Annotated in this window: 62 protein-coding genes and 1 riboswitch (1 of these 63 only partly in view); of the genes, 45 read left to right on the forward strand and 17 right to left on the reverse strand. The window is 44.1% G+C overall.

Annotated features, from left to right (window positions below):
• Positions 1 to 517: 517 nt before the first annotated feature.
• Positions 518 to 1465 carry a sensor domain-containing diguanylate cyclase gene (locus tag CF394_RS07480; protein ID WP_094942683.1) on the forward strand — a complete coding sequence of 316 codons (948 nt, stop codon included), beginning with the start codon at positions 518 to 520 and terminating at the stop codon, positions 1463 to 1465.
• Between the two features lie 8 nt (positions 1466 to 1473).
• Here CF394_RS07480 and CF394_RS07485 read toward each other — a convergent pair whose 3' ends face one another.
• Positions 1474 to 3939, reverse strand: coding sequence for a sensor domain-containing protein (locus CF394_RS07485; protein WP_094942685.1), 2466 nt, complete (start codon positions 3937 to 3939; stop codon positions 1474 to 1476).
• Between the two features lie 241 nt (positions 3940 to 4180).
• Here CF394_RS07485 and CF394_RS07490 point away from each other — a divergent pair, with 241 nt between their 5' ends.
• Both CF394_RS07490 and CF394_RS07495 read left to right on the forward strand, forming a co-directional pair.
• Positions 4181 to 5086, forward strand: a complete 906-nt coding sequence (locus CF394_RS07490; RefSeq protein WP_094942844.1) for an ABC transporter ATP-binding protein — start codon at positions 4181 to 4183, stop codon at positions 5084 to 5086.
• Positions 5079 to 6032, forward strand: a complete 954-nt coding sequence (locus CF394_RS07495; protein ID WP_094942686.1) for a DUF2705 family protein — start codon at positions 5079 to 5081, stop codon at positions 6030 to 6032. Before CF394_RS07490 ends, CF394_RS07495 begins: the two co-directional genes overlap by 8 nt.
• Positions 6033 to 6130: 98 nt before the next feature.
• Here the strand turns inward: CF394_RS07495 and CF394_RS07500 are convergent, their stop codons facing one another.
• Positions 6131 to 6736 (reverse strand): DUF6036 family nucleotidyltransferase, encoded by a 606-nt coding sequence (locus CF394_RS07500; RefSeq protein ID WP_094942688.1) that lies wholly within the window; start codon positions 6734 to 6736, stop codon positions 6131 to 6133.
• Positions 6737 to 7146: 410 nt separating this feature from the next.
• Here CF394_RS07500 and CF394_RS07510 point away from each other — a divergent pair, with 410 nt between their 5' ends.
• The 3 genes from CF394_RS07510 (at position 7147) to CF394_RS07520 (ending at position 9323) form a co-directional block, all read left to right on the forward strand.
• The gene (locus CF394_RS07510; RefSeq protein WP_165767496.1) at positions 7147 to 7668 is read left to right on the forward strand and encodes an NUDIX hydrolase; all 522 of its coding nucleotides are present in this window, start codon (positions 7147 to 7149) and stop codon (positions 7666 to 7668) included.
• A gap of 109 nt (positions 7669 to 7777) precedes the next feature.
• Complete coding sequence (locus CF394_RS07515) at positions 7778 to 8317, forward strand: sigma-70 family RNA polymerase sigma factor (protein ID WP_094942692.1); 540 nt, start codon at positions 7778 to 7780, stop codon at positions 8315 to 8317.
• Positions 8298 to 9323: an anti-sigma factor gene (locus CF394_RS07520; protein ID WP_094942694.1), complete on the forward strand. Its 1026-nt coding sequence runs from the start codon at positions 8298 to 8300 to the stop codon at positions 9321 to 9323. Before CF394_RS07515 ends, CF394_RS07520 begins: the two co-directional genes overlap by 20 nt.
• Positions 9324 to 9350: 27 nt before the next feature.
• Here CF394_RS07520 and CF394_RS07525 read toward each other — a convergent pair whose 3' ends face one another.
• Complete coding sequence (locus CF394_RS07525) at positions 9351 to 10121, reverse strand: PHP domain-containing protein (protein ID WP_133079812.1); 771 nt, start codon at positions 10119 to 10121, stop codon at positions 9351 to 9353.
• Between the two features lie 356 nt (positions 10122 to 10477).
• Positions 10478 to 10579, forward strand: a riboswitch (TPP riboswitch).
• A gap of 80 nt (positions 10580 to 10659) precedes the next feature.
• On the opposite strand from CF394_RS07525, the gene tenA reads away from it, so the two are divergent.
• Genes tenA through thiW form a run of 5 tightly spaced genes read left to right on the forward strand, consistent with a single transcriptional unit; the run spans position 10660 to position 14025 of the window.
• Positions 10660 to 11346 carry a thiaminase II gene (gene tenA / locus CF394_RS07530; protein ID WP_094942697.1) on the forward strand — a complete coding sequence of 229 codons (687 nt, stop codon included), beginning with the start codon at positions 10660 to 10662 and terminating at the stop codon, positions 11344 to 11346.
• A complete protein-coding gene (gene thiM, locus CF394_RS07535; protein ID WP_165767497.1) occupies positions 11336 to 12076 on the forward strand; it encodes a hydroxyethylthiazole kinase in 741 nt (246 codons plus the stop codon). The genes tenA and thiM overlap by 11 nt, the downstream gene beginning before the upstream one ends.
• A complete protein-coding gene (gene thiD / locus CF394_RS07540; RefSeq protein WP_094942700.1) occupies positions 12073 to 12936 on the forward strand; it encodes a bifunctional hydroxymethylpyrimidine kinase/phosphomethylpyrimidine kinase in 864 nt (287 codons plus the stop codon). Before thiM ends, thiD begins: the two co-directional genes overlap by 4 nt.
• Positions 12893 to 13534: a thiamine phosphate synthase gene (thiE, locus tag CF394_RS07545; protein ID WP_094942701.1), complete on the forward strand. Its 642-nt coding sequence runs from the start codon at positions 12893 to 12895 to the stop codon at positions 13532 to 13534. The genes thiD and thiE overlap by 44 nt, the downstream gene beginning before the upstream one ends.
• Complete coding sequence (gene thiW, locus CF394_RS07550; protein WP_094942703.1) at positions 13525 to 14025, forward strand: energy coupling factor transporter S component ThiW; 501 nt, start codon at positions 13525 to 13527, stop codon at positions 14023 to 14025. Before thiE ends, thiW begins: the two co-directional genes overlap by 10 nt.
• Positions 14026 to 14092: 67 nt before the next feature.
• On the opposite strand, the gene CF394_RS07555 is transcribed toward thiW, so the two are convergent.
• On the reverse strand, positions 14093 to 14491 hold the full coding sequence (locus CF394_RS07555) for a cytidine deaminase (protein WP_094942704.1): 399 nt from the start codon (positions 14489 to 14491) through the stop codon (positions 14093 to 14095).
• A 108-nt stretch (positions 14492 to 14599) separates the two neighbouring features.
• Positions 14600 to 15223, reverse strand: a complete 624-nt coding sequence (locus CF394_RS07560; RefSeq protein WP_094942706.1) for an NAD(P)/FAD-dependent oxidoreductase — start codon at positions 15221 to 15223, stop codon at positions 14600 to 14602.
• A gap of 187 nt (positions 15224 to 15410) precedes the next feature.
• Here CF394_RS07560 and CF394_RS07565 point away from each other — a divergent pair, with 187 nt between their 5' ends.
• The 5 genes from CF394_RS07565 (at position 15411) to CF394_RS07585 (ending at position 20143) form a co-directional block, all read left to right on the forward strand.
• Complete coding sequence (locus tag CF394_RS07565) at positions 15411 to 15980, forward strand: TVP38/TMEM64 family protein (protein ID WP_165767498.1); 570 nt, start codon at positions 15411 to 15413, stop codon at positions 15978 to 15980.
• Positions 15981 to 15996: 16 nt separating this feature from the next.
• A complete protein-coding gene (locus tag CF394_RS07570) occupies positions 15997 to 17367 on the forward strand; it encodes a UDP-N-acetylmuramoyl-L-alanyl-D-glutamate--2,6-diaminopimelate ligase (protein WP_165767499.1) in 1371 nt (456 codons plus the stop codon).
• A gap of 73 nt (positions 17368 to 17440) precedes the next feature.
• Complete coding sequence (locus CF394_RS07575) at positions 17441 to 18043, forward strand: YdhK family protein (RefSeq protein WP_094942710.1); 603 nt, start codon at positions 17441 to 17443, stop codon at positions 18041 to 18043.
• A gap of 56 nt (positions 18044 to 18099) precedes the next feature.
• Positions 18100 to 19461 carry a sensor histidine kinase gene (locus CF394_RS07580; protein ID WP_094942712.1) on the forward strand — a complete coding sequence of 454 codons (1362 nt, stop codon included), beginning with the start codon at positions 18100 to 18102 and terminating at the stop codon, positions 19459 to 19461.
• Between the two features lie 10 nt (positions 19462 to 19471).
• A complete protein-coding gene (locus tag CF394_RS07585; RefSeq protein ID WP_094942713.1) occupies positions 19472 to 20143 on the forward strand; it encodes a response regulator transcription factor in 672 nt (223 codons plus the stop codon).
• Between the two features lie 75 nt (positions 20144 to 20218).
• Here CF394_RS07585 and guaC read toward each other — a convergent pair whose 3' ends face one another.
• Entirely contained in the window at positions 20219 to 21202 is a 984-nt protein-coding gene (gene guaC, locus CF394_RS07590; RefSeq protein ID WP_094942715.1) for a GMP reductase, read from the reverse strand.
• A gap of 190 nt (positions 21203 to 21392) precedes the next feature.
• On the opposite strand from guaC, the gene CF394_RS07595 reads away from it, so the two are divergent.
• The 5 genes from CF394_RS07595 (at position 21393) to CF394_RS07615 (ending at position 23577) form a co-directional block, all read left to right on the forward strand.
• On the forward strand, positions 21393 to 22100 hold the full coding sequence (locus CF394_RS07595; RefSeq protein WP_094942716.1) for an AzlC family ABC transporter permease: 708 nt from the start codon (positions 21393 to 21395) through the stop codon (positions 22098 to 22100).
• On the forward strand, positions 22097 to 22423 hold the full coding sequence (locus CF394_RS07600; RefSeq protein WP_094942717.1) for a branched-chain amino acid transporter permease: 327 nt from the start codon (positions 22097 to 22099) through the stop codon (positions 22421 to 22423). Before CF394_RS07595 ends, CF394_RS07600 begins: the two co-directional genes overlap by 4 nt.
• A 12-nt stretch (positions 22424 to 22435) precedes the next feature.
• Positions 22436 to 22768 carry a chaperone CsaA gene (gene csaA, locus CF394_RS07605; RefSeq protein WP_094942719.1) on the forward strand — a complete coding sequence of 111 codons (333 nt, stop codon included), beginning with the start codon at positions 22436 to 22438 and terminating at the stop codon, positions 22766 to 22768.
• A 117-nt stretch (positions 22769 to 22885) separates the two neighbouring features.
• Entirely contained in the window at positions 22886 to 23095 is a 210-nt protein-coding gene (locus tag CF394_RS07610; protein WP_094942720.1) for a helix-turn-helix transcriptional regulator, read from the forward strand.
• Positions 23092 to 23577: a hypothetical protein gene (locus CF394_RS07615; protein WP_094942722.1), complete on the forward strand. Its 486-nt coding sequence runs from the start codon at positions 23092 to 23094 to the stop codon at positions 23575 to 23577. Before CF394_RS07610 ends, CF394_RS07615 begins: the two co-directional genes overlap by 4 nt.
• Positions 23578 to 23757: 180 nt before the next feature.
• Here the strand turns inward: CF394_RS07615 and CF394_RS07620 are convergent, their stop codons facing one another.
• Positions 23758 to 24213, reverse strand: a complete 456-nt coding sequence (locus CF394_RS07620) for a hypothetical protein (RefSeq protein ID WP_094942723.1) — start codon at positions 24211 to 24213, stop codon at positions 23758 to 23760.
• Between the two features lie 66 nt (positions 24214 to 24279).
• Between CF394_RS07620 and CF394_RS07625 the strand changes: the two genes are divergently transcribed.
• Genes CF394_RS07625 through CF394_RS07635 form a run of 3 tightly spaced genes read left to right on the forward strand, consistent with a single transcriptional unit; the run spans position 24280 to position 26146 of the window.
• The gene (locus tag CF394_RS07625; RefSeq protein WP_094942725.1) at positions 24280 to 25146 is read left to right on the forward strand and encodes an aminoglycoside phosphotransferase family protein; all 867 of its coding nucleotides are present in this window, start codon (positions 24280 to 24282) and stop codon (positions 25144 to 25146) included.
• Positions 25147 to 25148: 2 nt separating this feature from the next.
• Positions 25149 to 25583 carry a MarR family winged helix-turn-helix transcriptional regulator gene (locus tag CF394_RS07630; protein ID WP_094942726.1) on the forward strand — a complete coding sequence of 145 codons (435 nt, stop codon included), beginning with the start codon at positions 25149 to 25151 and terminating at the stop codon, positions 25581 to 25583.
• A gap of 59 nt (positions 25584 to 25642) precedes the next feature.
• Positions 25643 to 26146, forward strand: coding sequence for an LURP-one-related/scramblase family protein (locus CF394_RS07635; protein WP_094942728.1), 504 nt, complete (start codon positions 25643 to 25645; stop codon positions 26144 to 26146).
• A 23-nt stretch (positions 26147 to 26169) separates the two neighbouring features.
• On the opposite strand, the gene CF394_RS07640 is transcribed toward CF394_RS07635, so the two are convergent.
• Genes CF394_RS07640 through CF394_RS07650 form a run of 3 tightly spaced genes read right to left on the reverse strand, consistent with a single transcriptional unit; the run spans position 26170 to position 28225 of the window.
• Positions 26170 to 27291, reverse strand: a complete 1122-nt coding sequence (locus CF394_RS07640) for a M50 family metallopeptidase (protein WP_094942729.1) — start codon at positions 27289 to 27291, stop codon at positions 26170 to 26172.
• 14 nt (positions 27292 to 27305) lie between these two features.
• Positions 27306 to 27824 (reverse strand): DUF1648 domain-containing protein, encoded by a 519-nt coding sequence (locus tag CF394_RS07645; RefSeq protein WP_165767500.1) that lies wholly within the window; start codon positions 27822 to 27824, stop codon positions 27306 to 27308.
• A 50-nt stretch (positions 27825 to 27874) separates the two neighbouring features.
• Positions 27875 to 28225 carry a DUF3307 domain-containing protein gene (locus CF394_RS07650; RefSeq protein WP_094942732.1) on the reverse strand — a complete coding sequence of 117 codons (351 nt, stop codon included), beginning with the start codon at positions 28223 to 28225 and terminating at the stop codon, positions 27875 to 27877.
• A gap of 98 nt (positions 28226 to 28323) precedes the next feature.
• On the opposite strand from CF394_RS07650, the gene CF394_RS07655 reads away from it, so the two are divergent.
• The 11 genes from CF394_RS07655 to CF394_RS07705 all read left to right on the forward strand — a co-directional run bounded on the left by CF394_RS07655 (position 28324) and on the right by CF394_RS07705 (position 41283).
• Complete coding sequence (locus CF394_RS07655; protein ID WP_243370737.1) at positions 28324 to 29412, forward strand: HD domain-containing phosphohydrolase; 1089 nt, start codon at positions 28324 to 28326, stop codon at positions 29410 to 29412.
• A gap of 10 nt (positions 29413 to 29422) precedes the next feature.
• Positions 29423 to 31237: an adenylate/guanylate cyclase domain-containing protein gene (locus tag CF394_RS07660; protein ID WP_094942734.1), complete on the forward strand. Its 1815-nt coding sequence runs from the start codon at positions 29423 to 29425 to the stop codon at positions 31235 to 31237.
• 106 nt (positions 31238 to 31343) lie between these two features.
• Positions 31344 to 31787 (forward strand): Lrp/AsnC family transcriptional regulator, encoded by a 444-nt coding sequence (locus tag CF394_RS07665; protein WP_094942735.1) that lies wholly within the window; start codon positions 31344 to 31346, stop codon positions 31785 to 31787.
• 154 nt (positions 31788 to 31941) lie between these two features.
• Complete coding sequence (locus CF394_RS07670; protein WP_094942737.1) at positions 31942 to 33546, forward strand: gamma-glutamyltransferase family protein; 1605 nt, start codon at positions 31942 to 31944, stop codon at positions 33544 to 33546.
• Entirely contained in the window at positions 33540 to 34136 is a 597-nt protein-coding gene (locus tag CF394_RS07675) for a chromate transporter (protein WP_243370740.1), read from the forward strand. Before CF394_RS07670 ends, CF394_RS07675 begins: the two co-directional genes overlap by 7 nt.
• The gene (locus tag CF394_RS07680) at positions 34133 to 34666 is read left to right on the forward strand and encodes a chromate transporter (RefSeq protein ID WP_094942738.1); all 534 of its coding nucleotides are present in this window, start codon (positions 34133 to 34135) and stop codon (positions 34664 to 34666) included. Before CF394_RS07675 ends, CF394_RS07680 begins: the two co-directional genes overlap by 4 nt.
• Positions 34667 to 34883: 217 nt before the next feature.
• Positions 34884 to 35720 carry a S1C family serine protease gene (locus CF394_RS07685; RefSeq protein ID WP_165767501.1) on the forward strand — a complete coding sequence of 279 codons (837 nt, stop codon included), beginning with the start codon at positions 34884 to 34886 and terminating at the stop codon, positions 35718 to 35720.
• Positions 35721 to 35840: 120 nt separating this feature from the next.
• Positions 35841 to 37346: a hypothetical protein gene (locus tag CF394_RS07690; RefSeq protein ID WP_094942741.1), complete on the forward strand. Its 1506-nt coding sequence runs from the start codon at positions 35841 to 35843 to the stop codon at positions 37344 to 37346.
• 165 nt (positions 37347 to 37511) lie between these two features.
• Positions 37512 to 38810: a sensor domain-containing diguanylate cyclase gene (locus tag CF394_RS07695; RefSeq protein WP_094942743.1), complete on the forward strand. Its 1299-nt coding sequence runs from the start codon at positions 37512 to 37514 to the stop codon at positions 38808 to 38810.
• Between the two features lie 118 nt (positions 38811 to 38928).
• Entirely contained in the window at positions 38929 to 39843 is a 915-nt protein-coding gene (locus tag CF394_RS07700; protein WP_165767502.1) for a PAS domain-containing protein, read from the forward strand.
• A gap of 36 nt (positions 39844 to 39879) precedes the next feature.
• Entirely contained in the window at positions 39880 to 41283 is a 1404-nt protein-coding gene (locus CF394_RS07705; protein ID WP_094942746.1) for a putative bifunctional diguanylate cyclase/phosphodiesterase, read from the forward strand.
• A gap of 36 nt (positions 41284 to 41319) precedes the next feature.
• Here the strand turns inward: CF394_RS07705 and cydC are convergent, their stop codons facing one another.
• The 3 genes from cydC to CF394_RS07720 all read right to left on the reverse strand — a co-directional run bounded on the left by cydC (position 41320) and on the right by CF394_RS07720 (position 45170).
• On the reverse strand, positions 41320 to 43008 hold the full coding sequence (cydC, locus tag CF394_RS07710) for a thiol reductant ABC exporter subunit CydC (RefSeq protein ID WP_094942748.1): 1689 nt from the start codon (positions 43006 to 43008) through the stop codon (positions 41320 to 41322).
• Positions 42992 to 44710, reverse strand: a complete 1719-nt coding sequence (gene cydD, locus CF394_RS07715) for a thiol reductant ABC exporter subunit CydD (RefSeq protein ID WP_094942749.1) — start codon at positions 44708 to 44710, stop codon at positions 42992 to 42994. The genes cydC and cydD overlap by 17 nt, the downstream gene beginning before the upstream one ends.
• Before the next feature lie 145 nt (positions 44711 to 44855).
• Positions 44856 to 45170: a nucleoside triphosphate pyrophosphohydrolase gene (locus CF394_RS07720; RefSeq protein ID WP_094942751.1), complete on the reverse strand. Its 315-nt coding sequence runs from the start codon at positions 45168 to 45170 to the stop codon at positions 44856 to 44858.
• Positions 45171 to 45285: 115 nt separating this feature from the next.
• Between CF394_RS07720 and CF394_RS07725 the strand changes: the two genes are divergently transcribed.
• From CF394_RS07725 to CF394_RS07735, 3 genes are all read left to right on the forward strand, one after another.
• The gene (locus CF394_RS07725) at positions 45286 to 45666 is read left to right on the forward strand and encodes an SET domain-containing protein (protein WP_094942752.1); all 381 of its coding nucleotides are present in this window, start codon (positions 45286 to 45288) and stop codon (positions 45664 to 45666) included.
• 148 nt (positions 45667 to 45814) lie between these two features.
• Positions 45815 to 46591, forward strand: coding sequence for a sulfite exporter TauE/SafE family protein (locus CF394_RS07730; RefSeq protein ID WP_094942754.1), 777 nt, complete (start codon positions 45815 to 45817; stop codon positions 46589 to 46591).
• Between the two features lie 67 nt (positions 46592 to 46658).
• Entirely contained in the window at positions 46659 to 47552 is an 894-nt protein-coding gene (locus CF394_RS07735) for an aldo/keto reductase (RefSeq protein WP_094942756.1), read from the forward strand.
• A 39-nt stretch (positions 47553 to 47591) separates the two neighbouring features.
• On the opposite strand, the gene CF394_RS07740 is transcribed toward CF394_RS07735, so the two are convergent.
• Positions 47592 to 49718, reverse strand: coding sequence for a sensor domain-containing diguanylate cyclase (locus tag CF394_RS07740; protein WP_094942757.1), 2127 nt, complete (start codon positions 49716 to 49718; stop codon positions 47592 to 47594).
• Between the two features lie 278 nt (positions 49719 to 49996).
• Between CF394_RS07740 and CF394_RS07745 the strand changes: the two genes are divergently transcribed.
• Positions 49997 to 50248, forward strand: coding sequence for a hypothetical protein (locus CF394_RS07745; RefSeq protein WP_094942759.1), 252 nt, complete (start codon positions 49997 to 49999; stop codon positions 50246 to 50248).
• A gap of 8 nt (positions 50249 to 50256) precedes the next feature.
• On the opposite strand, the gene CF394_RS07750 is transcribed toward CF394_RS07745, so the two are convergent.
• The gene (locus CF394_RS07750; protein WP_094942760.1) at positions 50257 to 50802 is read right to left on the reverse strand and encodes a hypothetical protein; all 546 of its coding nucleotides are present in this window, start codon (positions 50800 to 50802) and stop codon (positions 50257 to 50259) included.
• Between the two features lie 60 nt (positions 50803 to 50862).
• On the opposite strand from CF394_RS07750, the gene CF394_RS07755 reads away from it, so the two are divergent.
• The 3 genes from CF394_RS07755 to rpmG all read left to right on the forward strand — a co-directional run bounded on the left by CF394_RS07755 (position 50863) and on the right by rpmG (position 52700).
• Positions 50863 to 51816, forward strand: coding sequence for a phosphatidate cytidylyltransferase (locus CF394_RS07755; RefSeq protein ID WP_094942848.1), 954 nt, complete (start codon positions 50863 to 50865; stop codon positions 51814 to 51816).
• A 77-nt stretch (positions 51817 to 51893) separates the two neighbouring features.
• Positions 51894 to 52478: a hypothetical protein gene (locus CF394_RS07760; protein ID WP_094942762.1), complete on the forward strand. Its 585-nt coding sequence runs from the start codon at positions 51894 to 51896 to the stop codon at positions 52476 to 52478.
• Between the two features lie 72 nt (positions 52479 to 52550).
• Complete coding sequence (gene rpmG / locus CF394_RS07765; protein WP_094942763.1) at positions 52551 to 52700, forward strand: 50S ribosomal protein L33; 150 nt, start codon at positions 52551 to 52553, stop codon at positions 52698 to 52700.
• A 36-nt stretch (positions 52701 to 52736) separates the two neighbouring features.
• Here rpmG and CF394_RS07770 read toward each other — a convergent pair whose 3' ends face one another.
• Both CF394_RS07770 and CF394_RS07775 read right to left on the reverse strand, forming a co-directional pair.
• The gene (locus tag CF394_RS07770) at positions 52737 to 53543 is read right to left on the reverse strand and encodes an undecaprenyl-diphosphate phosphatase (RefSeq protein WP_094942765.1); all 807 of its coding nucleotides are present in this window, start codon (positions 53541 to 53543) and stop codon (positions 52737 to 52739) included.
• Between the two features lie 46 nt (positions 53544 to 53589).
• Positions 53590 to 54180, reverse strand: a complete 591-nt coding sequence (locus CF394_RS07775; RefSeq protein WP_094942766.1) for a hypothetical protein — start codon at positions 54178 to 54180, stop codon at positions 53590 to 53592.
• Positions 54181 to 54343: 163 nt separating this feature from the next.
• Between CF394_RS07775 and CF394_RS07780 the strand changes: the two genes are divergently transcribed.
• The 3 genes from CF394_RS07780 to mdh all read left to right on the forward strand — a co-directional run.
• Positions 54344 to 54934 carry a copper resistance CopC family protein gene (locus CF394_RS07780; RefSeq protein ID WP_165767503.1) on the forward strand — a complete coding sequence of 197 codons (591 nt, stop codon included), beginning with the start codon at positions 54344 to 54346 and terminating at the stop codon, positions 54932 to 54934.
• Positions 54934 to 56019, forward strand: coding sequence for a CopD family protein (locus CF394_RS07785; protein ID WP_094942769.1), 1086 nt, complete (start codon positions 54934 to 54936; stop codon positions 56017 to 56019). The genes CF394_RS07780 and CF394_RS07785 overlap by 1 nt, the downstream gene beginning before the upstream one ends.
• A 106-nt stretch (positions 56020 to 56125) precedes the next feature.
• Positions 56126 to 56979, forward strand: partial view of a malate dehydrogenase gene (mdh, locus tag CF394_RS07790; RefSeq protein ID WP_094942771.1) — the 5' portion only. The gene runs 85 nt beyond the window's last position; the window shows 854 of its 939 coding nt (coding positions 1-854); the start codon lies at positions 56126 to 56128; the stop codon falls past the right edge of the window.

The raw sequence follows: 56979 nt of genomic DNA on the forward strand, positions 1-56979 counted from the left end.
GGAATCCGACAGTACTTCCAGCTGTCCGGACTAACTGGAAATTCTATCGGAAAGAGCTCTTACTACTAATATACGAGGAGGAGAAAGATGAATAGAGGAAAAATAGCGGCTCGTAGCTGATACGTAATAAAGTGCATAAGAGATGATGGTTTCGTGAGTTCTACTGAATGTTCCATGCTCTTGCCTCCCTAACTAAGATTAAAGAGATAGTAGCATGATTTTTATCGAATAACAATAAAAATACATTTAATAGGGATAAAATAATATCTTTATTCGATTTATTAAGTTGTAATTTCGTATTTGTAGGCTAGAAATTAGTTAAACTTAAGGATCAGTACACCATAAGTTTCTGACTCAAGAGAGAGTAGTTTAGTTCAATTAGACTAAATATTCAATCAATTTACAACTTCATGGATAGATTAAAGTGTCGAAGTTCTCAATATTTTTTTGTTCAAGACCTATAACATGAATTACATACAGAGTAAATTACAGAAGAAGGAACAGAGAGGAGAAGGTCATGGCAGAACTTATCTCAAATGCCTTGGAAAGTGATTTGAATTTTATGCGTCTGTTTGATTATGTAGAAGACCTGGTATTTCTGGTTGAAGTCAATGAAGACCAGTTTCGCTACCGCTACATTAATCAATCTGTGAAAAAGCTTGTGAGTCTGGATGATACCATCATCGGACGCACCGTTCTAGAAGTCATTGAAGACGAAGAAGAAGGTCGCTTTCTGCATAATCAATATGCAAGCGTGTCGCGATCAAAAGAAGGCATCAAGTATTTACATCCTATTAAAGCTCCTGATGTGAACTATATAGGTGAGACAACGATGTATCCGTTATCGGATAAACAGAACTGCTGCAAATATGTGTTGGCGATTGTGAAAGATGTGACTGAGAAGCAAGAGATCGAGCAGAAGCTCTCGAAGATGGCGTTCTACGATTATTTGTCCGAGCTTCCGAATCGTAGGCTGTTTGATGACCGTTTGACGATGGCTATTCAACTGGCTCGTCGCAATCACAAGAAGGTAGGATTGATCTTTCTGGATGGCCGTCATTTCAAACGGATCAATGATACCTACGGCCATATAGTAGGGGACGCCGTCATTGTACAGATTGCGCGGAAGCTTGAGAAGACGGTGCGGGAAGTCGATACGGTGGGACGTCTTGGAGGAGATGAGTTTGCGATCATCTTGCCAGGTCTTGAAAATGCGGAAGATGCGCTCATCGTAGCACGGCGAATCGTTCTAGAATTTGAAGAACCGCAAGAAGTCGAAGGATATGTGATTGATTTCAAAGTAGACATGGGAATTGCGGTGTATCCTGATCACGCAGAAGACAAGAAGACGCTGATTCACTGTGCGGACCAGGCACTGTATACGACGAAGTCAAATGCAGAGGTCCCGTTCACAGTCTATACATTCGATATGGACGGCAACAATTTCATGGTGCCTCAAAAATAAAAGCCGACCTATTTGTCGGCTTTTTCTATGTGGTTTTTCAACAGTTCGGTGATGGCATCTTCCGGTTGGGGTCGTGCATAGTAGTACCCTTGCAGGATGTCGCAGCCTAGCCGTTTAAGTGCGGCAGCTTGGGACTCGGTCTCGACGCCTTCTGCAACGATCTCCGTTCCCAAGTTATGGCCGAGAGCCACCATTGCACCGACAATAGCCTCTCCGTTATCTAAATCGAGGTCTTGGATGAATCCTTGATCGATTTTCAGGTGATGAATCGGGAAGTATCGCAGTTGCTTGAACGAACTGTATCCTGTGCCGAAATCATCCATCGCAATCCGAACACCTAAGTCACGCAACTCTTGAAGGATGCGTGCAGCGGCTTCTTCTTGCATCGCAATGGACTCCGTAATCTCCAGAATCAAATACTGCGAATCAAGTTCTGTCTCATAAAGGATATCCGTGATGCGCTGGACCAGGTCTTGTTGATAGAACTGACGGAGTGATAAGTTTACAGACACCGGTACAAAGACTTGGTGCTCAAGCTGCCATTTCTTGTTGGTCTGGCAAGCTTTTCGGAGCACCCATTCACCAATCGGGACGATCAAACCGCTTTCTTCAGCGAGCGGAATGAAATCTGCTGGAGACACATGCCCGAGCTGGGGGGTGTACCAGCGAAGAAGAGCCTCAAACCCGATGAGATGTTCATCATGGGCCCGGTATTGCGGCTGGTAGTGCAACGAGAACTCTTGAAGTTGCAGGGCTTTATGTAACATAGATTCCATTTCCAACGTGTTGTTGCTGAGTCCGGCGATATGGTGGTTGTAAGATTGGTAATTGTTGCGCCCCATCCGTTTGGCATGGGACATGGCAAGGTCGGATGCTTTCATAACACCCTTGATGTCTTGTGCATCTTTTGGATAGAGTCCGACTCCAATACTTGCCGTCAAGACGGCTTCGAAGCTGTCCAGAATCAACGGACGCTGCATTTCTTCAACAATCCCGTTTGCTATAGCATGTACGGCCGCTTCGGAAGTTTTCTCCAATAGGACTGTAAATTCGTCTCCTGCATACCGGTAGACGTTTGACGCATCCCCAACACACCCTACGATACGGTCCGCCACTTCACATAACACACGATCTCCAATTTCGTGACCTAGATAATCATTGAAGAACTTGAAGCGATCCAGGTCGATCAGGAGGACGGCAGATACTTCATGAGCGCTATGAGGCTCCTGTATGATACGCGTCAAGTCGTCTTGGAACAGGCGTTGGTTGCCAAGAGATGTGAGCGGGTCGTGATAAGCCATAAAGTTTGCTAAGTTCTCGTTGCGCCGACTTTCCGTAATATCTTTACATACACAGTGGATGGCCGTCATCTGACCGTCAATCCACACGGGAATCAGCATGACGTGCAATAAATGTTGCTGGCCTTCCTTGCCAATGATCGTCGTCTCGTATTGACGGGGCTTGCCATCTAGGACCATTTGAAAGTTTTGAAACGATTCTTTACGTCTATCTGGGTCGATGAGCTTTGTGAACGATTGGCCAACCAGTTCTTCCAGTGAAAAATCAATCATCTTAACAGCAGCCTCGTTGATTTTTAGGAAGCGACCTTGTAAATCAAATGTCAAAACAGGGTTGATATTGTAGTCAAACAGAGCCTTATAGCGCTGTTCATTTTCTTTCAACAAGTTCTCCATCGCGACTTTGTTGGTGATGTCATGAGCAACCCCGATCATTCCCGTGATCTCTTCATTGACGACAACAGGGATGGCAGTAACATCCACATCAATGGTGGACTCACGACCTGTCTTAATTTTTGTAGAGAAACGAGTAGGGTGCCCTTGCAGAACTTGATAGAAATGCTCGCGTAGGAACTCCAGTGTGTCTTCAGCAATCAGTTCCTTTACGTCGTGGTCCAAGATCTCTTCTTCCAAGTAGTGCAGTGTCTGCAGACCGGTCTTATTGACTGCTGCGATTCGCCCGTCCATACGGATTGAAATCGCAATGTCGGGATTGTGTGTGAAAAGGGACCCGAATTGCTGTTCAGATTTTTTAAGTTCTTGCTGTGTCTGATAGTGCTCGGTGATATTGATTATGGTGACTACCATGACCAGCTCACCTGATGCTAACTGAACTGGATGTGGCTCGACTTTTAGAGCAGAGCCGGACAAGTTTTTCTTTAAAGGACTTTCTTTTAAATTGAATGCCTGTTCTCGCGTTTCTTTTCTGAGCTCATCGATATCTTTATCTAAAGGGATTTCGAAAAGCTCCGTCCATGTATAAGACAACAAGTCTTCTTTTGTCATACAGAGAAGCTCCGTTGCTTTTTGGTTTATGTAAATCAATCGTCCCGGTAGAGTCTTATCGGGCATAGCAAAGAGACAGACGGGTTCTGGGAAGTCTTCTAAAATACGCATGAAATCTTCCTTGTTATAAAGAGAAGCGAGTTGGTGGTCGACAGAGTTGTGAATCTTCATAAGTCACCTTCTTATAGAAGCATGTAAATAATGCTAAGTCTGCTCATTCAATTGTCTTTCTAGTTGACTATAGTATAAGGGATATCTTGATGATAAACATCACTTTTTCAAAAAAATACACGCTTTTCTGACAATTTAGGAGGGCGAAAGAATAGAAGAATATGAAACTTTTTTCCATTTTTTTCGTACGTACTAGAGACAGTATAAAAGGAGTGAGAGTGTGAAGGATCAACAAGCAGTGATGGAACTCGTCAATTTGAAAAAGACCATTCGCAAAAAAGAGATCATCAAAGGCATCAGCTTTCAAATCCACAGAGGCGAAGTGTTCGGCTTTCTAGGACCAAATGGAGCAGGGAAGACGACGACGATCCGCATGATGGTTGGACTCATGGGAATCACGGATGGAGACGTGTTGATTGAAGGCAAGAGCATTCGCACAGAGTTCAAGCAAGCAGTACGCCACGTCGGTGCCATCGTTGAGAATCCAGAGATGTACCCGTTTCTCAGTGGCTGGAAGAACCTGCAGCAGTATGCCCGAATGATAGATGGAATCACAGAAGAGCGCATTCGCGAAGTAGTCGCGCTTGTGGGCTTGGAGAAAGCGATTCACGAGAAAGCAGGCCGCTACTCACTTGGAATGCGCCAGCGACTAGGTATTGCACAAGCCCTTTTACATAAACCGTCCATCTTGATTTTGGACGAGCCGACGAACGGACTCGATCCATCGGGGATTCGCGAGATTCGTCTGTACTTACGAAAACTGGCTGAAGAAGAGAATGTGGCTGTCATCGTATCGAGCCACTTGTTGAGTGAGATCGAGCTGATGTGTGACCGCATCGGGATTATCAAGAACGGCAAGCTAATTGCCATTGAACAGGTGAAGAAGGCGAATACGGAAGATGAGGCATTGATTGTCCAATTGGAAGCAGAGCCAGTGAACGGGGCGTTGCAGATTGTGAAGAGCCACATTCTAGGGGACGTCGTAGTAGACGGAAACCTGTTGACGTTCTCAACGACGCGGGAGGCACTGCCAGCAATTATCAAAGCGCTCGCTGTGAAAGGTGTGGCTGTATATGGCCTGCATCATCAACGAGCCACTCTGGAAGATAAATTCTTTGACCTGATTGGAGAGAATGTCATTGGCTAACTTCTTAAATCTCGTCTGGAACGAGCAAGTGAAACTGTTTAACCGCAAATCGTCATGGGTAATGATTGGATTCATCTTGGTGCTAGTCATTATCAATGGTGTCATGACCCAGTTCTTCGGGACTGACGAGCAAGAAACTGTCTATAGCGACAACTGGAGAGAAGAGCTCGTTGCAGAGAACGAGAAAATTCTTGCTGAAAGCAATGAAGAGGACATGGGCTTTTACCTAGGGCAAGAGCAGCTGGCAAAGAACACGTTCTATTTAGAAGAGGACCAAAAGCCGATTGCCTATGATGCACTGACGTTTACTTATGAAAGCTATATGCTTTTATTATTAATCACGATTTTCACAATCATCGTGGCATCTAGTATAGTTGCGAACGAGTTCAAGTGGGGTACGATTAAACTGCTGTTGATTCGTCCGATTGAACGCTCGAAGATTTTGTTTGCCAAATATGTTTCTGTATTCTTGTTCGCAGGAATATTGATGATCGTGTTACTTGTGTTCTCCTTCCTAGTGGGGGCTGTTATCTTTGGTGTGAACGGTTTGTCTGGAGACATCCTGTTGACGAAACCAATGGGTGGCTATGAGATTGCCAATGCATGGGCTGCAACATTGCAAGAATACGGACTGAACTTGGTAGCACTCGTTGTCATGGCGACACTTGCGTTCATGATTTCCGTATTGTTCCGAAGCAGTGCCATGGCTATTGGCCTTTCCATCTTCTTGTTGATGGCTGGAAATGGTCTCGTCTTGTTCTTATCCAAATACACTTGGGCAAAGTTCATCTTGTTTGCGAACTTGAACCTCGGCCAGTACTTTAACGGAGGAACACCTCTTATTGAAGGGATGACGCTCGCGTTTTCTATTACGGTACTTGTAGCGTATTTCGTCGTATTCATCGTCGCGGCCTTCTGGTCGTTTACGAAGCGGGATATCGCATAGTAGGCTTTGAGCCCCTTCAGTTAGATAAATAAAAAAGTGAATTTAACCTAAGTAAGTGAAAAAAAGAAAAAGAGAGATGTCAAGAATCACTCAGTGATTTAAGACTTCTCTCTTTGCTCTTTTATAATCGATAACCATTCGTTAAAAATATCTTGTGTTTTGAAGAACTTCTTACTTACTTGTTCACGTAGATAATTGAGGTCCACTTCGTCGTACCATCTTGTTAAGAGTTCCAAACCCCAATAACGTGTATCTTCATTCTCAAAAGCATCCAACCTATCCAAGATGATATCTTCAACAGATATTAGAAAAACAAAGCTGTTAGTACCATCTATATCTATTGGGATCTTTTGTACTCGTTCATAATCTCCTTCTAGAAAGTTGGCTACTACATCTACTGCTAAATCTAATTCGTCCATGTAGTAAATTCGGCCTTCTTTTTTGAAACCTACTTTTAGCAACCTCTCCGCAAATAGGAGACTAGAAGTTGTAACAAAATCAATATCTCGGGTTGTATAGTCACTCATTGTATAAATTTCAACTGACAAGCCACCAACCACAATAGGCTTTGCATCTACTTTTTCAGATTCGACAAGTTCTGTTAGAATTGCACTCGCTTTAAGCATCATTTCTCGCTTTTGATGTTTAATAGATTCTAATGATAATAGCTTTTTATTTATTTGGTCGAAATCAAATTCATTCATTTGAGTGTGAACCTCGAGAGAACTTTTTCTTCATCTTTGCAACGTGGTCTTCTAGTGCCACCCTTGATTGCTAATCGCTTTCTATTTTGAGGCTTAGAATTATATAAATTTACAACTTCTGTCACAGTAGAGTTAGATCTTTCAGTAACTTCCTGGATTTTATCAAATGTTAGAATGCGCATAATGAAGCTCCTTTCTATTAGTAATGAATAGTTTAAAGTACCGATATAAATCCGATTGGTGTTAAATTTATCTTAATGTATTGTATGTGTACAGTCTAGTTATTGCTCTGATTTCGTCTTAATATACGAAACACCATTTAAAATGCTCTATTAGTGCCATTAGTAGACATCCGAACTTCTTTCGCCTATAGTAAGACTTCTATGAAAGAGCGGATGGAGGACAACCAGATGGAACTATGGGATGTATACAATGAGAAGCGTGAGAAGACAGGACGGACGCATGTGCGAGGCAGTGTGCCACCTCTTGCAGAGGGAGACTATCATATTGTCATTGATGTGTGGACGTTTTTACCAGATGGCCGTCTGCTTTTGTCACAACGAGACCCTGCAAAGCCAAGTGGGCTGCTATGGGAGTCGACGGGTGGTTCTATAACTACAGGAGAATCTAGCCGGATCGGAGCGGTAAGAGAAGTGGAAGAGGAACTAGGTTTATTTATAAACCCAGATGAGCTCGTCTTACTTGGAGAAATTATTCGCAATGATTCATTAATTGATGTCTATGCGACGCAGTTGCCTCAAATGATTGACGTAAGCGACTTGTCCTATCAGGTCGGGGAAGTCATCGATGCACAGCTCGTCACGAAAGAGCAGTTCTTTGAGTTAGCAGAGGAGGGTGTTCTGACGAAGAACATGCTGACTCGCTATGAACTGTATAAAAATGTTCTAGATACATTCTTTGAAAAGAACTAACCTACAGGTCCTCGAGAAAGTTCGGGGATCTTTTTTCTTTTGTGAAAAATAAGGTGTAACACAACTTCCATCCATTCGTAGTACAAGTAGAGAAACAAAGGAGGAGCAGATGGAACCATCACGAGGCAGTTTAGAAGAACTTTACCGCCATTATGCCAAACCACTTTATTTGTATCTGCTCAAGCTGTCCGGATCTCCTCCTTTGGCTGAGGACCTGACGCAAGAGACCTTCGCGCGAGCGACGATTTCGCTTCATACATACGAAGGGGAAGAAGCGCGAGCATGGTTGTTTAAAGTGGCGAGGAACGTCTACTTAGACGAGTGGCGCAAACGCAAAAAGCGGCAAGACAGTTGGCTCGGAGCCATCTGGCGTCAGCAAGAGATGCTGAGTCCTGAAGGGCAACCGGAAGCACAGGTGCTCCAGTTAGAACAGGCTGAAGAAGTCTCAGCACTATTAGCCTTTCTACCGGAGCAGTACCGGACCATTCTCTACTTACGAGAATATGAACAGTTTACATACGAGGAAATTGCCGAAGCCATGCAAGTCTCTCTTGATCAAGTGAAAGTTACTTTGCACAGAGCACGCACACGGTACCAGCAGCTAGCGGAACGGAAAGGATGGAACCCCTATGAACACGAAGTGGAATAAAGATGTAGAGAAACGAATTCTCCGCAAGTCGCGATTCACGCTGACGTTTCGGATTGTGCGGATTTTGATTGTAGCACTGATTCTTTATGCGGTTTATGCGAGTGTTCTAGATGCCTATGCCAATACATCCAAAAATTTGAAGAAAGTGCATTTTTACAACGAGCTCGCTATTGAATGGATGTATCCCAATGTGAGATCCACTATGCCCATTTCGTCTTGGGACGTCAACTTGGTTGGCATAGCTAAGTCCACATATCCTCTATACAAAAAGGTGGGATTGCATAATGTGAAGGTGGGCGAAGCTGAGGTGACGAAACCGATTTGGCCTCTTAAAGGGTCTCGATTAGTAGAAATAGAAGGGAACCGAAATTACGCTGATTTTGAATTTCAATTTTATTATCCAAAACATCCTGAAACTCAGGAACCACTCAATCAAGATACGGTTACTGATTCATGGGATACATTAGAGCGTCTTCCCGAAGGAACTGTAGCCGAACTTGCATTTTCTTTAGATGCTTTTATGTCGCCTGAAGAACTGATAGAGAAATTAGCCGACTATGACTTGAATATCACTTGGATGGCATTGCATATGGGGGAGTATGAGAAAAATTCCGCTATTCAACAAAATGCTTTCAGCTACGGAGCTGACGGGACTTCTCCTTTATTCGGACAGCCACTTGGATTGACAGGTGCGTACACTATGGAAGAAGACTTCATGGGAAGTGGGCTCATTTTCGCTATTAATAAAGATACATTAGAAGAATCACAAAACGCAATGCTAGAAAACATGGAGAAGATTTTGCAAGAAAGCACGGAGTATCAAGAGTCTAACTTAGGTTTACAAGATCTACCTAACCGCTATAACTATATCAAAGAGAATGGTTTCATCGTCTACGGAGCTGTTGTGACAGGACCTTCTAAAGAACTTCTGAAGCTACAGGATGAAGAAGGAATTGAAAGTGCCCAGCTCGGTGAAGTGGAACTCTGGAAATGGGAAAACAAATAAGACTCTGCCAATTGCGGCAGAGTCTTTTTATAGGTAAGGCTCACTCCAAGCACCTAGCTCAGCGGTGAGTTGTTGTTGCAAAAACGTTTTTTCAGAGGATGCCATCACTTTGACGGTGTAAGCACCTTGGTCAAGCAAAGCTCGTAGTTCACTAACTGTCGAAAATGAAGTGTCGAATTTCGTGAAAACTTTACCAAAGTGGTTGCGGTGGAAAGCTCCACTACCGCCTAGCACAATTTTGTTTAGTTCTATACCTAGCTGTTCTACTTCACTGGCATTCTCTTCAATAGAGCGTGGGCGAAGATCTTGGCCGTTCATTTCAATGGCATCCAAACGCTCTAAGATATGTGGTTCAAGAGTAAACAAGTCTCGTTGCTGAATGACTGGATGGCCGGCGATCAAAAGAACGTCCTGCGATACCGTCAGTTCGAGTAACTTCTCAATCGGAATGTAATTAAGTTTATGTGTATAGGGCTGGAGCTGCATGCGAAGTGCGCGAATGCCAACACGGCTGCCGATCATCAGAATGTGCTCCAGTTCCCGAGTGTGCACTTCCATTCCGGGAAAGACGCGCAGTCCATCGACTAGATAATAGCCGTTCTCATAGGGATAAAATTCATCGAGTGTACCAAATACATCAAAGAAATGGCGTGTGTTGAAATGTTCCGTGAGCGCGAATCCATCAAGACCGGATTCTTTAGCTGCTTTTACAAGGGCTCGAAAGTGGCGGATTGAAAACTCATCATATTTGGTTAGTTTTCCGTGCGTATGGAAGTCAAAGTTCATCACGATGCACATCCTTTCTACCTCGTAGTATACGCAGTCGTTGTTACGAGAGAATGAACGCCATGATAATTTTTTGTAAAGACTAAAGCCCATTTGCATATGGATGCAAATGGGCTTTGTTGTTTCTACTTCGTTTTCACAGTCTCTAGCATCTCGTCACTCTTCTCCCAAAGCAGTCGAGGCAGCATACCATCACTTGTTGTTTCATCATCGCATATGTGGTCACTTTTGGCAGGTCAAACAACTCGAAAGGGACCGACATTAGGTGACAATGTCATCTCCCTTCCGGAGTCTGTGTACCGCCCGTCTTAAAGACATACTTTGCATACAAAAATAGAATGTGCTATAGTAATCGCGACAACTACATGCACATCCACTAGGGGAGCCGAAGAGGCTGAGACGGACAGAAGTCCGGACCCTTTGAACCTGATCTGGATCATACCAGCGGAGGGAAGTGGCGCGACCGTTCTGGTAGTTTATTGTGACGGCTTCACGCTGCTTTCCTTTGGGAGAGTGGCGTTTTTTTGTTGTCAGAAAGGACGGGGAGACGATGAGTTTTTGTAAAGAAGTACGAGAAGAATGTAAAGATGTCTGGGAGAGTAGTTTTGATCATCCCTTTGTTACGGGGTTAGCTGAAGGGACGTTGCCGGAGGACGTATTTCGCTTTTATGTCATGCAAGATGCCTATTATCTAACGCATTTTGCCAAAGTGCAGGCACTGGGGGCTGTGAAAGCGACAGACCTCGCCATGACGCGTTCATTTGCCCATCATGCGGAGCAGACTTGTGCAGCAGAACTCAGTCTACACGAATCGTTTATGCAGCTACTTGGAGTGACTGATTCAGATTGGGAAGCCTTTGAACCGTCACCATCTGCCTATGCTTACGTGTCCCATATGTACCGAGCGGCTCAAGGAGATGTCGCAGATGTTCTTGCGGCATTATTGCCGTGTTATTGGTTGTATTATGAAATCGGTGTCCAGCTTCAGCATGCGACTCCAGACAATCCGATTTACCAGCGCTGGATTGCAACTTACGGTTCGGAATGGTTTGCCGCACTTGTTGAAGAACAGAAAAATCGGATGGACGAGCTCGCATCGGAAGTGTCCGAAAAACGACTCGAAGAATTGAAACAACATTTCAAGCGCAGTGTCTACTATGAGTGGCACTTCTGGCAACAAGCGTGGACTCAGGAGACTTGGAATGTCCGAAATGAGGTGCCGAGCTATGAGCAATAACAAGCAGCCAACAACACCAATTGTTCACTGCATCACCAATTATGTCGTGGCTAACTTTGTAGCTAACGGATTAGTAGCCATTGGAGCATCGCCTATTATGGGAGATGAAGAGCGTGAGGTCGAAGATTTAGTTCAGTTAGCAGATGCGCTCAGTTTGAATCTGGGAACAGTGTCCGAGCGGACGGTACGCAGTATGAAGCTTGCTGGAGAAGCGGCAGTGAAAAAGGGAATCCCACGGGTCTTAGATCCAGTGGGAGCGGGAGCGACTGCGTATCGTTTAGAGGCAGCGAATGCTGTTATCGCTAGAGCGCGTCCTACGCTCATCCGGTGCAATGCAGGTGAAGCAGCTGCTCTATTAGGGGTGGAGTGGAAAGGAAGAGGTGTGGATGCTGGTACAGGGGAAGTAGATGGTGCCACTTTAGCCAAAGCACTTGCTTCTAAGTACGCGACTACAGTAGTCATCTCTGGTGCGGTCGATTACATCTCAGACGGCAAGACGGTCTTAACCAACCTCACGGGTCACCCTGACATGACACGAGTAGTCGGTACAGGATGCCTCCTCAGTAGCTTACTTGCAGCATGGCTGACAAAAGACACAAGTCTCGAGACAATACAAGATGGGATGTTTAGATATGGACGAGCAGGTGAACGAGCTGTGCAAAGTGGAATAGGTGGATTTTCGAATGCCCTATTAGAGGCCCTTATAGATGAGGAGGTTTATACATTATGACGGTTCCACAAGTACTAACAATTGCGGGTTCTGATAGTGGAGGAGGTGCTGGGATCCAGGCAGATCTGAAGACGTTTCAAGAACGGGGTGTCTTCGGTTTGTCCGTGTTGACTGCGGTGACGGCCCAGAACACATTAGGTGTTCAGCGAGTCGGGGTTGTAGAACCAGAACTGTTATCGGCTCAGCTCGACTCTATCGGTTCAGATTTTCAACTGGCCGCAGTGAAAACAGGGATGCTTGCGGATCCGTTTACCATTGAACGAGTAGTAGAGGCGGTAATGACTTACAGTTGGCCTAATCTTGTCGTAGATCCCGTTATGGTGGCAAAAGGAGGTCACTCGTTATTAGAGCAACAAGCGATTGATACGCTCAAACAGCTCCTTCTTCCTCACTCTGTTCTTGTTACACCCAATACGCCTGAGATGGAACTATTGACGGGTATCCCGATTACGGATGATAGCAGTGCTAGACGCGCTATGGAAAGCTTGCTAGAGACGGGAGTTTACGCTGTCCTTTTAAAAGGTGGTCACCGGAAAGGGCCGACTGCAACCGACCTTTATCTAGATCAAACGGGGAAAGAGTTTAGGTTGTCCACACCGAGACTCGATACCACTCAGACGCATGGCACGGGTTGTACTTTTAGTGCAGCGATAGCAGCGGAACTCGCCAAGGGCAACTCTATGGAACGAGCATGTGGGACAGCCAAACAATTTATTCAAGCTGCACTCGCCTATCCGCTTCACATTGGTTCAGGCCATGGCCCAACGCATCATGCGGCTTACCGCCTATTTGAAGAAAGAAAGGAGGCTGGTGTAAATGAAAGAACAGAGTCTGTATTTCATTATGGGCACAGCCGATAGCGAGACCGAATCTGTAGAAGGAGTCCTTGCTGAAGCCTTAGCATTAGGAATTACCCACTTTCAGTTACGAGAGAAGGGAGCCAACGCGTTAACCGGTACTCACTTATTGCAACTGGCTAGTAACTGCAAAACTCTATGTTCTAATTTCGGTGTACCGTTTATTGTAAATGACGACGTGGCGCTGTGCTTAGCAGTGAATGCGGACGGGTTGCACATTGGACAAGAAGACGGATCGGTGCGGCTCGCACGTGAGCAGATAGGTCCTGACCGCTTATTAGGAGTTTCTGTACATTCCCTCGAGCAAGCCAAGCTAGCTATTGAAGAAGGTGCGGATTATCTGGGGATTGGTCCCGTATTTGTTACGTCATCTAAAGCAGATGCGCGGCCTCCAGCTGGAGTCCGTATCATTCGTGAAGTCTCTAAAACGTATCCGCAAATTCCTATTGTAGGTATCGGGGGCATTACAGAAGAAAACGTGCAAGTGGTATGGGAATCGGGGGCGCGAGGTGTAGCGGTGATCTCGGCAATTAGCCGCTCTGTGAACCGTCAGCAAACCATTCACCACTTAGTGCGGAAGGAAGTGTCCAGATGGAGTTAAGAAGATTGGTTCAGATGGCCATGCTGAGCGCCATAGGTGTACTAGGCTCTTTGTTTGTCTCGATTCCTTTAGGGGTCGCTAAAGCCTTTCCTGTTCAACATGCTATTAATGTAGTGGCAGCTGTTCTATTCGGTCCCCTTGGCGCTGGGATTGTGGCGCTTCTGACAGCAACTATTCGAATCTTTACAGGAACAGGCTCCTTGTTGGCCATCCCAGGAAGTGTGATAGGAGCCTTATTAGCAGGTCTTTTCTATCGTTATAGCAAACGTACGAGAATGGCCGCAACAGGAGAATTTATCGGTACAGGTGTAATCGCCTCTTTAGTGGCGGTCCCATACGCAGCCTTATTTATGGGAACTAAGGTCGGTGCGTTGTTCTTTATGCCAGGCTTCATGGTATCTAGTGCTACAGGCGCTCTGTTAGGTATGCTTTTAGTTCGTTTAATGCAACGAGCTAAGGTGCTGGAACCTAGTAATTTGAGTAGATCTTAATAAGAGTTATCCTATTAAAACTAAAAAAGACCGTTTCGCGATTATCGCAAAGCGGTCTTTTCTGTTCTTACATATCTAAATCCGTAAACGCCATTGGCAATAGTTCCTTTAGAGCCAACGTGCGAATCTCGTTCTTATCATTAGTCAAGTGCACTGGCATATCTGGTTCGAAGAACTCCGCCATAACCTGTCGGCAGATGCTGCAAGGCGGCAAGAAATCTTCCGTGTTTCCGTTAACAGCGATCTCAGCAAAATCTCCTTTATGGTAGCCTTCAGTGATGGCTGTAAAGATAGCTGTTCGCTCTGCACAGTTGGTTGCTCCAAAAGAAACGTTCTCTACGTTCACGCCTGTGAACACACGACCATCTTTCATTAATAGCGCAGCGCCAACAGGAAACTTTGAATACGGTGCATAAGCGCGTTGTTTGATCTCGCGTGCTTGGCTAACGAGTTGCTCTTTGTTCATCCAATCATCCCTCTCACGAAAAATGAACTTTTTCAAGTCCCCTGTCGATTTTTCTGAAAATGGGCAGGAATACTATCATACACCGTTTTGGAAGCGGATGCAACCAAGTTATGGCGCGACAAGAGCTCGCACTTCATCCATTCCATAGCGGCCTACAAACTTGGCCAACGGTTCACGCTTTTTCCCTTCGGCCGCATATAAGTCAATCAAACGATCAATGGCTTGGTAAAGCTGGTCCGGTGTGGCACCTTCTAACACGATTTCTCCTAGCTGCGCATCAATGCCTTTTGCTTTTCCTCCAGCATACAGCGTATACGTATCTTTCATCTTCATCACACCAATGTCATTTGCGCGGGATTCGCCACATCCGACAGCGCATCCAGTATATGCGGCTCTAACAGTGAACGGGACAGGGCGTCCTGCAATCCGTTCGTTGATTTCCTTCGCTACAGGCATCCCTTCTTGCTCGGATCCTTTGCAAAAGTTGCAGGTACGTAGACTTTTCACAAAATTTCCTACTGGATATACAGACAAGCCGACTGCATGGAACGCTTCAGTCGCTTCTTCCACTTGGTGATGTGGAATGTCTACGTAGAGCTGCTGGAACGTAGTCAGCTCCAATTCATCGTCTTCAGCCATGTAAGAAGCCAAAGTGGCTAGTTGGCGCGCATTCAATTTGGAGCCAAAGCTAATTCCTCCATTGACGGCTAGTTTTTGCGTTTCTTCGGTCATTCTATTCTCATCCTATCTATACAAATCTCTAGTTATCTATCATCTATGGTATGATACGAGGCAGGGGTATGTAAAGTCTGAGTCATACGATTCATTTTTATTAATTGATACACTTCACACTTTTTGCATAGTATTTTGATATTTTATACTGATGGTAGACATAGAACGAGAGGAATTTCACAAATTTATGATAGAGACAGTAAAAGAACTCATCGAACAATCGACACAACTATCAGGATTTGTAGCTTTTTTTGCCGTATTTGTAGCATCCATGTTTCCATTTATACCGCTGCCTGTTCTATATGGAGTGGTGGGATACAGCTTACCGATTGGTACTGCTCTAGCACTTACTATATTCGGTTCCTTGCTGAGCACCTTCACATTCTTCTTGCTGATCCGGTATCTGTTTCCAGAACGGGCAGGAACGTATATGATGAAACACCGTACCGCAAGGCATTTATTTGAACGGATGCAGACGAACGGATTTCAGATTGTCTTGATTGCAAGGTTGATTCCAATTGTCCCATCGATTGCTGTCAATCTAGTCAGTGCCATCACACCCGTCTCGTCACTCGTTTTTTTGACAGCAACAGCACTTGGAAAACTCCCACTCATCGTCATCTATACGGTGGCAGGGAATCAGATCAATCTGTATACAGGAGAGACGCTTATCGTCTTAATCATATATACGTGCGTGCTTTTAGGAATGGCGCATGTACTTCAGAAGAAATGGAAATTATCGCGCCACACTAGCTAATGAAGGAGTCGAATTGATGTATTTACATGAATTGCTTGACGCGTTTTCTATACAAAATTCCTATCCCTCTATCCAAATTCGAGGAGTCGAGACCAATTCTAGACGAGTCCAACCAGGAGACGTCTTTTTTGCTTTGACCGGTCATACATCAAACGGACATGATTATATCGACCAAGCGGTGGCCGCTGGAGCCGTAGCAGTTGTAGGGACACAGGAGTGTACCCTTGTAGAAATCCCTTACATACGTGTAGCCGATACTCGAAAAGCAGTTGCACTTGCAGCAAAACGGTTTTATAACCATCCTTCATCAAGAAAAGTAGTCATTGGTATCACGGGGACTAACGGGAAGACGACTACATCTTTCTTGTTGCGGGAAATGTTAGAAAAAGCAGGGAAACGCTGTGCTCTCTTTGGTACGGTCCACTATGTGATAAATGGGAAGACATTGCCTTCACCGAATACCACGCCGGACAGCTTGCAGTTTCAGCGACTGTTGCATGAAAGCGAAGACGATGTTGTCATCATGGAAGTGTCTTCACATGGTATCGATCAGCTTCGCATCGAAGGCATTGAGTTCGATTTTGCCGTTTTCACAAATCTGGATCAAGATCATTTAGACTATCACGGTACAATGGAAGACTATTTTGAAGTGAAATCCCGTCTGTTCAATCAACTAAAAACAGAGGGAACAGCAGTTATTTGGAAAGAGGATGTTTGGGGAAGTCGTCTTTCGGGCCAACTTAAAACTCGTGGAATTCGTGTACTGGAAGTCGATAAACGAAACTTGGAAGATAGCTTGCAGAGTCAGCATCTTCCGTTCCATAACCGAATCAATGCAGAACTAGCAGCAACGATTGCCATTCAAATGGGTTGTTCAAAAGAAGGAATTCAGCAAGCGCTTCATTCATTTCAAGGAGTTCCTGGTCGCTTTGAGGTAATTGAAGTACCAAATGACATTCATGTAGTCATTGATTATGCGCATACTGCAGATGCCTTTAATCAGGTTTTGTCTAGTTTACGCAATTTAGCGAAGGGCCGGATTTTGCATGTATTTGGCTTTAGAGGAAATCGAGATGCCAGCAAGCGCCAAGCGATGATTGAAGCTTCATTAAAGGGAAGCGATTTGTCTATCTTAACGTCGGATGACCGGAATGGTGTATCCCAACTTGAGATGGAGAGCCAATTAGATAAATTAGAGTTTACGGGTAAACGAATTCAAAATCGAACCGAAGCAATAGGGTTTGCTCTTGAGCAAGCGGTATCTGGTGACTGGATCGTAATCACAGGAAAAGGAAATGAACCTTACAAAGACGATTATGAAGCGCCCTGTCAATCAGATAGAGAAACGGTAGAGTGGTATCAGAAGCAAGAAAAAATAAAACTATAACAAGGTTCTGCACAGATTTTTCATATTTACTGGGTATGCTACAACTAGACACCTATGAAGGAGGCAACTCACTATGAAAAAATCAAGTAAATTTGCTACTTTGACATTGGCGGCAACATTGTTGCTTGCGGCTTGTGGAGATGCAAACGACGATATGATGATGGACGATTCTCAAATGGAAGAACATGAAAACATGGATCAAGGAGAAATGGACCATGGGGACATGGGGCATGGCTCAATGAACCACTCAACAGATGGTTCCATTCCAGAGGGTCTGCAAGAAGCAAGCGATCCTACTTTTGCAGTCGGTGATACAGCACTCATAACTAATGCTCACATGGAAGGTATGGAAGGCGTAGAGGCAGAGATTGTCGGAGCCTTTGATACTACTGTTTACACAGTGAGCTATACGCCGACTACTGGTGGAGATCCTGTGGAAGACCACAAATGGGTCATCCATGAAGAGCTTGAAGATGCAGGTGAAGCACCTCTTGAAGTAGGAGCTGAAGTGACACTCGATGCAGACCATATGGAAGGCATGGACGGGGCCACTGCAACTATCGATTCCGCTGAAGAAACAACGGTCTATATGGTAAACTATACTGACAAAGAGACAGGCGATGACGTGACCAATCACAAATGGGTCACAGAAAGTGAACTATCACCTGTGAACTAACATCTTGAGAGTCTCTCCGTAGCGAGAGGCTCTTTTTTGCAAGTAGGGGGAAGTATATGAGTAAACTTTCAATAAAACTAGCAGTTGCCTTTCTAGTGACTATTCTTCTTCTTGAAGGCTTGTTGATGATGTATCTGCACCCAAGCATTGGCCATGCTCGTTTAGAAGAAGAGTATACTAGGCAGCTGGCTACAGGGGCCAACCACCGCCAAGTACTAGAAGACAATTTCTCGCAGGAGACCGTTCACCATATTTTACTGATGGAATCTAGAAGTGACCGAGGTGTGGCCATTTTTGACTCACGGCAAAACGTGATTGGTCATACCGAACAAACAGCTGTTGACTGGCAAGCACTTACTGAGAGATGGGACTTAGACACATACACAGCAGATACAGTCGTACAAAAAGAATGGAAAGACGAGCCATATCTGATCAGTGTGCATCCATTCGAGACAAGTGAAGGAGAACGAGGAGCCATTCTGTTGCTGCAAAGCACGACTGCTATTCAAAATTTGATGGCCACTCTTAATTTTCATTTTCTGTTAGCGGGTCTGGGCAGTCTCCTTGTACTTGGAATCGTATATCTTCTGGTCACTCGTTTTCTAACACACCCTTTAAACCGAATGAAAGTGGCAACCGAGAAGTTGAGTGAAGGTGACTTTGATGTAGTGCTCCCTACAGAAGGTAAAGACGAGCTCGGAGAACTAGCAGCTTCTATTCAAAAACTAGCGAGAGATTTGCAACATCTTCAAAAGACTCGAACTGAGTTCTTGTCTTCCATTTCACATGAACTGCGAACACCTTTGACATACCTAGCAGGATATTCACAAGTCGCCATGCGATCAGAACTAACTTTAGAAGAAAAGCAGGAGTACTTGCAGATCATTCAGGAAGAGACCACGCGACTGACAACACTAGTGGAGGATCTGTTTGCTCTTGCAAAACTTGATGACCCTAGTTTTCAAGTGACTAAAGAAGCTATTGAGCTGCAACCGTTCATTCAAGGGTTATGGCAGCGCCTATCTCCATCTTTTGAACAACAGGGCAGCCGGTTAACGTTTACTTGTGAACCTCATCTGATTGTGCAAGCGGACCCGTTGCGTTTGGAGCAGATTTTAGTCAATCTGTTGGACAATGCGCGCCGCTATGCCGGAGAAGGTGTTGAAACCCACATTTCAGCAATAGCAGAAGGCTCTAAAGTGCGCATTGAGGTGAAAGATCAAGGACCTGGGATGGATAGCTCACAACTGGAAGCCATCTTTGACCGGTTGTACCGAATTGAGAAGTCGCGTTCTCGATCGCATGGCGGTTCAGGCCTTGGGCTAGCTATCGTGAAGGAATTGGTAGAAGCACATAATGGAACGATTGAGGTAAAGAGTGAAGTAGGCAAAGGGACGACCTTTATCATTCGGTTGTAGGAGGGACGAGATGAAGAAGATTCTAATTGTAGATGACGAAAGGCGAATGGTGGACCTCGTCGAATTGTTCTTGAAACCTCAAGGATTTAAGTGTGTAAAGGTCCTAGATGGGAAAGAAGCCCTCCATGTCATTCGGACACAGGAGATTCATTTGGTAATTTTAGATATCATGATGCCAGGAATGGACGGGTTTGAAGTATGTACAGAGATCCGAAAACTGTCTACAGTTCCGGTTTTGATGCTGACAGCAAGAGAAGGAAAGGAAGAGGTCGTCAAGGGATTGACCCTTGGCGCGGACGATTATGTCACGAAGCCTTTTGATGAAGAGGAGCTAGTAGCTCGAGTCCAGGCCTTGTTGCGTAGGGTTCCCGAACCGGCCCCTGTTGGTGTCACGACGGATGGATACCGGTTGGATCCAGAAGGGTATGCGCTTGTATGGGATGCCGGTCAGGTCCATTTAACGATGAAGGAATACAAGCTAGTAGAAGCAATGATGAAACATCCGAAGAGGACGTATAGTCGTGAACAATTGCTTGCTATTGGGTGGGGATACGATTCTTACACAGATCCACGAACAGTGGATTCCCATATTCGAAATCTCCGAGATAAATTGAAAAAAGCAGACTTTCCAATCGCTCAGTTCCTCGTTACAGTCTGGGGAATCGGCTATCGTTGGAAGTAACTAAAGAACCCCAAGGATTGTCTTTGAATCAAGTTTACTCGATTCAGATGCAACCCCAGGGGTTTCATTCATTTCTTAAAACACTTTATCTCCATTAAAGATCGAATTTTTGACGATAACATAATCCACATGACGCAGGGCGTCTAATGAGTCGCCGCCTGCATAAGAGATGGAAGACTGTAGATCTTGTTCCATTTCGGTTAACGTGTCTTGAAGCTTGCCTTTATGCTCCACAAACATTTTCTTGCCCTCCACGTTCTTGCGTTCACCTTTTTGGAACTCAGAAGCAGAACCAAAATATTCTTTCACGACTTTGCCATCGACTTCTTTCACTTCACCTGGAGATTCCTCATGACCTGCGAACAACGAACCGATCATCACCATGGAAGCACCAAAACGAACGGATTTGGCTATGTCTCCGTGAGTTCGGATGCCGCCGTCTGCAATAATTGGCTTGGTTGCTGCTTTCCCACATAAACGAAGAGCGGCTAGTTGCCAGCCACCTGTCCCAAATCCAGTCTTGATTTTGGTAATACATACTTTCCCTGGTCCGATACCGACTTTTGTTGCGTCTGCTCCTGCGTTTTCAAGTTCACGAACAGCTTCAGGAGTACCTACATTCCCTGCAATAACGAAGGTTTCCGGAATATGTTGTTTGATATGTTGAATCATACGAATGACTGCATTCGAGTGTCCGTGTGCGATATCAATCGTAATATAGTCTGGAACTAAACTTTGCTCTTTCAACTCTTCGATGAACGAATACTCTTCTGGTTTCACCCCTACGCTTATGGAGGTGATCAACCCTTTTTGCTGCATCATTTCAATAAAACTCTTGCGAGACTCTGGTTGGAAGCGGTGCATGATATAGAAGTAGCCATTCTCCGCTAAATATACAGCAATCTTTTCGTCGATAATGGTCTGCATGTTGGCTGGAACGACAGGTAAGCGGAATGTGTGTTTTCCAAATTGAATGGATGTGTCACACTCCGAGCGACTTTCTACGATACATTTATTTGGTACTAGCTGAATATCTTCATAATCAAATACGTTTTCCATTAGTTTCATCCCCTAAAAGCGAATATTATATATAAAATTTAATTTAATGTTCGTCCATAGAGTAATTTACAGGAACTTTTATGGAAAGTCAAAGCGGAAGTGAAGCATTTCTGTGAAAATCAGAAAATAAAGTTACTTTGAGTAAGGAAGTATGGTAAAACTGATGTATAGAGAAGGAGGCTGTTGTGATATGGCAACACCTGTGAGACTGGCAGCACGAGCCGCCTTTCCAGCAACCATCCCGATTCTAGCTGGCTTTACGTTTTTAGGAGCTGCTTACGGGATTTATATGACCTCACTTGGTTTTCATCCGATCTTTCCGATCTTGATGAGCTTTTTTATTTTTGCAGGGTCCATCGAATTCATTACGGCTAATCTGCTACTTATGGCATTCGCTCCATTTCAGGCGTTCTTACTAGCGATTATGGTGAATGCACGTCATCTGTTCTACGGACTTTCGATGCTCGACAAGTATCACTCTGTCGGCAAGAAGAAGTTCTATTTAATCTTTGGGATGTGCGATGAATCGTTTTCTATCAATTATACGGCGAAACCTGACCCCTCGATTGATAAAGGGTGGTTCATGTTCTTTGTAACCCTCTACAACCATATGTATTGGGTGGGCGGGTCCACTCTAGGAGCGTTGCTGGGACAATTCATCACATTTAATACCGAAGGCTTGCTGTTTGTGATGACGGCGCTGTTTGTCGTGATTTTTTTGGAGAACTGGCTTCAAGAGAAACGCCATACTAGTGCTTTGATTGGTTTAGTTGTATCCGTCTTATCTTTAATGGTATTTGGAGCGAATCAATTTGTCATTCCAGCCATGATTGGAATCTTAGTTATTTTGATTGCCTTCCGTAAGCCGCTTGAGCGAAGGGAAGTGAAGCCTTTATGACACTGACACAGCAGATTATCACTATCGCCGTTGTGGTTCTCGGAACGATGCTTACCCGGTTTTTAGCGTTTTGGATTTTCCCGGCAGATAAGCCAACACCAGGTTATGTGTTGTTTTTAGGCAGATTGCTACCACCAGCTGTTCTAGGTCTTTTGGTGATTTATAGTGTGAAGGATGTGGAATGGACAAGTGGCCTTTATGGACTCCCTGAACTTCTTGGGATTGGAGTCGTCGTTGCGCTACATGTCTGGAAGCGGAATATGTTGCTTACCATAGCCGGAGGAACGTTGTTCTATATGGTACTCGTCCAATTTGTCTTTTAAGGAGTGGAGCAAGTGGCAGAATATGAAGATTTTACAGCACTCGATATTCGAATCGGGACAGTAGTAGCTGCTGAAGAGTTCCCGGAGGCGCGCATTCCAGCGATTAAACTACATATTGATTTCGGAGAAGAGCTTGGTATCAAACACTCTTCTGCACAAATTACGAAACGATACACTGCAGAGCGATTGATTGGCAGACAGGTTACTGCTGTTGTGAACTTCCCGACACGGCGTATCGCAGGTTTTAAATCGGAGGTTCTGGTACTCGGAGGAGTTCCGGAGGAGGGCGACGTTGTCTTGCTGCAACCAGATCAACTCGTGCCAAATGGTACAAAAATATTGTGACTTAAAAAATCTCTCAATCCTTGAGAGATTTTTTGTTTTGTAAAATAGACTTTACATAATGTAAAGTTTGTTTTACTATTTATGTATAGTTAACTTTACATTCGATAGAGGGTAGGGATGCAAGTGATTACAAATCGTGTCAAAGAGTTGCGAGCGAAGCACCAAATGACACAAGGGGATCTGGCAGAACGGATTGGTGTAACACGACAGACGATTGTGTCTTTGGAAAAAGGGAGTTACACCCCATCCTTGTTGCTCGCCATGAATATTGCAGAAATATTTGAAGAGCCGATTGAAAGTATTTTTAAGAAGGAGGAGACCAAATGAAAGTGACACTGACGACACTTTTAAGAGTCATGTTATACGCATCTTTAGCAGTGATGGTGACCTATTATGTGACAGCAGAGCAGAGCGCTCTATTAATGGTAAGAGGATATGAAGAAGGTTTTGACGTGACTCTTGGACCACCAATCTATGGTCAACTCTTTTTGCTGGTCACATTTACTCTGTTGATTGTGAATGTGATTCAATTATGGAAGGTACGAAAAAGTAAGACGATCCGCTTAGAAGATTACATCCTTCCGGAATATGATGTATCCGATGAACGAGCACGAGATATTACAGGACGTGCAGTAAAATATGCTTTTGGAGCCATTTTGCTCTATTCTTTCTTCGCGCTAGGGTCTTATATGTATATCCCGCAATATTTCCTTGATTACATGTGGTATCCGTTTATGATTACGGCGTCCATTCCAATTGTGGGACTCATCGTATATTACACTTCCTATAAAGTATTATTAGCACGCTAACAACACCTCCTGCTCACTCTGAGTAGGAGGTTGTTTCGTTGTCCAGATGCAACGCCCCAGACGCTAGTTGTTCTTTTAGTGAAGCGGCCTTTTTTCGAATGGCTTCCTTATATCCAGCGTGTGGCCATAGCAATCCCTCCCGTTTGCTAAAAGTATACCTGCATCCGGGGTAAGGGCGTATTATTTTGATTCGGAAACGACCTCTATGCGAAATGCGTGTTCACCATCGCCTCGTCTCCACTCAGCTCGTACGGAATAATAATAAATGCCAGGATTTTTAGGTGCAGTAAACTCATTTTTTGTAAGTGGAGCTTCAGTGGATTGGTTTTCGTTTAGCCACTCGATCAGTTCCGCAGTTGTGCCTGGCTGCCGCGGATAGTGGATTTCAATGACTTCTCCGGGAGCCACTTTTTTGACTTTGGCAGAACTAGCCATATCGTATCCACTCGTGTACACTTTATCAACACACTTTATACCGATGAAAGAACTCCAACAATAGGAGCCCTCAATGACCTCCGCTTTCTGGCCACTTGCTGTCACGATGTCTGGAGCGAACGGCGCCGGTTGAAACGGATTGATGTAAATTAGAGTACATAGTAGAAATACGCTTAAAAAGAGAACAAGTTGTTTTTTCATAAAAATCCTCCCTTAAAGAGAAGACGGAGGTATTGGGAGAAAGTTACAATAAAAGGAGGGTAAATTATGATTAAGCAGATTGAAAATCAGTTCAACTTGAACATATCGAAGCTAGAAGACGTTCCAGAGTCTTTCAGCTCGACAGTTTACAAGTCTACGTTAGAAGATGGTCGAGTCACCTATATTAAAATTCCATACAGTAAATTGAAGTTCACACGTGAACTAGCAGCGTATCAGCTGTTAGATGGGCAAGTGGCCATCCCGAAATTACTCGACGTGTGGGAAGGTGATGATGAGGTGCCAGGAGCATTTCTACTTTCAGCTTTGAAAGGCAGCCCTCTCAGCAGCTCAAACTCGACCCGACTGGCTTATAATGTAGGAATACACCATGCAGAGTTACATTCGATTCGCCCAAATGGAATACAAGGAATCGATAATGAATATCCGGACTGGCGTGCTTTTGTAGACCGCATGTTCTATAGTTTTGCGGAAGATACGAAAAATCAGATCAGTCAGCAGCAGCTCGAACAGTCCATCGAAACTTACGAGCGTATGAAACAAGAGTTGCCTAAAGCAGATGGACCTAGTTTTCTCCATATGGATTTTCGGCCCGCTAACATTATAGTCGACGGCGATAGCGTATCAGGAAGTATCGATTTTGAAAGTGTCCGCTTCGGCGCTACAGAAATGGATTTCACAAAACTCTACCGAGACTATTTGCAGCAAGATCCTGCGCTCTTTGCAGCCTATCAAGATGGGTACCGTAGCGTGCGTCCGTTAATCGAACTGGATGCCGTTTTGCCGTTTTACAGATTTACAGATGCATTTAATAGTATCGGATGGTGCGAGCGACGAGGAATTGAAAAGAATAGAGCATTTCTAAATCAGAACCTTCAATTATTGCAGGATTTTTTACAATCAGAGGAGAGATGAACATGACTCGCCGAACAAACGATTTATTTGAATTGATTCATACAGCAGAAGCCGTTACCAATGAAGCTATCTTGCGCTGGAATAAAGAATTCCCTCATCCATTAGGCATTTCGCCCATTCTTGTGCTAAGTGAGCTTGAAAAAAAGGGGCCGCAAAACTCTATGAAACTTGCACAAACGCTCAATTTTACAGGTGGGGCCATGACCAATATCGGCAACAAGTTGGTCAAATTGGATCTAGCTGTGCGCCAGGCAGTAGAAGGAGATCGACGCCAAACACTGCTTGCAATTACTGAGAAAGGAAAGACAGTTTTGCGGGAAGCAAAAGAGTTAGGTCGCAAGCAACATATCGAGTTGTTTAGCTCACTGACAGATGAGGAAGTTGCGCAGTACTTGGCTATCAACGAAAAACTGCTTGGGGTACTTCGGAACTCTTGAATCTTTTCACCCACCTCATCCGTAAAAAGTAGTAGCAAAATAATCGGGAGGGGTAAAACATGAGACAACTCTATATGAAACAAAAGGTGTTCAGTTTAAACGGACAATTTACAGTAAAAGACGAGCAGCAACAAGATGCCTATTATGTAGAAGGTAGCTTTATGAAAATTCCTAAGACATTCAGCATCTACGACACACGTCGTAATGAGGTCGCATTGATCACAAAGAAGACCTTTAGTTTCTTGCCGCAATTTTTCGTTGATGTTAACGGGAAACAAGTGCTTACTATTAAAAAAGAGTTTTCATTCTTTAAAGCGAAGTACACTATCGATGCAGCGGGAATTGAAGTGCAGGGGAACTGGTGGGATATGGACTTCGACGTGCTCCAGCATGGGGAAGTGATTGGAAGTGTATCGAAGGAATGGTTCACATGGGGAGATAGCTACCAAATCACAGTCTATCAAGAAAATTTGGAAGAAATCATGATCGGACTTGTCGTCGCCATTGACTGTGTCAAAGCGGATGAGGCAGCCTCATCATCTGCAATCAATGCGAGTATTTAATAAAGAGGCAGCTGGCCATGTGGTCAGCTGCTTTTCACGTCTTGTCGGATTTCATGTAGCACTCGTTTCAGAGAAGTGCCTTCTAAATAGAGCGGATGCCAGTCACCAAGAGCCGCTTCCGCCGCATAATTTGAAGTTAAAGCTTGATTCCTATTGCCCTCAATTATGGCCACATACATATCTCGCATATGACGAGTAACCGTTTCTTGAGTCCCGATCTGATGAAGTTTCTCTTTCATCGTGGGCTCAGTCATCAATCGGTCGGCGTAGTAATAGCCGGTAGCGACCGAGATATCCGTAATATCTTGAAGGATGCCAGCTTGTTTGTTTCGCGGAAGAAAGGCTCGTCCTTCTGCAAGTTCAAGATACGCCTGCGGGTTTGAGTGATAATAGTATGGACCGACTGTTGAAAGCAGAGTAGCTGCTAAAGCCCATCCTGGGTACCGTTCAATCACGGTCTTTGCTTTCTCCGCTGTCTCTTTGGACCAGTTACCCTCGCCTTGCGGATCTTCCTGTAGAATCTGATAGCTGATAAGAATCAAATCGTCTCCAGGGAGCTTTCCTTTCAACATGGCGATGACGCGCCCATCTGATTGCACTCCTGCACCTTCAATGTTAGCGAGATTCGTCAGTCCAAAAAAGATGTTGATGAGAGCAAATACAAACCAACCACTCCATCCGTAATAGAAACTTGCGATTAATAAAGGCACGCCGATTATCAGATTGCTGAGGGGACCTCCGTAAAAGAGTCGAATCATGCCCTTTCGCATCTGGCCTTCGGGAATTGGTTGTTCAAAGCGAAGCATAGCACGTCCGACATACCCCATTGCAGGAAGTTTGAAGAAAAAGCGAGACTGGTTATGGGTCTTTGCGTAAATGAAAGGTCCAAAGGACAAGTTCATAATCTTCATGCCACTTAGTTTGCCGGCAATGGCGTGACCTAATTCATGGATGATGACACCTATAATAAAGCTGATGATGGCGATGACACTAATCAGTAAAGCGCCGCTTGCTGAAAACATAATGTCATGGCGAAAGTAATAACTGACTAAAAGAAAGCCAAACAGTCCACCGATGATCAATTGACCTGCTTGGCTCTTCCAATTCGTCTTATTCTTTTGTTTCGATGTATCTGAGAATTCCAACTTAGAGGTCTCCTTCACGATTTAGTAGCGGATTGATAGCGGAACATTTTATAAAAAAAATAGACAACAGGAGCGAATATCCCTATTAAAAAGAGTGGCATGAACCAACCGTTTAACAAGGCACTCCTACCAGTCGCAATCTGGACGACATCCCAGCTGATCCATGCGAAGCCGGCAATAATGACGAAACTGATCCAAACAAGTAGATTTCGAGAAAGTCGGTAATAAAAAGGGGCATTCTCTTCCGTGATATTAACAGGGTAGTTGTGCCATTCAGGTTTATTTCGAAGCCACAACATTACGGCCCCTAAAACGCCCGAGATGCCGGGCAGCATCAAGAGTTCCCATTTTGAGCCCCAGCGGTTCACTTCGCCTTCTATACCGAAATGAGCAGGCAGTTCGGCAGGGAGCGTCGGCCACGTCCAAACGAGCCAGCAAATCCAAACAACGTAAATGCTGATAGTAAGCGTTATCAAGAGACGCTCGACGGGCGTACTTTTCAGTTCGAGGTGAGGTCGATTTTGTTTCCACATAAAAATCACTCCTTTCATTTGTATACGAAAGAAGTGACCAATTGTTTCATTTAATTGACTCCGAAGTAGTGAAGTAGTAGAACCAGAACGAGAATGTGGAAGATTTGGTCGGTCATGATGAACAACCAGTTCTGTGTGGTGTTGCCCATAATGACTCGGTTCCACCAGACGACGAACGTCCGTCTATCCAAGGCGACATGGCTTAAAAACAAAAGACCAAAGCTCCAAAGTGGTAGCGTTACGCCTCCCCAGAGAGCAGCTGCAGCAACTGCCACCGTATACAGCGTGCAATGGAGGAGCAAAGCTCCCCAATGGCGAGCTTTGTTTTCTACCATCCAACTCGTTTGAATCAAGTAATCGCCGACCAGATGGCCGACTAAAAGATACACAAAGGGTGTCACGCGACCATCCTCCTTATTTCGCTTTATTATGTATCTAAATGTAGCACACACATGTTAAAATAGCAGTACTAATTTCGTGGTACGAAAGGAAGCCGCCTGTGGATAAGCTCACAAAAATCTTTAAGTCGATGGCCCTAATTTCAGGAGAAGTGGAGCTTGAAGCGGTACTAGTGGAGCTCGCACAGCTTGGGAAAGATCTCGTTTCTGCCGACCGTTGTACGGTATGGCTGCATGACGAAGAAGCGGCTGAGAACTGGACGCTCGTTGCACAAGGAGTAGAGCCGCTCCGTATGCCAGCATCAAGTGGTTTTGTAGGAACCTCGATCAAAACAGGGCAAGTGTTGGTTATTGAAGATGCGTATCAGGACCCTCGCTTTAATAGGCTGATTGACCAGGAAACAGGATACCGGACTTATTCAATCCTAACCGTTCCATTTCAAAATGCAGAAGGAACCTATTTTGGTGCGTTCCAAGCCATTAACAAACGTCCGATTGGTTCTACATTTTCTGAAGAAGACGTCCAGCTTATCCAATTAGCGGCCACCTATGCAGGAAAAGCGATTGAAAACAATCTATTACATACCGAACTGATCAAGACGCAGCAAGAAATGATTGAAGTGATGGGACAAATAGGAGAGAGCCGTTCCAAAGAGACGAGCAACCACGTAAAGCGAGTTGCGCTTTATTCCTATGAACTCGCTAAACTTGTTGGGCTTCCCAAGAAGGACCGCGATCTTCTCCGAATGGCGTCACCGATGCACGATATCGGAAAAGTGGCAGTTCCAGATGCTGTACTGTTAAAGCCAGGAAGGTTAACTGATGAAGAATTTCAGACAATGAAAGAGCATGCAGCTATTGGCTACGAAGTGTTTCGACATTCTAAACGTGAACTCTTGCAGGCTGCAGCCACGATTGCACATCAGCACCACGAGCGCTGGGACGGGAAAGGGTATCCAGAACGAATTAAAGGAGAAGACATTCACATCTTCGGTCGTATCACAGCCATCGCCGATGTATTTGACGCTTTAGGAAGTTCTCGGGTCTATAAGGCAGCGTGGAAAGATGAAGAGATTATCGCCTATTTCCAGCAACAGGCCGGGTTTCAATTTGATCCGCATCTCACAGAGTTGTTTCTGATGCACTTCGCTAGGTTTACAGCTATACGAGAAGCATATACCGACTTGTAGGAGGAACCATATGGGAACAATCGTCTATGAAGAACAGCAAGTAATTGACCTGCCTCTAGAAGTGGCTTGGGAAATGGCTACAGATACCAATCACTTCAATCATTATGCCAAGCTTTTTCATGTCCAGTTTTCACCTTTACATATCGATCAGGGGGATGTCATTCGTGAGGCAAAGGCGAATGTCTTCGGAATCATTCCTACAAAGTGGCGGGAGTATACGTTTTCCTGGGTGCGGAATGAGTGGTTTGAAATTGAACGAATCTATTTAAAGAGCCCGATGAAGCGAGCGCTCTGGAAGATTTCATTAGAGCCAGTAAATGAAAAACAGACCAGAATGCGAGTCGATGGGGATTTCACATATGCCAATCTTCTTGGAAAAGTGGCTCTTGAACGAGTCGTCATCCCTCAGTTACGAGGTATTTTCAGATATGCAGAGGAATTTGCACATGCCTATCACAACAAGAGCATCCGTCCTCAAGCAAAACAACGCGTCACTGTGCAGCAGAACGTCTTAGATCGCCGAGCGAAGGCGTTGCATCAGCTCTATCCGTATCCAGAACAAGTGGAAGCCCTCCTGGATGCTCTTCAGAATGCAAATGACGAAGATGTCACGGGGATGCAGCCCTACCGGTGGGCGCGGCAGCATGGAATGGAGCGTCTCGAGGCGCTCGAACTATTTTTACTTGCAACGAAAGCGGGGCTTCTTCAGCAGCGCTGGAGTATGTTGTGCCCCAACTGCCGAGTTCCAAAACAGCAAAGTGTTTCCCTTCGAGATATTCAAGACACCGTCCATTGTGACTTATGTGGAATCGATTATACGATGGATTTTGACCGCTCCATTGAAATGCAATTTGATGTGGATCCTGCCATTCGAACATCCTCCGGATTGCTGTACTGTGTAAATGGCCCAATGAATTCAACTCACATTTTAGGACAGTTTCGGATACCTGCTAACTCAACGGTGAATCTTCATTTGCCTAACTGGGAGAACGGGCATCGCTACCGGATTTTGCAGTGGAACCATGTGGTCCAAGTAGATGGTTCCGGAGAGGCGCGACAAGCTTTAGAATACACGCCACAAGGGTTCAGTTCTACACACATACAACCGGCGCAGCAACTTTCCATAACCAATCAATGTGATCACGAGATTATCTTCATGGTGGAAGAGCTCGAGTGGAATGCCGACGCTTTGACGGCACGCGAATTGACCAGTCTGCAGCTGTTCCGAGATTTGTTTGCGACTGAGGTGTTGTCCCCAGATCAAGAAATCCAAGTGGGGCAGTTAACGGTGTTATTTACGGATCTTAAAGAGTCGACGGCTATGTATGAGCGGATTGGCGATGCACTTGCGTATGCCGATGTCCGACAACACTTTGACTATTTGAAACACCAGATCCGTAAGCACAACGGAACGATTGTTAAGACGATTGGTGACGCTGTGATGGCTGTGTTTACAGATGAACAAAACGCTTTTGACGCGGCCATCGCCATCCAACAGGATGTTGGATCACTGACGAGGTCAGAAGGCCAGCAGTTTACCATCAAGATGGGTATGCATCAAGGGACTGTGATTGCCGTGAATGCCAATGACCTGTTAGATTATTTTGGCCGCACGGTGAATCTAGCAGCTCGTGTCCAACAATTAAGTTTAGGGCAGGACCTTGTAATGACAGCAGCGACTTTCCAGCAACTTCGTGAAAGACAAGAGCTCGCTGTTCAGACCTTCCGTGCACCACTTAAGGGAATAGGAGAGGACATCGAGTTGGTGCGGATCACTGTCCCCACTATTTCCCGGGAAATACTGACACCATCCGACATTGCGTAATCAGGAAGTGAGAAAATCTCTCGCTTCCTTTTCAATTTGTTCGGAAATAAGGTATATTTGGAACACAACGGAATGAGTTTGAAAGGGGCGTGTTGAATTGGAGAGAATGGATGCGACAGATAAAAAGATACTGGAACTGTTAACAGCCAATGGCCGGATGTCTTATGTAGATATCGGTAAAGAATTGGGGCTGTCTCGAGTAGCAGTCAGAGAGCGTGTACACGATCTGCAACAGCGTGGAATTATTGAACGATTTACCGTAGTGGTGAATTCGGAGAAGGTCGGCAAGAGTGTCTCCGCTTTCTTTGAAGTGGATTGCGAGCCCAAGTCTTTGGTAGAGGTAGCCGAGAAGCTTGCCGAGAATGCGAATGTAGCGAGCTGTTACCAGATGACAGGACCGTCTACACTCCATATGCACGTCCTCGTAGACGATTTCCAAAGCTTAGAGAAGTTTATCAACGAAGAGTTGTATGCGTTTGAGGGGATCACGCGTGTTGAGAGTCATATCTTACTTCGCCGTTTTAAGAGTCGAAGTGGACTAAAATTATAAACAGTTCTAGCGAGCCGCAGACCACTATTGGTTTGTGGCTTTTTTAAGTGGCATTTGAACGGAATTTTCTGTATACTGCTACTAAGAAATACATTTGTTAATCAAAAATATAAATATAATTAACAAATGAAATCGAATGGAGGAATAAAAGAATATGGATCATTTATTTCACCCTTTCGCAGGGAAACGCAACACCGTGTTTGCAAAAAACGGAATGGTTGCTACATCACAACCACTAGCTGCTCAAGCAGGATTAGACATTTTAAAACAAGGCGGGAATGCAATTGATGCGGCTATCGCTACGGCAGCAGCATTAACAGTTGTGGAACCGACATCAAATGGAATCGGAGGCGACGCCTTCGCTTTAGTGTGGGTAAAAGACAAGTTACATGGTCTTAATGCATCAGGTCCAGCTCCTAAGTCTATTTCAGCTGACAAGCTAAAAGAAGCGGGACACAAGCAAGTGCCGGCATTTGGTGTATTGCCTGTAACTGTTCCAGGTGTTCCAGCAGGCTGGGTGGCACTCTCTCGTAAGTTCGGGAAGTTGCCATTAAAAGATGTGCTGGCACCTGCCATTCGCTATGCAGAAGAAGGGTACCCGGTCTCTCCAATCCTCGGGAAGTTCTGGGGGATGGCTCATAAGAAATTCAAAGAGACCTATACATCAGAAGAGTTCGCAGGCTGGTTTGAAACATTCGCTCCAGGTGGCGAAGCACCTAAAATTGGGGAGATGTGGTCATCTCCAGGTCATGCATCCACTTTACGAGCGATTGCAGACACAGAAGCAGACTCGTTCTATAAAGGCGAACTTGCAGATAAAATGGACGCGTTCATGAAACAGCACGGCGGCTATTTATCAAAAGAAGATTTAGAATGCTATGAAGTGGAATGGGTAGAGCCTTTAGGTGCGCATTACAAAGATTACGACGTCTGGGAGATCCCACCGAACGGACAAGGTATGATTGCTCAGATGGCGCTTAAGATCTTTGAACAAACGGGAGATGCGAAGTGGCAAGATGCGGATACACTGCATCGTCAGATTGAAGCGATGAAGCTCGCGTTTACGGACGGGAAAGCCTTCATCACAGAACAAGGTGAGATGCCGGTAGACCCAGAACACTTATTGTCAGATGACTATGCGAAAGCACGCGCTGAAAAAATTACAGACGAAGCAATGCTTCCGGAACCGTATGAATTGCCACGCGGAGGAACAGTCTATCTCGCAGCTGCGGACGGAGAAGGCAACATGATTTCCTACATTCAAAGTAATTATATGGGATTTGGTTCAGGAATCGTCATCCCAGGGACAGGGATTGCGCTACAGAACCGCGGGCATGACTTCTCCTTAGATGAAACCCACCCGAACTATTTGAAACCTGGAAAGCGCACATATCATACAATCATTCCGGGCTTCTTGACTAAAGACGGAAAAGCGGTTGGGCCTTTTGGTGTTATGGGTGGCTATATGCAACCACAAGGGCACTTCCAGGTCGTTTCAAGCACTGTAGATCATCTTCTTAATCCGCAAGCGACGCTTGATATGCCGAGATGGCAATGGATTGAAGGTAAAACAGTTCATGTGGAACCAGAGTTTCCGAACTATTTGGTGCAAGCTCTGATTCGCAAAGGTCACACGATTCAAATATTACCGGATGGAGGCAGTTTTGGACGCGGCCAGATCATTTGGCGAGACCCTGAGACTGGTGTGCTTCAAGGTGGAACAGAATCTCGTACGGATGGCGCTGTTGCGGCGTGGTAACTCCCCAGAAAGAAGTGCCTCTTGAGCGTCCGAAGGGGCAGCTATACCGTGAATTGGCTAATGGCTTTTTTCGAGTAGGAATCTTCGGATTTGGAGGAGGCCCTTCTTCGATTCCTTTGGTCCATACAGAAGCTGTTAAAAAGTACGAGTGGATGACTGATGATGAGTTTGGGGACGTTTTGGCTCTTGCGAACACGATGCCGGGTCCTATTGCAACGAAAATGGCAGGGTACATCGGCTACCGTGTGGCGGGGTGGATAGGTATGCTGATTGCCCTCGCAGTCAATGTAATTCCTACTGTAATTGGAGTGATTGTCCTACTGAAAGTGCTAGAAGCTTATAAAGAGTTACCGGTTGTTCAGAATATGGCGCATGCCGTGATTCCTGTAGTGACCGTCATGCTTGGAGTTCTAGCATGGGACTTCGTTAAGAAATCGGGTGAAACGATTGGTTGGATGAAAGCAACTGGTACGTTAGCAGTGGCTTTTATCGCCATGTATATACTTAACATTCACCCTGCTTTTGTGATTTTAGCAGTCTTTGCGCTGATCTTTTCGCCACTTCTGATGAAGAGGAGGAACCGGACATGATCTATTGGGAACTGTTTATTGCGTTTCTGATACCTGGTATTTTAGGATACGGAGGAGGTCCGGCAGCGATTCCACTTGTTCAAGTAGAAGTGGTGGAGCGCTACGGCTGGATGACCAACGCTGAGTTTTCAGAGATGGTAGCAGCAGCCAATGCACTTCCTGGGCCAGTTGCCACTAAAATGGCTGGCTTTGTAGGGTATGATCAAGCAGGGGTTTTGGGTGCATTAGTTGCTCTGTTCGCAGCGGTTGGCCCATCACTGCTCATGATGATCTTGTTACTGAATTTGATTTGGAAGCATAAAGAGTCCGTATATGTGAAGAGTTTGACGCGCTGGATTCGTCCTATCATTGCCGTCCTATTAGTGGTGATGACGTATGATTTCTTAGGCGACTCTTTCGACATGAATGGCATCTGGATTACTTTAATCCTTCTTGTCGGTTCGTACTTGTTATTGGAACGTGTGAAACTGCATCCAGCGCTTGTGATTTTGCTCGCTCTCGGATTCGGCGCGGTCACCACTTACATTTAGTGGTATACTGAAGTTCACTAAACCACGTCTCGGAATCCCTATGGAAAGTTGGAACTAGAATGAAATCAAGTGTTCAGCAGCTTGTCGATGCACAACGAAATGCTCATATATTATACAATTCAGACGCCTTCCTCGCGAAGGTGTTTTTTCTTGAAAGGCTCTATACGAGACTTCAAGCAGCCTTTATAATTGGAAGAAAATGAATGCGAGGAAGAAAATGGGTAACGAACAAACAACTGAGAAATCACCATCTCCTTGGAAATCAAGAATCAAAGCAACAGGTCTTGTCATCATCGGTACACTACTTGGATTAAATTTAGGTGGCATTTACTTAAATGATCAGGACGGGGAAACGGAAGCTCTGCCAGTCGTGGCCCAAGGGCAAATGGTCGGATTGCCGGACTACTCCAGCAACTTCAAAGAATTGAATCCTTTGGCGGTAGTTGTTGAAACAGAAACAAGCTATGGCTCTGGCTTCTTGTATCAAGATGGTGGCTATGTGATTACCAGTGCTCATGTAGTAACCGATGGTCTGGATGTAACGGTATGGAATTCCTTCTTCCACCCATCTGAAGGAACCGTCATCGGCATTTCTGAATTTATGGATATCGCCTTAATTCATGTTCCCGACTATGAGGGGCAAGAAGGTGTAGAAGTAAACTTGGAAGCGTCGATTCAAGCAGGAAAGCCAATTCTGGCAGTGAGCTCGCCATATGATACAACGAATACGGGGGCAGTCGGATACATAACCGGACCAAAGCGACATTTAGAAATGGAAGATAGTTCTGCCTACAACCAGTTCATCCAGTTTGATGCACAAACCGCTTCCGGAAGTAGTGGGGGTCCATTTTTTGATGCAGCGACAAACGAAGTCATCGGAGTGATAACACAGGGTAGTGGGTACTATGAAGAAATCAAGTATGCCCTTCCTATTGAAGACGTTCTTGTCTATATTGATCGTTGGATTAAGAAACCCTTACCTGAAATTGCTATACTAGACATACAACAAACGTTACGTGAACTTTACGAGTGGGAAGAAGATACTGAAGAATAACCTTAAAAATTCGTCTACTCTAGGCGAATTTTTTTATATCTAATTGAAACTATTTCCAGTTTTATCCGTTACTATGAATAGAAGAAAGTTTAGATTCCATTTTAAAGAAAGGATGATTGGATGAAAACACTGCTACGTATTGTTCTAGTTCTTGTGATTAGTGCAGGGTATTTACTCGCAAGTGGATGGCTCATCTTTCAACAAGATGCAGTGACCGGCATGCTGTGGGGAATCGGCCTGTGGATAGTGCCTTTCGCTTTGTTGGTACTCTCTATTGTAGCTTTTATAAATCGAGGGTTGCCCAAACTTAGAATTAGGTCTCGAGCATCTGCAGCAGGATTCTTCATTTTATCCTTTTTAGTGGGAGCTAGTCTTGTAGGAATTGCTTTCGCCAATGCGTTTGCTATAGAAGTCGGTGCTCCTGAACAAGACGCACTTGCCAAGATAGGTTGGTATGGGAAGTGGACAGGGCACACGGCACTTCAAGAGAACTTGGAGAAAATAGAGGGGACTTACGCCACTTATTATGTGACGCCTGAAAACCGAGCCAAGGTTGCTGAGATGGAACGACTTCTGCCAATGATTGAAAATCGAGTCGATCGGTACTTACCGGAACTGCCTGAAGCGGAGAAGCCAGAAATTGAACTTCACCGGGATGCTTCAACACTACAACTCCTGGGAGCCGATACCTCACTTGGCGGTTTCTATACTACGATTACCGAGCGTATTCATGTGCATGATAATCAGACTTATTGGGAAGAGGTACTCATTCACGAATACACCCATTACCGAGTCCATCAGTTTCAGAAACAGCAGACGGGAAAAGGTCTAACACTGCCACTTTGGCTTGAAGAGGGGTTTGCAGAGATGATGACGGGAACGTTACCATTAGGTCCTTTTGATGCTTACCGTGATCTCCCTCTAGAAGAAGTCCATCGAAGCAGCAACCGACTGACGACAGAAGTGGACGGAGTCAATATCTATACATATGGGCAACTTCTTGTGACAGAATTGACTCGCAAAGCAGGAGTTGATCAACTTCAAGACTGGCTCCTTGAAGAAGACCCGGAAGTTTTAGAAGCAGATTTTCGCAAACTCTATGGTCTATCTGAAAATGATTCTATTCAGACAGTAATTATTGAAGAATACCAGAAACAAATTGCTATTAGTGCAGAGCATCGTCTAGAAGCAACCAGTCACCATTTTTCGGGTTGGGATGAATCCATAGAACTTTTAGAGGAGACGCTCTACTTACCTATGTATATCCAAGCATTGGATCATTTTTATCAGCATTCAAAAGAAGAGTTGGCTTTTGATGATGCTGCGCTCTTATTAGCTGAAGTCGAGTCGTTGGATATTACACGACCCGCAAGCTACTTTATCAAAGAGCGAGCACTACTAGAGGCCGGTAAAGGAAGTTTAGAGACCGCTATTACTATGTTAGAAGCGCTGGATAGCTCTAACGCAGATGCCATCCATGCACTAATCGCACAAGAAGAACTTCGTATTTTGAAACGTTTAAATGAAAATCCTTATGATCAAGAAGCAAAAGCGTATTTAGAACAGCACCCCTTATTTGGAGAAGGTACTGCGGACTGGTTAAAACATTTGCAAAAGAGTAACTAAACTTCATTTTTCCAATCTAAACCTGACATAAATGTAGAAGATTTATCATATATGTGATACTAATTGTCACAAAGTGCTCAATATTGCACGATAAAATTCGATGTTTTGAGGGTAAATAGTATATAATCAAACCAATTAGTGTTTTTTGGGAGAAGGGGAAAGGTTATGCAAACATTCTTCGATTCGTATCTGTCTGAAGGGTTAAAAATGATACGCTTATTTGATTATGTCGATGACTTGGTATTTTTAATGAAAGTGGAAAAAAAGGGGCTTTCATATCATTATATTAATCAAGCCGTAAAAGAAGTGTTGCAGTTTGATGAATCTGTTATGAACAGAACCCTTCACGAGGTCATTTCAAACGAGGAGGAAGCAGACCTGTTATCTTCCCAATACCTTCAAGTAGTCACTTCAAAAGAACCCGTAAAGTTTATACATGAACTTGCAAATCCGACGCTTAAGTTTATTGGAGATACGACCCTATATCCAGTTTCGAACGAAGAAGGAGACTGTGCCTATATTTTAGCCATCGTTAAAGATATTACCGAGAACTATCAACTAGAGCAGAAGCTAAGAGAAAACGAAGAGCGGTACCGCTTGATTGCAGAAAACTCATTGGATGTTATCAAGCTGATCAACACAGATGGCATTATTGAATATGTATCGCCTTCAAGTGAAGTGATTGTTGGCTTTACGCCTTCCTCATATTTAGGAAAAAACTTTAGCGAGTTTCTTTGTGAAGAAGATCGGGCTACTGTTGTTTCAAAGTTTGCAGAGATTCTGCAGACCGGGAAACCTCTTACTGTAGAAACAAAACATCTACATGCAGACGGTCATTTTATTTGGATGGAAATCATTGCAACCCCTGTGATAAAGGATGGTCAAGTCGTTCAAGTAGTCACTTCAGCACGTGATATTTCTGAACGGATCGAATACCGTGAAAAATTGGCTAAAATGGCATTCCACGATTACTTGTCTGGACTGCCAAATCGTCGGTTGTTTGAAGACCGGTTAGATATGGCCCTGAAACATGCCTCTCGTCATAATGAACGCGTAGGCCTTATCCTCATTGATGGCCGAAACTTTAAGGCGATCAATGATACGTATGGGCATGAAGTGGGTGATGAAGTCATCGTTCGTCTAGCACGGCGACTTGAGCAATCGGTGCGTTCTGTAGATACAGTGGCTCGACTTGGTGGAGACGAATTTGCTATTGTGCTCCCTGAACTGGAAGACGAGCGAGACGCTATTCGTGTGGCGGACCGTATTGTACAAATTTTTGAACAGCCATGCTTCATCGGTGCTCATGAAATTGCATTCAAAGTGGACATTGGAATTTCGGTATATCCGGATCATACTTTAGACCAAAAGGAATTGATTCGATTTGCTGATGAGGCGATGTATTCGACGAAAGCAGATGACAAGTCGAGTTTCTGTGTCTATCAGGCACCCGTTGTGCTATAACCCTGTAAAAGAGGACTGAAAAGAACGGTCCTTTTTTTCTATTCAAGCAACGTACACTAGTATAGAATGAAGAAAATGGAGTACTTGGAATACTGGTAGGATGAAGGGAGGGTACAAAGTGAACTCATCACATTCTCAAAAACTAGATCAGGCTTCGTGGCTGTTAGAAGATTACCAACAGCTTTTGAATCAGTTGCCCGAACCGCTTTGCTTATTATCAAGCACAGCTACTGGACTTCCAGATCAATTTTTGTTTGCAAATAGCAAAGCACAAGAGTTGTTGGGGCTGTCAGATTCGGAATTGCATAACTGCACATGGGAAGAGACTTTTCAAAGTCAGTTGTCTGGCAGAGCGCTTCGTATATGCTTACAGGACTTTCAAACAAAGGATGGAAAGAGCTGTTTCATAGTAACGTTAACAGATGCGACAGATTATATAGAGACCAAAGAGAAACTGCGAATCACCTCTTCAGAATTTGAATCACTTTTCAAGTACAATCCGAATATCGTTTATACCATTAATCAACAAGGGATGTTTACGAATTTTAATGATGCAGGGCTTGCACGCCTTGGGTATGAACGGGATGAGATTATCAAAGTGGATTACCAAGAAGTACTGACCCTTGAAGATGTAGAGAAAGCGCATCAACATTTTAAAGAAGTTCTAAAGGGAAGTGTGCAAAGCTTTCAAATTCGCATCAAAGACAAATCAGGTACTCCTTTCCCCGTAGAAGTTACAGCAGTACCCATCATTTATAATGGCGAAGTAACAGGCGTGATTGGTACAGCTCAAGATGTATCCGAGCGAATTGAAATGGAAGAAAAACTTAAAGATAGCGAAGAGAGTTATCGAGCTCTATTTGAGTACAATGCAGACCCTGTCATTACGTATGATTTAGAAGGTAGATTTTTGGCATTTAATAAGGCAACGGAGGAAATTCTAGGTGTCAATCAAGAAGAATTAATTGGTGAGCCATTTCTTCCTTATATTGAAGAAGATTTACAGGAACTCACATGGTATCACTTCCAATAAGTCTTAAAAGGTCAACCTTACCAATACGAGACAAGAGTGGTAAATGCTCAAGGAGAAACTATTGCACTACATATCACTCTGATTCCAGCGTTCGTTAAAGGTGAATTGACATCTATTCACTGCATCGGGAAAGATATTACCATTCGAAAGAATCATGACGAGATGATGCATTATATGGCCTATCATGATAATTTGACGGGTCTTGGAAATCAGCGTCTCTTCAATGAAGAATTAAAGAAATGGTTGAAAGAAGAGAATGAAAAAGAACTCAGTCTTTGGATAGTAGATTTAGACCGATTCAAGTTTATTAACTACAACCTAGGTCATGAAGCAGGAGATCGATTGATAACTTCATTCGCTGAGCGTCTTCAAAGCGCGGTGGGTACAAAAGGAACTGTGTATCGATATGGTGGGGATGAGTTTGCGGTATTAACACCGGGTTTATCGGAGTTGGCGACTAAGCTATTGGCAGTCGAGGTCACGTCTGCCCTTAGTAAACCCTATGATATAGACGGCTTCAGTACAATCTTAACGGCAAGTGTCGGGATCAGCCTGTATCCACGGCATGGGCGTGATGAGAAAACCCTCATCCGAGCAGCAGATTATGCGATGTACCATGCTAAAAAGCATGGAAGAAATACGTTTCAACTTTACACAACCAATATCGAAGGTCTTGCCAAAACGGATTTGCGGATGGAGACTTTACTTCATAAGGCTCTTGAAAACAAAGAATTCGTTTTGCATTACCAGCCACAATATCATGCTGAATACGGAAAAATCCACGGAATAGAAGCTTTGATTCGCTGGAATAGTCCAGAACTCGGTATGGTGCCACCTGCAGCGTTTATACCATTGGCCGAAGAGACGGGCCTCATAGTTCCAATCGGAGAATGGGTCATCGAAGAGGCTTGTCGGCAAAATAAGGCCTGGCAAGATCAAGGATTCCCGGCTACCCCTATGGCAGTCAATATGTCTCTTAGACAGTTTTATCAGGTGGACCTATTGGGGACAATTAAAGAGATATTAAAGAAAACAGGACTTGGCCCTCGTTGCTTAATGCTTGAGATTACAGAGACAATAGCTATGCAAGAAGATATTGCTGCTGATATCTTGCAGCAAATTAAGGAACTAGGTGTTCGAATCGCAATGGACGACTTTGGTACAGGCTACAGTTCCCTTAAATATTTGCAGACGTTCTCCATTGATCATATTAAAATCGATAAAGCATTTACAGATAAACTGCATACTAAAGAAGGGCGTGCCATTATCGCTACGATTATTTCACTGGGGCATCACTTAGATATGACTGTTATTGCTGAAGGGGTTGAGACACCTAAGCAAGTTCACGAACTAAGAGAGCTTGGCTGTGATGTATTCCAAGGCTATTATTTCAGTCGCCCATTAGCACCTGCTGATCTTGTAGACCAATTATTTGGATGAAGAAAGCTGCTCCTCAAAATGAGGGGCAGCTTGTTGTCATTCTATGAGAGATTTTTCGATTTGATACATCTCGTAAAAAGCAGCTCTATTTTCTATAAGTTGAGTGAATGAACCGAATTCGACTAGTTTTCCGTGGTCCATTACAACAATGCCATCCATGTTCTCTAGCCCACTCAGTTTATGACTGACTAAAACTACTGTGCCGTCTTTTATGTGTTGTTGTAAGGCATATAGTAGCCGCTGTTCGATTGCGTAATCTAGGCTCGTGAACGGTTCGTCGAGTAACCATACAGGAACATCAAGTAAAAACAAACGAGCTAAAGCAAGTCGTTGTTTTTCTCCACCCGATAAATTATCGCCTCTTTCATAGACGATTGCATCCAGTTCACTAGTGAATTGCGCTTGTTCTAACGCGTGTAGTAATTCTTTGTCAGAAGCATTCGGCTTCGCAATCACTAGGTTGTCTCGAATCGTTCCATAGAAGAAATGGCTGCCTTGAAGTTGCACACCTAGTTGTTTCCATACGGTCTCTGGAATCAACTGCTTCGTTGTTTGAGTATTATAGAGCACCTCTCCAGATGACGGATACGCCATAGCAGCAAGCAACTGCAGAAGCGTTGATTTTCCTGAACCGCTTGCACCGACAATGGCCCACTTCTCTCCAGCAGGAATACGGAGTTTGATTGAATCAAGAGTAGGGCGGATGGTATCAGGGTACTGGTAGGATACATCAGAAAGTTCTATAGCGTACTGAGCGGCAGGAATCAGTTCCTGATCCAAGACCGGGAGCGGCTGCTCCATTTGAGTCGTTAAACGATCCAGTGCTTGGCGGCTTTCATGCAGATGACCTGGTAGCCCAGCTAAAGGCACTGCGGTTTCAAAGGATGTTAGCGCCACGAGAGTCAGCATAGCAAGAAATAGACCATCCAACTGACCTGCAGACACCATATACGCTCCAATCCCCAACATGACCAAGGCCGTGAAGGAAGCAACCGTTGCATTTAAAGTTTGGCTCCAAAGCTGGGTCTTACCAACGGCTACTTGCTCATTAATATAAGAATGCTGAGCTTCCTCCAGCCGATTTTGTTGTTCTTCTAATTGATTGTGTAGCAGCAAGTCTCGGTAGCCATTCAAGTATTCAACGGATTCTGTGGCTAGGTGAGCCCGTTTTGATAGCACATTGTGCTTTTGTAGACTTCGAGCAGATGCTGCCGGCACCACTACAGCGACGAGTATAAATCCGATGACTAGCGCTAGAGAGAGCCAAACAGAAAAGAATACCGTAAAGAATACTGTGGCTAGAAAAACCAGAGCTGTAACAAGCGGTGGGTAGAGCACTCGCAGGAAGAAGTTTTGCAACACTTCAACGTCACCCACAAACCGGGTTAATAAGTCACCGCTACGATACTTGGTGAAGACTTGTGGTACCAAAGGATCGAGTCGCTCGAAAAAATACTGTCGGATTCGACTTAGAGCAGAAAACGTTACACGGTGAGAAATTAACCGTTCAAAATATTTACTGGACGATTTTACCGCTCCAAACAATTTTAAAAAAGCAGTCAAAATTAAAATTGTATAGAACGGTGGGGCAAGGGCTGCTTTTGAAATCATATACCCACTTTGTGCAAACAGCGCAACGGCCGTCAATCCACTTACGGCTCCTAGTCCTACAGCTAGCAGCGCTTCTTTTCGTTCTTCAAGTATCAAATTAACGAGTAGTCTCATTTCCGGCACCTCCTTGCATGAGTCCGGCGTAGTACGAGCTAGTTTCTAAAACGGTCGACGGTGTCCCAAAGGCTGTGACACGACCTCGTTCCAACACGACCAGTCGATTGGCTTTTTTAATGGTCGGTAAGCGGTGAGCGATTGTGACTACAGTCGCTTCTTTAGCTAACCGGTCAATCGACTCAGACAAAATACGTTCGGTCTTTACATCTAAACCTACTGTTGGTTCATCAAAGAAGACGAGTGTAGGTTGTTTAACGAAACAACGTGCTAACGCAATACGCTGTTTTTCTCCTCCAGACAATCCCCGTCCACCTTCTCCAATAGAAGTTTCAAGTCCATTAGGTAAAGAAGAGACTAGTTGGTCGAGTCCGGCATCTTTAAGTGCTTGATGCAGCGCTTCGTCTGAGGCATGGAAGCCCATTTGAATATTCTCGCGTATGGTTCCTGCAAACAGATAAGGGTGTTGCGAAATATAAGAGGTTTGAGACCACCAGCTCGTTGCATCGATTTGGTCTCTAGAAAGACCATTGATCTGAATTATTCCGTCATCCTTTTCGAATGCACCAGCTAACAGGTTAAGCAAAGTCGTCTTTCCTTGTCCTGAAGGACCAATAATGACCAAGTGCTCCTTAGCGTGTACGGTCAAAGAATCGACAGACAGTAGGAATCGATCATCATAAGAAAATTGTAGATTGTTTATATCTAGACGAATTGGCCCTGTGATAGGGGTTGTTCCCCAACGGACCGGTTTTTCTGACTTTGTAAATTCGCGTTCGAGTTGCTCGGCTGCAGCCAGACTCCCTCGTCCTGTATGGAATGCTGCTCCTAGTTCTTTTAAGGAATTGTAATACTCCGGCGCCATAGCAAGTACGAAAAATGCAGGTGCAAACGTTAGCGTCTCAAACACCAGCATCTTAAATCCGATTTCAAGAGCAAGCAATCCAATTCCTAATGTGATGATTAGTTCAATAAAGAAAGAAGAAGCAAATGCGATCTTTAAGATAGAGAGTGTCGTCTTTTGAAAGCCATCATTGCTCTCTTTTAAAACGGCACTCTGTTCTTTACCTCTTCCAAACAGCTTTAGTGTTTGAAGCCCTTGTAAGATGTCTAAGAATTTACCAGAAAACAAGGACAGTTCGGCCAATTGGCGTTCTGATTTTTGCTGCGTCTTCACGCCGACTAAAATATAGGATAGTGGAATGAAAGGTGCTGTAATCAGCATGATCCACCCACTGGCTGGATTTACAATGAATACCGCAATCAGGATGGTAAAAGGAACGAGTATTGTCTTAATAACTTGAGGGACATATTCGCGAAAATACGGATCGACTTGGTCTACCCAATCAATCAAAGTGGTAATGCGTTCTCCGGTTTGCTGACTACCTGTTTGTTCAATAGGTTGCTTACTCCATTTCTCGAGAAGCTGTGTGCGCATCGATTGACGGACGCGCTTAGACAACCGGAGACCCACACGTGCGTTGCTGTAGTTCATAAGTGAACGAACTATTAAAAACCCTGCAAGCAGAGCTAAGTAGGGAACTACGGTATTAAAAGACTCCTGTTGAATGAAGACTCCGTCCACCGTCTGGACTATAGCGTAGCTTTGCCCGATCATCGCAAAAGCTAAAATTAGGTTGATGGAAAAAAGAAAAATTAGGGTCGTTCGATATTGTAAGGCCCACGCCTGTAGCGTTTTCATTGGCTTCACCTCTTGCCTTTATTATACGGGTTTTGAAGAGGACTATCGCATGAGAGGTCTTCGATTTGGAAAGGGATATGAGCGATTTGTGACAGCTTTAACTAAAGAAAACTTCATGACGCATACGTGTCATGAAGTCTTTAGATCAGGCATCTTTTGTAAGGTTTACAGCTGTACCATTTGTATAGCCACCTTGATCTTCCTTTTTACGGCGCCGCACCATCTCCAACTCTTCATAGGTCATGTTGTGGGCAGGAAGGAGTGCATGTACTACTTCAATTAAATCAACAAGTTCCTCTACTGCTTCACGGTCTGATGCAGCGGTAGAATAGTTCTTTGCACCTTGAACAAGCTGTTGTTGAAGAGCTTCGCGGTAAGCACGGCCTTTCACTTGATTAGTGGTGGACGCTGCTGCTAACTCCTTAGAGCGGTCACGTAATAGTTTAAATGTTGGGACCATGAAATTCACTCCTCTATAGATATACACATCTTTACCCAAATGGCACGGAATTTAGACGTTCTTTCCAGAACGTGTTACAGTAAGGAAGACAAATCTAGGAAAAGCAGGTACACATATGATTGAAATTAAATGGTCTCCTCTCGGAGAGGGAGAATTCAATAGAGGCGTTTTTGCCAAAGAAGCAATCAAAAAAGGCACTTTGCTACACCAAGCACCCGTGCTAGCCTATCCAAATGAAGAGCATCAGTACATTGAGAAGACACATCTTGCAGATTATGCTTTTGAATACGGGATTGGCCGTTCTGCCATCTTGCTAGGGTACGGAATGCTATTCAACCATTCGTATACACCAAATGCCACATATGAAATCAATTTTGATAACCAGACGTTTGATTTCTTTGCGTATACAGATATTGCAGCTGGCGAGGAAATCCTCATTAACTACAACGGCGATGTCGAAGATCAAGAGGAACTTTGGTTCAATAAAGAAGAATAACTATTGAAGGGACTGCTTGATTTTCAAGCAGTCCTTTTTATGAGTAGTAGTAGATTTTTTGAGTTTTGAATTGCATAGGTTGACTTTTCGTTGCATACACAATAGTATACCCTTATGGGTATATTTACTGTAGAAAGAAGGTAGTAAGATGAGCTTTGATTTCATCGTTGTCATCTTTTTAATAGGCTTTGTAGGATCGTTTATTTCAGGAATGGTAGGTATTGGCGGCTCGATTATCAAGTATCCGATGTTCCTCTATATTCCACCAATGCTTGGCTATATGGCATTTTCTGCTCACGAAGTATCGGGAATCAGTGCGATTCAAGTATTCTTTGCAACTATCGCAGGAGTGTGGGCATACCGGAAGAGCGGTTATTTGAATAAAACATTGATTACCTATATGGGTGGAGCTATTTTAATCGGTAGCTTTATCGGGGGTTACGGATCCACCTTAATCTCAGAGAGTGCGATTAATATCGTTTATGCGGTCTTGGCGACTCTAGCCATCATCATGATGTTTTTACCGAAAAAGAATCTAGATGATCGGCCAATTGAAGAAGTGGTCTTCAATAAATGGCTAGCTGCTGGCCTTGCATTTGTTGTAGGTATTGCAGCAGGTATTGTAGGCGCAGCAGGAGCGTTCATCCTTGTTCCTATCATGCTCGTTGTACTTAAAATTCCGACTCGAATGACTATTGCTACATCGTTAGCGATTACATTCATTTCTTCAATCGGATCGACGATCGGTAAGATTGCTACGGATCAGATACTGTATGGTCCGGCTGCGGTCATGATCGTAGCAAGTATTTTAGCTGCGCCACTTGGAGCAAAAGTGGGTCAGAAAATGAATACGAAGTACCTACAGTGGATCTTAGCTGGATTGATTTTAGCAACAGCTATCAAAATCTGGTTGGATATTCTGTGACAATGCGCTATTCTTTTCCTAAGTGGAAAAGAGTAGCGTTTTTTATTTTGGAAAGGAGAGGAACAGAATGACAGCAACCAAGTCCCCTTTTGTGATGGGGTGTATGCGAATTAATGAACTTTCCGACAAAGCAGTAGCAGAATGGATAGACCAGGCACTATCACTCGGAATTCATGCGTTTGACCACGCCGATATTTATGCAAAGGGCGAATGTGAATCCCAATTTGGTCGAGTGTTAGCTGAAACACCATCTTTACGCGAGCAAGTAGTCCTTCAAACTAAAGCTTCCATTCGTAGTGGATTCTATGATAGCTCAAAAGAGCATCTTCTAAAATCCGTTGACGAAAGCTTGCGCCGTCTCCAGACCGACTATGTGGATGTTTTTATGCTACACAGACCGGACGCTTTGATGGAAGTAGAAGAAGTGGCAGAAGTGTTTGATCACCTAGCGGGTTCCGGAAAAGTAAAAGCTTTTGGTGTCAGCAACTTTAATCGTTATCAACTCGAGTGGTTACAAGAAGCCGTACATCAGCCAATCATCTTAAATCAGCTTCAGTTCAGTCCAGCCCATGCTTCTTTATTGTCTACTGGAATCCAAGCAAACACAGAGTTTACTGGCTCTATCGACCGAGATGGGGGCGTACTGACCTACTGTCAACGGCATGACATTAGGGTTCAAGCGTGGTCCCCATTCCAATTTGGTTTTTTCGAAGGAGTCTATTTGGATCACCCACGGTATCCTGAATTGAATACCGTATTACAACAGTTAGCCGATCATTACGGCGTGACTAAAGCAGCTATTGTAGCTGCTTGGATTTTGCGTCATCCCTCGAAAATGGAAGTTGTAGTGGGCTCCACAAAGTCGCAACGAGTAGCGGACATTGCAGCAGGAGCTGACATCACCCTCTCCCGCAAAGATTGGTATGCCATCTATCAAGCAGCAGGCAATCGCCTTCCATAAAAATAGCGTTCCTCCAAATTCATGGGGGAACGCTTTTTGTTATTCACTTCCAAATGTTACGACTTGGTTTCGTCCCGCTTCTTTTCCGATATAAAGTGCCTTATCAGCTCGTTCTATCAACTCATCCACATGCCAATCTTTTGCAGAATACGTCGCGACCCCAATCGTCGCTGTGACATGAACAGGGATTGTATTGTAGGAGACTTCTAGCTCATCAATGGAAAGGCGAAGTCTCTCTCCGATTAGACGGGCACCCTCTAAAGTCGTGTCTCCTAGAAGCATGAGAAATTCTTCTCCTCCCCATCGAGCAATGGCATCAGAAGAACGAACAAACTTTTGGAAATGTTCACTGAGTGCTTGTAAGACAAAGTCACCACAACTATGTCCGTATGAATCATTGATTTCTTTAAAATGATCTAGGTCAATGACTAAAATTGAGAAAGAATTCTTTGATTTGTGATACGACTCCATCGATTGAGCCAATAGCAACTTCATGTGACGCATATTATAAAGGCCCGTTAACGGATCTGTCTTAGCAAGTTGCTCGAGCTTCCGAGTTTGAAGTTGGAGTTGCTCCGATTTTAAAATGTTGCTCATGGCAATAGATATATATAGTGCGAGCAGGCGGAGCATCTCCAGTTGTCGTTCACTAAAAGCATTCGCTTCATAGCTTTGAACCGTCATGGCTCCAATAATTTCATCATTCATGCTAAGAGGTAAGAAGTGCAACGATTTAGGATTGGCATCAGGATACCCGGATTCACGAGGTGTGTAATCTTGGTCCACGATGGCTTTCGTGATATGAATTTCTTCATGGTCTCGTATACAACGAACTGAGAGACTGGCAGGATCATGAATACTTTTATTTTCAAGTTGGAGCAGTGTTCCCTGTTCTACGAAAGCGCGATACTCGACTTCTTCTTTTTCTTTGTTGTATAGACATAAACCAAAGACATGAGCGTCCATAAGGCGGTTTAAATCTAAATAAACCGAATACATCACTTCCGCATTTTCTTGATTAGCTATGATTCGTCTGCCAATCTCACTGACAGTCTTTAAATCCTGATAGGAATCTTCTAGAACTTGGGCACGAATGGAAGCTTCCTCCGATTCCTGCTTCAATTTTAAACGCTCGATTTCTGCATCCTTTTGTAGCTGTTCTACATGAGCTTGAGTGAGGTGTCGAGAGATTTGATCTTGTACTTCTTTAGTCCGAATTTGCTCAGTGATATCGTTAAACCGCAGTAAATAGTTGAAAGCTTCTTTAAAATAGTGAATTTCAGAATAAGCATCTGAAATCTTTTTCAGAATTTCCTGCTGTAAAAGAGTTGCCCCTAGTTCATCAGCAATATCCAGAGCATCTTGATAATAGTTTATGGCGACGGAGAATTTCTTTTGCTCTGCAGACAGACCACCTAAATCAATTAGGATGGTGGCTTCTGCGTAACGTGCTTCTTGCTGTTTATAAATATCTAAGGCTACTATAAACGAATTATAAGCTTCTTCATATTCACGCTTAGCTTTAGAAATCAATCCAAAAATACTATGGCAATGGGCAAGGGAATTCCGATCATCTTTTTGGTTCTTTAAAAGTTCAAAAGCTTGCTGATTGTAAGATTCTGCTTTTTCGACATTACCAAACAACAAGTACAAGTCCGCAATGTTTGAGAGTAGAAGCGGAATGATATCGTGGTGTTGCTCTTTAGCAACTACGAGTGCTTCTTTTAACTGCTGGTGTGCTTGTTCATACTCACCAAGTTCATAATAAATAAACCCCAGATTGTTTAGATAATGGGGGTCGATAGGTAAATGATGCTGCTTCATTAGAGCTAGGCCTTCTTCAAAGGCATCACTTGATTTCTTTAAATCTCCCAAACTCGAATAAACGTAGCCGATCACTCGATTTGCATTTACATGCCACTCGATTACTTCATGCTGTTTGACCACTTCAAAAGCTTGTTTTGCGAGATTTAAAGCCTCTACATTTTTGCCTTCATGGGCATAGCAATAAGCAAGCGTGATTTCCGCTTGCGCTTTTAAAAGGGCTGGTACTTCTTCACCAAAAGAATTGAGAATTTGGTGAACGAGACGAGCTGCTTTTTTGGTATCTGAGTGAACAAGGGACCACGCATCTAAAATCTGTGCGTGTGAATGAACAGGTGACATAAGTATTCACATCCATACTAGTTAAACTATTTAGAATAGTATACCATTTCGGTAATTTGAAAACTATAGATTGGAAAATTAATTCCTGCTTCTACGAGACAGCTATTCTTATAGAACTTATCGGATAACTTATTAGGAGAGTTAATGTCATTTATCAGTTTTCCTAAAAAGTATTTCGAAATGAAAAATAAATTTCTTTTATATATGATGAATCTGTTTCAAGGAATCGTGCCAAAGGTAGGTAGTAAGTACTTAGTTTTAGAACGGTGGTTAGTGTGGTGGAGATGAAAAGTGAGGAAAATGAATTTACTATCTATAAAAATCGTCACTTACTAGATGAAATCTATGAAAAGTATTCCAGAACCATATGGAACATCTTATGCAGGCGACCTTTTACAGATGAGATGAAAGAGAAAATTATGGTGGAAACATTTCAACAGTTGTGGATTCAATCAAAAGGAATCAAGCTCACGGGACTTCTTGTAGTAAGCATTTTAAAAGAGCGTATCTTGTTCTTTGAACAAAGATAGCTCTTTTTTTATGTGCGGCGAAGTTGAACGTAGTCGGCAAGTACCCCTTCATAGATGAGATGAGGTTCTAACTCGCGCCGGAAATCATCAGGTTCAACTAGGGAAGGAAGTTTGGGCCAAAAACGAATGCCCGCCCGGTGCAAGATTTCAGCAACAAACTGGGAACAGAAATAAGATCCTTGTGGCTCAAAAGGGGCTTTTACTGCTACTCCGAAAACACCAAGTAAATTATAGATGGTCTTCTTGTTATTCTTTTGAAACAAAGCGATCATCCGCTCGATTTTTTGATACTGCCTGGGACTCACTTGTATCTCATAAATGGCACAAGTCGTCTTCGGGTATTTCTTATAGGTCCCGTTTAAAACGTCTTCTTGAACAAATCCTGCTTTAAAAGGGTTGTTGGGTTTTTTACGTCCGAAGCTATATAATTGAATCAAGTCCTTGTCTAAAGAGAGAGACGAATGGTTGTAAGGGGCTTTTGTATAGGTTTTGATGGTCTTTGTAAAGACCGTCCCTGTATCCGTTAATAAAATATAAATAAATCGTTCATTCAAAGGGGATCCTCTCCTTATGTATGAGTCCAGGGGTGTGGGAATGTGAATGTAGACTATTTTATGAATTCCACGTTTTATGTTGTATACGTCGTCTTTATTGTATTGATCATCGTCAGTCTTCTTGTTTCAGTTATAACATATTTTCAGAAGAGGAAAAATAAGGGCCGCAACAAATATGAAGAATTAGTGATTCGAACAAGACTATGGTGGGGTATGGCAACCATCTTTGGTTTGTCCTTCCTAGTGCATCCGAACGTCTCATTAGTCTCGTTAATGGTGCTTTGTTTCTTGGCTCTTCGAGAATACTTCTCTATGTTGGAAACTCGTAAACAAGATCGCAGGCTATTTATCTGGGCGTATTTAGCGATTCCTATTAATTTTTATTGGATTTATGTCGGTTGGTACGGCATGTTTATTGTGTTTATTCCGATTTATGTCTTTTTATTTTTGCCGCTCGCCCGTCTATTCCAAAAAAGCAGTGCTGGGTTTTTAAAATCGGTTAGTATGACTCAGTGGGGACTCATGCTTCTCGTCTTCGGTTTAAGCCACTTAGCGCTATTTGCGAAAATGCCAGAGATCACAAGGCACGATGTAGGGATTGCGACTGAATACGGCGCTTTGATGGTGTTATTTTTGATTCCATTGACGCAGGCCAATGACGTGATTCAATATGTGGTGTCGAAAAACTTTGGAAGACATAAAGTGTTACCTGTTGCGAATCCGGATCTGACATGGGAAGGGGTATTCGCAGGGATTGTCGGAACCACTATTTTGGCGGTACTGATTGCACCGTGGATTACACCTATGTCCTTACAGTTTAGTATCTTTGCCGGCTTCTTGATAGGAGCTACAGGATTCTTTGGTACAGCTGTGATGTCTGCGCTGAAGCGAAACTTCTTCTTACGAGAAACGGTTGACGGTCAAGTTGTTGAAAGTAAGACGATTAACAAAGTGGATAGCCTAACATATACGGCTCCAGTCTTCTTTCATCTAGTTTACTGGGCTATTTTTTAAACCGTCTGCAGGAGCTTCCGCTTTATGTTAAACTGGACTTATCGAAATTGTCAGAAACTATAAGGAGTGTAGGGCACATGTCAATGGAATTACTTACAAAGCAGACAGCTGGCGTGATCAATGCAGTGACGAAACAGCCGAAATGGGAGAAAGAGGCACTCCTTGAAGGAATTCAAAAGATACTCGTTGAAAAGCGAGGAAAAGTAGAGTCTGATGAAGCGTATTTAGATTCTTTACTTCAAAACGTCGCGTTTTATATCAATCATACAAATGGAATGAATAATTTTTTCTTCCAAAGCATCGATAAAGAGACGTTTTATACACCGGAAAGTTTCAAGGTGTATCTGTCCAATTTGCGGACGATGGTCAGTGATCCAGCAGAACTCCAAAAAGTCGCAGAACGACAGCGTGGATTTGTTCTAAAAGGTGAGACGTTAGAAGAAAAGGCTCGTCATGGGGAGTTGGCCTACATGACGACTAAAATCGTCAATGACCTGTTACTCGATTTCTTGACGACGTTCTACCATCCAAACAATCGTGAGCCGATGCAACCATTTATGGAATACAGTGCGAAGGTGGTAGTAGAGACGGTCTTTAAATTCTGTAATACCTATGCGTCGCTCCAGATTGATGCGATTCCGGGGAAAAAAGATTTACAGTAACTAAATGGGGTGGTCCCGCTTCCCAGCTCCTTTACCGGGAGCAGAGACCATCATTCAATAGGAGGAAATGAGATGCGTGTGAATAGTACACTTGCTTGTACAGAAACAGGCGACCGCAATTTCATTACGACGAAGAACAAACGGAACAATCCAGAGAGAATTGAACTGAAAAAGTATTGTCCTCGTTTAAAAAAAGTAACACTTCATCGAGAGACGAAATAATAGAAAGAGCTAAGGCCGCAGCCTTAGCTCTTTTTGTTAACCAAAAATTAAGAAACCAAATCCCACGACTAAACAATAGACCGTGAAATAGATTAGATTCCCACGCGCCATAATGTTCATGAACCATTTGAGTGCGAAGTAGGAGAATCCAAAGGAGAAAAGAAATGCAAGAAGATACGGTAACCACATATCCCCTAAAGCCAAGTCTGGGATTTTGACAATGATTAGACCTAAACTAATAGGGATGAACAGTAAGAACGAGAAGCGTAGCGCCGTTTCTTGTTTCATTCCAAGTCCCATCGCGGCGACAATCGTTGCTCCTGAACGACTGATTCCTGGAATCAACGCTATGGCCTGTGCGAAGCCTACAATCAACGCATCTTTCCAGGTCAGATCTCCGTCATTCTTTCTTCCTTTTAGATTGCGGATAAAGAATAGCGCAATCCCGGTGACAATCAAAGCCACAGCCACTGTTTTCGAAGACTTAAAGAATTCTGCGATGACATCTTCGAACAATAATCCGATCACCCCAGCAGGAATCGTCGCAATGATGAGATACAGAACGAATTGAAAATCAGATTTTCCTTCAGCGGAGCGATGTTGCACGTAAGATAGAGAGTTCATCACTAAACGAATCAGGTCCTTACGGTAAATCAGTAGAACCGCCAGAAGCGATGCGAAATTCATCAGAATCTCGAATGTAAAGTCGTCTGCTCGAATTTCGAGACCAAACAGCTCTTGGGCAATCACCAGATGGCCGCTAGAAGAAATTGGAATAGGTTCTGTAAACCCTTGTAAAGCTCCAAGAAATATGTATTTGAGTAAAATGATTAGTTCTTCCATGAAAACCTCCAACTTTTCTTATACTATGTCAGGTTTCTCGGACGCATTAATTGGGGAATCCATCTTCTACGACCTCAACAGGATACTGCTCCAGTATGCGAGGGATCGCACGAACGGTAGGGCCGTGTTGTGCATCATAAGGGATCGTCACGTCTTGGGTAGGTGTCGAGAACGTGATGGCTGTGATTCGTAAAGGGTCCGGTTGATAATGGCGAGTCATTTGCGTCAGTTCTTCAAACAGGAGACGCTCAGCCTGCACGTGACCAAATGCGTGATGAGTGACGCGGGTAGGCTCAATAGATGTGTAGCTGAAAATCGAAGAGATTGCGACGGGTACGCTAAGTAACCCTATCCCGATAAAGAGCCAGGTAAGCCGGAACGGTTTTCTCTTTTTGTCAGTCCACATAAGTAGGGTCAAGGCGACCAGACAAAGAACACCAAGGCCTGCCATAGCTCCGGCGAGTCCACGGAACGCTTCTTCATGCCGGATCAACGCCAATTGATTTTCTTGATAAAAGAACACGTCTTGGGCGAATAAAATAATCGGGATGGGCAAAAAAAGTGAGCCGATCAGAAGTAAGATACCGCCACTCAGCAAAATTCCCTCTACATTCATATGTTTTCTACGCTTTGCCATATCAACACCTCCTTCTCATGATGACATATCCCGTATCATCTGTCTAAAAGGAATATGATCCGATCCGCGGTTTTCATCGTTCTCTAAATAGCCATATGTCTCATAAAAATTGCATCACACATCCTTTATACTGAAACTGAGTATAGAAATGGAGGAAATATCTATGAAAAAAATCATTCAATTAATCCTTGTGAGTCTTTTCTTTTTCTTGACCACAACGATGGTATCCGCTCACACAGATTTAAGCACAACGAATCCGGAAAACGGTGCTGAGATTACAGAATCATTATCTGAAATTACCTTAACGTATTCAGGTCAAATTGAAGAGGGGAGTGTGTTCGATCTACAAAACGAACAAGGTGAGACCATTTCGGTCGAGAGCTTTTCTATTACAGATGGTGTGTTGACAGGTACTCTTGCCGCTCCTTTAGAAAATGGTGCGTATACAGTGAACTGGAACAGCATTAGTGAGGATGGACATCCATTGAACGGAACTTTTGCATTTACAGTAGCCGTTCCTGAACAAGATCCTGTAACTACAGAGGCACAGGAGACGGAAGATGCAGAGAGTACAGAAGAAGTGGAAGAACCTGCAGAACAAGCGACGGAGGATTCTTCTGAGGAGACGGTCGTAGCGGCGACTGCTACAGAAACAGATACTGATTCGTCTCCGCTTATTTGGGTCATCGTTGGGCTTGTGATCGTACTTGTTGCGGCTAGCCTATGGATGGTCACGAAACGTAAGAGAATATAATGGAAATACTGGTCATGCTGGGGCAGTTAGTTCTGTCGCTTGGACTTGCTGTTCTTGTAGGGAGTTTTCTGCTTCTCGCTCTACCGGAAAACAAACGACCGAACCTTTCCGTCTCACCATTGATCATTGCAGGCAGTGTAGTGGGCGTAGTCGTCGGAGCATTTATTCCGGTTCTTCAAATTACATTTGCACTGATGCCGCGTTTGTCATTTACGGAAGCATTTGAGATGGTCGTGCTATCGTATCGCACAGGTCTCGCATGGGATTTCACACTCTTAGGTGGCGTGCTGCTAATTGTTTTGTATGCGCTATTCCAGCACCGAAACGAGTGGTTCTTTCAAGCGGCGTATCTTGCACTCACCGTGTTTATGATTGGCACCATCGCCTGGGCAAGTCATGCCAGCTCCATTGCACCAGTGAGAGGCTTTGTGGGTGATTTTCTCCATCTGCTTGCCGCTGCCATCTGGGTCGGCGTGGTTCTCGTTATTGCCTGGTTCGCCACGACGACATCCAATTGGCTGAACTGGCTAAAATGGTTTTCCCCGGTAGCCTTCATTTGTTTTATCACGATGGGGGTCAGCGGGTTCTTATTGATGGACCTGACCGTACCCAATTATGTGACTGGACTAAGCACGTCGTACGGACAAGGTCTGTTCATCAAACAGTTGCTTATGATTCCTTTGATTGCGTATATTGTGATCAATAGTTTCTTTATGAAACGCTGGTTGAGCGCACGTAAACTGAATCCGATTCCGTGGGTTCGTGCAGAATCCGTCATTTTGTTTGCCATTTTCATGGTGACCGCCTTCTTCAGTCATCAGGCACCCCCAAGTTCAATGGTCATGGAGGGCAATCTTTCTGCGCTATCTCTGTTATTCCTTGAGGGTTCATTGATCACAGGAGAGGCGCTAAGCTTTGAACTAGGGCTTCCTGTATTGTTCTTCGGCGGCCTTGCGTTTATCTTCGGCGGGCTGGTCGTGACGGCGTTTATCAAACGAGCACCCATCGCAGCAGGCGGTTTGTTCGGAGTAGCCTCTGTGGCCTGTGCCTATATTGGCATGATGTCAAGTATCATCGTCAGCTAACGACTCACCCTTTGGGTGGGTCGTTTTGCGTTCGCGAAAACACAGCAAAAGGTCTACAATGAGTAGGAAGACGTAGTTTCTAATTACAAACAGAGGAGGCGTTACAATGGCTTTTCAACGTACCAAAATAGCCGTGATCGGAGCAGGATTTACTGGAGCAACCACCGCATTTATGCTGGCGCAGAAAGAACTAGGGGATGTCGTGTTGGTCGATATTCCAGAGCAAGAGAACCCGACAAAGGGCAAGGCGCTAGATATGTTGGAGACGGGTCCTGTCCAAAAATTTAGCACGCATATTACGGGCGCGTCCGATTACGAATCGATTCGAGATGCAGATCTTGTCATCATCACGGCAGGCATTGCGCGAAAACCGGGCATGAGTCGAGATGACCTCGTGGCGACGAATGCGTCCATCATGCGTTCGGTTTCTGATAACATTAAGACGTATGCACCGAACAGTTATGTGTTAATTTTGAGTAATCCAGTGGATGCCATGACGTATGTTTGTTACCAAACCACAGGCTTCCCCAAAAATCGAGTGATTGGCCAATCAGGTGTATTAGATACTGCCCGGTTCTCAACGTTTGTCGCACAAGAACTAAACATTTCTGCCAAAGACATCACAGGGTTTGTGTTAGGTGGCCACGGGGATGACATGGTTCCATTGACGCGTTATTCGAATGCCGGTGGAATTCCACTGAGTGACTTGATTGCACCTGATCGCATGGAAGCTATCGTCGAACGGACGAGAAAAGGTGGCGGTGAGATCGTCTCCTTGCTCGGTAACGGGAGTGCCTATTATGCACCAGCGGCTTCTTTAGTAGAGATGGCAGAGGCTATTTTGAAAGATGAGAAGAGAGTATTGCCAGCCATTGCTTATTTGGAAGGTGAATACGGCTATTCGGATATTTATCTCGGTGTTCCAACGATTTTAGGTGGCGACGGTATTGAAAAAATCAT

This window comes from Tetzosporium hominis (assembly GCF_002265435.1).
In the GTDB taxonomy this organism is placed as follows: Bacteria; Bacillota; Bacilli; order Bacillales_A; family Planococcaceae; genus Chryseomicrobium; species Chryseomicrobium hominis.

Coding starts and splice junctions, on each gene's coding strand:
- CF394_RS07480 (WP_094942683.1), top strand. CDS start 518: ATGGCAGAACTTATCTCAAATGCCTTGGAAAGTGATTTGAATTTTATG.
- CF394_RS07485 (WP_094942685.1), bottom strand. CDS start 3,939: ATGAAGATTCACAACTCTGTCGACCACCAACTCGCTTCTCTTTATAAC.
- CF394_RS07490 (WP_094942844.1), top strand. CDS start 4,181: ATGGAACTCGTCAATTTGAAAAAGACCATTCGCAAAAAAGAGATCATC.
- CF394_RS07500 (WP_094942688.1), bottom strand. CDS start 6,736: ATGAATGAATTTGATTTCGACCAAATAAATAAAAAGCTATTATCATTA.
- CF394_RS07510 (WP_165767496.1), top strand. CDS start 7,147: ATGGAACTATGGGATGTATACAATGAGAAGCGTGAGAAGACAGGACGG.
- CF394_RS07515 (WP_094942692.1), top strand. CDS start 7,778: ATGGAACCATCACGAGGCAGTTTAGAAGAACTTTACCGCCATTATGCC.
- CF394_RS07520 (WP_094942694.1), top strand. CDS start 8,298: ATGAACACGAAGTGGAATAAAGATGTAGAGAAACGAATTCTCCGCAAG.
- CF394_RS07525 (WP_133079812.1), bottom strand. CDS start 10,121: ATGTGCATCGTGATGAACTTTGACTTCCATACGCACGGAAAACTAACC.
- tenA (WP_094942697.1), top strand. CDS start 10,660: ATGAGTTTTTGTAAAGAAGTACGAGAAGAATGTAAAGATGTCTGGGAG.
- thiM (WP_165767497.1), top strand. CDS start 11,336: ATGAGCAATAACAAGCAGCCAACAACACCAATTGTTCACTGCATCACC.
- thiD (WP_094942700.1), top strand. CDS start 12,073: ATGACGGTTCCACAAGTACTAACAATTGCGGGTTCTGATAGTGGAGGA.
- thiE (WP_094942701.1), top strand. CDS start 12,893: ATGAAAGAACAGAGTCTGTATTTCATTATGGGCACAGCCGATAGCGAG.
- thiW (WP_094942703.1), top strand. CDS start 13,525: ATGGAGTTAAGAAGATTGGTTCAGATGGCCATGCTGAGCGCCATAGGT.
- CF394_RS07555 (WP_094942704.1), bottom strand. CDS start 14,491: ATGAACAAAGAGCAACTCGTTAGCCAAGCACGCGAGATCAAACAACGC.
- CF394_RS07560 (WP_094942706.1), bottom strand. CDS start 15,223: ATGACCGAAGAAACGCAAAAACTAGCCGTCAATGGAGGAATTAGCTTT.
- CF394_RS07565 (WP_165767498.1), top strand. CDS start 15,411: ATGATAGAGACAGTAAAAGAACTCATCGAACAATCGACACAACTATCA.
- CF394_RS07570 (WP_165767499.1), top strand. CDS start 15,997: ATGTATTTACATGAATTGCTTGACGCGTTTTCTATACAAAATTCCTAT.
- CF394_RS07575 (WP_094942710.1), top strand. CDS start 17,441: ATGAAAAAATCAAGTAAATTTGCTACTTTGACATTGGCGGCAACATTG.
- CF394_RS07580 (WP_094942712.1), top strand. CDS start 18,100: ATGAGTAAACTTTCAATAAAACTAGCAGTTGCCTTTCTAGTGACTATT.
- CF394_RS07585 (WP_094942713.1), top strand. CDS start 19,472: ATGAAGAAGATTCTAATTGTAGATGACGAAAGGCGAATGGTGGACCTC.
- guaC (WP_094942715.1), bottom strand. CDS start 21,202: ATGGAAAACGTATTTGATTATGAAGATATTCAGCTAGTACCAAATAAA.
- CF394_RS07595 (WP_094942716.1), top strand. CDS start 21,393: ATGGCAACACCTGTGAGACTGGCAGCACGAGCCGCCTTTCCAGCAACC.
- CF394_RS07600 (WP_094942717.1), top strand. CDS start 22,097: ATGACACTGACACAGCAGATTATCACTATCGCCGTTGTGGTTCTCGGA.
- CF394_RS07610 (WP_094942720.1), top strand. CDS start 22,886: ATGCAAGTGATTACAAATCGTGTCAAAGAGTTGCGAGCGAAGCACCAA.
- CF394_RS07615 (WP_094942722.1), top strand. CDS start 23,092: ATGAAAGTGACACTGACGACACTTTTAAGAGTCATGTTATACGCATCT.
- CF394_RS07620 (WP_094942723.1), bottom strand. CDS start 24,213: ATGAAAAAACAACTTGTTCTCTTTTTAAGCGTATTTCTACTATGTACT.
- CF394_RS07625 (WP_094942725.1), top strand. CDS start 24,280: ATGATTAAGCAGATTGAAAATCAGTTCAACTTGAACATATCGAAGCTA.
- CF394_RS07630 (WP_094942726.1), top strand. CDS start 25,149: ATGACTCGCCGAACAAACGATTTATTTGAATTGATTCATACAGCAGAA.
- CF394_RS07635 (WP_094942728.1), top strand. CDS start 25,643: ATGAGACAACTCTATATGAAACAAAAGGTGTTCAGTTTAAACGGACAA.
- CF394_RS07645 (WP_165767500.1), bottom strand. CDS start 27,824: ATGTGGAAACAAAATCGACCTCACCTCGAACTGAAAAGTACGCCCGTC.
- CF394_RS07660 (WP_094942734.1), top strand. CDS start 29,423: ATGGGAACAATCGTCTATGAAGAACAGCAAGTAATTGACCTGCCTCTA.
- CF394_RS07665 (WP_094942735.1), top strand. CDS start 31,344: ATGGATGCGACAGATAAAAAGATACTGGAACTGTTAACAGCCAATGGC.
- CF394_RS07670 (WP_094942737.1), top strand. CDS start 31,942: ATGGATCATTTATTTCACCCTTTCGCAGGGAAACGCAACACCGTGTTT.
- CF394_RS07680 (WP_094942738.1), top strand. CDS start 34,133: ATGATCTATTGGGAACTGTTTATTGCGTTTCTGATACCTGGTATTTTA.
- CF394_RS07685 (WP_165767501.1), top strand. CDS start 34,884: ATGGGTAACGAACAAACAACTGAGAAATCACCATCTCCTTGGAAATCA.
- CF394_RS07690 (WP_094942741.1), top strand. CDS start 35,841: ATGAAAACACTGCTACGTATTGTTCTAGTTCTTGTGATTAGTGCAGGG.
- CF394_RS07695 (WP_094942743.1), top strand. CDS start 37,512: ATGCAAACATTCTTCGATTCGTATCTGTCTGAAGGGTTAAAAATGATA.
- cydC (WP_094942748.1), bottom strand. CDS start 43,008: ATGAGACTACTCGTTAATTTGATACTTGAAGAACGAAAAGAAGCGCTG.
- cydD (WP_094942749.1), bottom strand. CDS start 44,710: ATGAAAACGCTACAGGCGTGGGCCTTACAATATCGAACGACCCTAATT.
- CF394_RS07720 (WP_094942751.1), bottom strand. CDS start 45,170: ATGGTCCCAACATTTAAACTATTACGTGACCGCTCTAAGGAGTTAGCA.
- CF394_RS07725 (WP_094942752.1), top strand. CDS start 45,286: ATGATTGAAATTAAATGGTCTCCTCTCGGAGAGGGAGAATTCAATAGA.
- CF394_RS07730 (WP_094942754.1), top strand. CDS start 45,815: ATGAGCTTTGATTTCATCGTTGTCATCTTTTTAATAGGCTTTGTAGGA.
- CF394_RS07735 (WP_094942756.1), top strand. CDS start 46,659: ATGACAGCAACCAAGTCCCCTTTTGTGATGGGGTGTATGCGAATTAAT.
- CF394_RS07740 (WP_094942757.1), bottom strand. CDS start 49,718: ATGTCACCTGTTCATTCACACGCACAGATTTTAGATGCGTGGTCCCTT.
- CF394_RS07755 (WP_094942848.1), top strand. CDS start 50,863: ATGAATTCCACGTTTTATGTTGTATACGTCGTCTTTATTGTATTGATC.
- CF394_RS07760 (WP_094942762.1), top strand. CDS start 51,894: ATGTCAATGGAATTACTTACAAAGCAGACAGCTGGCGTGATCAATGCA.
- rpmG (WP_094942763.1), top strand. CDS start 52,551: ATGCGTGTGAATAGTACACTTGCTTGTACAGAAACAGGCGACCGCAAT.
- CF394_RS07770 (WP_094942765.1), bottom strand. CDS start 53,543: ATGGAAGAACTAATCATTTTACTCAAATACATATTTCTTGGAGCTTTA.
- CF394_RS07775 (WP_094942766.1), bottom strand. CDS start 54,180: ATGGCAAAGCGTAGAAAACATATGAATGTAGAGGGAATTTTGCTGAGT.
- CF394_RS07780 (WP_165767503.1), top strand. CDS start 54,344: ATGAAAAAAATCATTCAATTAATCCTTGTGAGTCTTTTCTTTTTCTTG.
- CF394_RS07785 (WP_094942769.1), top strand. CDS start 54,934: ATGGAAATACTGGTCATGCTGGGGCAGTTAGTTCTGTCGCTTGGACTT.